The organism is Klebsiella sp. CB_Kp196, assembly GCF_040061575.1.
Classification (GTDB): Bacteria; Pseudomonadota; Gammaproteobacteria; order Enterobacterales; family Enterobacteriaceae; genus Klebsiella; species Klebsiella michiganensis.
On sequence record NZ_JBEAFH010000065.1, the window covers coordinates 1 to 49515 of the forward strand.

Genomic DNA, 49515 nt, shown 5'->3' on the forward strand with positions numbered 1-49515 from the left:
GGTGAACCTGTAGCCCCGGTAAGCGCAGCGCGACCGGGGGAAGTCTGAGCGGGCGAAGTGCTATTTTCCCGGGCCGCGGCGCAAGCGCCTTGCCCGGGCGACAAAATCACCGGTGTACTCACGGGATCTCAAGATAAACCACCGGCTTTTTCATAATGCATTTCACCGCGTCGACAATCTGCTGCGGCTGCAGCAGAAAGGTTTTGATGCTGGTCTTAATGGTGCGGATGCCGCTAAAGCGTCCGGCATCGTCAATTTCAATATCCGTCACCAGCAGAACGACATCGGCATGGGCGATATCGTCGGCCATGATTTTGTTCTCAACCCCCAGCGCGCCCTGGGTTTCAATTTTGATATTCCATTTCTCCTGGTGGCCGACTTTTTCCAGCCGCTCGGCAGCCATATAGGTGTGAGCGACGCCGCTGACGCAGGCCGTGACGGCAACGATAGTGAAATCCATAGCATCCTCCTGGCGTTATCCGCCGACGGTCACGCTAAAACCGGCCCGTTCGGCCAGCGTCCTGAATGGCTGAATCTCAGATTCTGCAGGGGCTTTAATCATCGACATCGACCATTTTTTTCCCAGTAAGTGATATTTGGGTTCGCCGTACTGATGGAACGGCAGAAGATGAATTTCCGGCAGCTTAAAGGGGGCCAAAAACGCCAGAATCCGGCGGAAATTCGCTTCATCAAGCGTGAATCCCGGAATCAGCGGCACCCGGGGGATCACGTGAATATGCGCTTCCACCAGACGGGTAAAGTTATCCAGCACCCGCGGCATATTCATCCGCAGCTGCTCGCGGGCCAGCGTTTCATCCATGATTTTCAGATCGAACAGCACTTCATCGCAGGCCTGCGCCAGCGGAAAAAAGCGGCGGTAGGCGGTATCGCCCGCCGTTTCAATCGCCGTTCTGATCCCCCATTCGCGCAGGCGGCGCAGCAGGCGCGCGGCGAATTCGGCCTGCATCAGGACTTCGCCGCCCGACAGGGTCACGCCGCCGCCGGAGGCGCGGAAGAAGACCTCATCCTTCAGCACCTCTTTAAGCAGATTATCGAGGGTGACGTCGCGGCCAATCTGCTGCCACGCGCCGGAAGGGCACTCGACCACGTCCTGCTGGCAGCGGGAGCAGCGCAGGCACTTGCTCTCCCGGCGTACGGTCTGAATTTGCGGCGAGATCGACTCCGGATTGGCGCACCAGGGACAGGTATGCGGGCAGCCTTTAAAAAACACGACGGTGCTGATCCCCTGACCATCATTCAAAGAGTAGCGCTGGATATTAAAAATGCGCGCCTTATCGGCGCGCGTTTCCAGGACCTCACAGCTGATGCGCGGTGCGGCGGATAATGTCATCCTGAATCTCCTGCGACAGCTCGACGAAAAAGGCGCTGTAGCCCGCAACGCGCACCACCAGGCCGGCAAAATCCTGCGGCCGCTGCTGGGCTTCGCGCAGCGTATCGGCGTTGACCACGTTGAACTGAATATGCTGCAGCTTCAGCCTGGTGAATGCCTGCAGGAAGTCGGCCAGCTTATTGAGGCCGCCGTCGCCGGCAAGGGTCGCCGGGGTGAATTTGACGTTCAGCAGCGTACCGTTGGAGAGCAGAAAGTTATCCAGCTTGCTGACCGACTTGAGCACCGCGGTCGGCCCCTGCACGTCCTGGCCGAGCATCGGCGACAGCCCGCCGTCCGCCAGCTGCTCTCCGGCCAGGCGTCCGTCCGGAGTGGCGCCGACTACCGAGCCGAGCGGCACGTGGGCAGAGACGGTATAGGAGCCCGGCGTAAAGCGACCGCCGCGCGGGTTGCGGTACTGCTCTACCTCTTTGCAGTAGAAGCGCAGCAGATCGGCGCTGATGTTGTCCACTTCGTCAATATCGTTGCCGTATTTCTCGAAGCGGTTGATCAGGCGCGCGCGGATTTTTTCCCCTTCCGGCGTCTGGAAGTTGGCTTTCAGCACCGCGATCAGTTCAGCGAAGCTGAGCCGTTTTTGCTCAAACACCATCCCTTTAAGCGCGTGCAGCGAGTCGCTGAGGTTAGCGATGCCGATGCCCTGGACCCCGGAGAAGTTATAGCGCGCGCCGCCTTCGGTGATATCCTGGCCGTGCTGCACGCAGTCCTCAATAAAGGAAGAGAGCAGGGGAACCGGCGCCCAGTCGCGGTGGCCGATATCGCAAATATTGCTGCCTTCGACCATCAGCTTAATGTAATAGCGAATCTTGTCGCGGATCTGGTTGATCAGCCCATCCCAGGTGATGTCAGGGTTGCTTTCGTTTTCCAGCATCACGATTTCCATCACCTTCAGCAGGTTGAACATGGCGATATCGTGCAGGCCGTAGGTGCGCCCCGGGATCGACAGCTCAACGCAGCCAACCACCGAGTAATCCCGCGCGTCATCCAGCGAGACGCCGCGGTTGAGAAACGCCGGGATCACCACTTCATCATTGAAGATTTGCGGAATGCCGGTGCCGAGGCGAATGGTCTCGGCGGTTTTGCGCAGGAAAGGGCGATCGACCAGCTCGTTGACCCGCACGCCGAGGTTCGGCTGCGGCAGGCGAACGTTCTGGTAGGCGTCGAGGGATAAAAACGACAGGATATTGACCGCGCTGCGTCCGGTCTCGGTCAGGCCGCCGAGCAGGGCGGTATAGCCGGTTGGGAAGCCCGCGAAGTAGCGCGCGCTGCTGGTGGAGCGCAGCAGGACAATATCGTTGCACTTCACCCACAGCGACTCCAGCAGCTCCTGAAGAAACTGCGGATCCTGGCCGCGATTCAGCGAAGCCTGATAGTACGGCAGCATGTACTGGTCAAAGCGACCCAGCGAGATGGAGCTGGCGTTGGATTCATACTGCAAAATGATGTTCATATACCAGAAGAGCTGGCAGGCCTGCCAGAAATCTTCCGGGCGGTGCACCGCGTTATGGCGGGAGATGTCCGCGATGGTCTCCAGCTCTTTGCGCCGCTGCCCGTCGCCGCAGACGGCGGCCATGTCATCGGCAAGCGCCGCATAGCGCAGAATATGGCGCTGGGAGGCTTCCAGCAGGATCAGCACCGCCTGATAAAAATTGTTCTGCGGGTGCCGCTGACTCACCGCTTTCATCTCCGCCACCAGCGCGGCGAGGCCGTTTTCCAGCAGGCGAGGGTAGTCGATGATGATATGTCCCTGGCCTTTATCGGTCTGGTTGACGCTAAAAATCTGCGTGCTAACGGCGGCCTTCACTTCATCGGTCATCTGGGCGTTGATGAAATCCTTCATCGAACGATTTTCCCAGTAGGGGAACAGCACTTCGCGGTAGATGCGCTTATCTTCTTCGCTGATGTTGAAGCGGTCCTGCGGACGGGTCGGGAACTGGTCCAGCTCCTTGAGCAGCCAGTAGGGATCCATTTCCGGCGACATGATCCCGGCGCGCGGCTTGATCGTACGGTTGCCGGCAATCAGTTCATCATCACGAATCGAAATCTGCACATGATCGAGGACCCATGCGGTCGCTTTCGCCCGGCGGATCATTACCGGCTCCCCCTCGGTCTGTTTATGGCTGGCGGTGTAGAGCAGCGCTCGCTCGAGGGAGATTTCGCGCGGGTTGGCGAACAGACGATCTTTTAAGCGTTGAGTGCGATTAGTCATGACAAACTCCATGTTATTTTGCGGGGCGCAGGCCGCGCCCCGGGCATTCAGTCAGGCATTCTGCGAAAGGTGGCTGTCGATTTTGTTCATAATGGCTTCGGCGCGCTTCACGGCGTCGCTGATGTTGACGCGCACGATGGTTTTACCGGCAAAACGCTCTTCAAACTTGATGCCGATATCTTTGGTCAGAATCACCATATCGGCGCTGGCGACGTCTTCTGCGGTCAGCTCGTTCTCAATGCCGATGGAGCCCTGGGTCTCGACTTTGACCTGCCAGCCTTTGGCCTTAGCGGCGCTCTCCAGCGATTCGGCGGCCATATAGGTGTGGGCGACGCCAGACGGGCAAGCGGTAACGGCGATAATTTTGGTCATATAATATTCCTTCCCGTGTCTCAGTTAATTTCGAAATCAAGATCCATCTCGTCATCGGCTTTGGCGTCAGACGTTTTCTTTTTCGCCAGGGCCTTAAGCAGGATGACGCAGGCGGCGCTGACGATGGCGCCAACCGCGAGGCCGGCAATAAATCCGCCTTTACCCTCAACGACCGGCAGAACGATAAGCCCGCCCCAGCCGGCATAGCACTGGGCGCCGAGCAGCGCGGCGGTAACGCAGCCGGCGGCGGCGCCGATCATATTGGCCGGGATAACGCGCAGCGGGTCGGCGGCGGCGAAGGGGATCGCGCCTTCGGTCACGCCAACGCAGCCCATCACCAGCGCGGCCTTACCGGTTTCGCGCTCTTCCGCGGAGAAGTATTTACGTCCAATCAGCGTTGCCAGGCCCATGCCCAGCGGCGGCACGGCGATACCGACGGCGGCGATGGCCACCACGCTGTAAACGCCCTGGGAAACGCAAATCAGCATGAAGGCGTAGGCGACCTTATTCACCGGACCGCCCATGTCGAAGGCCAGCATCAGGCCCATGATGATGGCGAGAATCACGATGCTGCCTTCGCGCATGCCCTGCAGCCAGCCGGTCAGGCTGGCGGTGAGCGCGCCAATCGGCTCGCCGAGGCCCCACATCATGATCCCGGCGGTAATAAAGGTGCCGATAATCGGGATAACGAAGATGGGCATCACCGAGCGCAGCACCTTGTGCACCGGGATTTTCTTCAGGTAGTAGACCACCAGCCCGCCAATGATCCCGGCAATCAGCGCGCCGAAGAAACCGGCGCCGAAGCTGTTGCCGACCCAGGCGCCGATGGCGCAGGGAGCCAGCGCCGCGCGGTCGGAGATGGAGTAGCCGATATAGGCCGCCAGAAACGGCACCATAAGCGTCAGGCCGGCCACGCCGATATCAAACAGTTTTTTCAGGTTAGGGTCGGTGGCGGCATCGGGCACCGCGCCCTTGCCGTACAACATGACGGAGACTGCCAGCAAGATCCCACCGGACACGACAAACGGGATCATATGTGAAACCCCGGTCATGAGGTGCTGGCGGGTATTTTTTAATATTTGCACCAGTTCATTCATTGTTATTCTCCTGAGCGCTGCGTGGCCCGTGACTGAGTTGATGCTTCAACCTTAGAAAAAGGGCGGCGCATAAAATAGTAGAGAAAAAGTGCATTTACTGGATATTTGTAAGGCCAGAGGAAAATTGCGATCCACCTCAAATCTTAGCGCTGGTGGGTTTTTGGCGCCGTTAGTCAGGCGATTTGTGACCGCGAGCATAAAAAAGAGTCGGGCATACAATTATCCAGTAATTGCCACTTTTATCGTGTAGTGGCGGGCCGGTTCTTTCTTTACCTTTTGGCTAAATACGCATTATTCAGGAGGAAGGCGATGGCTCTGGTAATTGAATTCATATGTGATTTGCCCAACGGCGTGCATGCGCGTCCGGCAAGCCTGGTAGAAACCCTGTGCAATACTTTTTCGTCTTCGGTCGAATGGTTAAATACCCGCACGGAAGGACGCGGAAACGCGAAAAGCGCGCTGGCGATTATCGGCACCAATACCTTGAAGGGGGACCGCTGCCAGCTGGTCGTCAGCGGCGAAGATGAACAGCAGGCGTTTGACGCGCTGTCGGCATTCATCAGCGAGGAGTTCCCGCACTGCGATGCGCCGCTGCCGACGGCGGAATCCATGGACGTTCAGCCGGTTCCTGAATCCCTCTCGCGCCTCAATCCCACGCTGTTTCACGCCCAGCCGGTCTGCGCCGGCAGCGCGGGCGGCAGGCTCACCCATCTTAAGTCCCTCGACCTGCGCGATTCAGGCGCGCTGCCTGCAGCGGGCGCAATTGAACAGGAACAGGCGGCGCTGGACAAGGGCCTGACCCTGCTGGTGAAAAATATTGAGTTCCGCCTGCTGGATAACGACGGTACCGCCAGCGCGATCCTTGAGGCGCATCGCTCTCTGGCCACCGACGCCTCGCTGCGCCAGCATCTGCTGGGCGGGCTGCTGAGCGGCCTGAGCTGCGCTGAGGCGGTGGTCGCGACCGGCGAACATTTTTGCGCCCAGTTCAGCGCTTCCGGCAATAGTTATTTGCAGGAGCGGGTGCTGGACGTGCGCGATGTCTGCTTCCAGCTTCTGCAGCACATCTACGGTGAGGATCGTTTTCCGGCACCGGGTAAGCTGACGGAAGAGGCCATCTGCCTCGCCGATGAACTCACCCCCAGTCAGTTTCTTGAACTGGATAAAACCCTGCTTAAAGGTCTGCTGTTGCGCAGCGGCGGCACCACTTCACATACGGTGATCCTCGCGCGTTCGTTCAATATTCCCACTCTGGTGGGCGTCGATATGGAGGCGCTGCTGCCGTGGGTCGATCGGCGAGTGCAGATTGACGGTAACGCCGGGCTGGTGGTGGTGAATCCCGATGAAGCGGTGGCGCGCTACTATCAACAGGAGGCCTGGGTGCAGGCGCAGATCCGCCGCCAGCAGCAGGCCTGGCTGGATAAAGCGGGGCGTACGGAAGACGGTATTCGCCTGGAGGTGGCGGCCAACATCGCCCATTCGGTAGAGGCGACGGCGGCCTTCAACAACGGCGCGCAGTCGGTAGGCTTGTTCCGCACCGAAATGCTCTATATGGACAGGTCCAGCGCGCCGTCGGAAAACGAGCTGTATAACCTATTTTGCCAGGCGCTGGAGCCGGCCAACGGGCGCAGCATTATCATCCGCACCATGGATATCGGCGGCGACAAGCCGGTGGCCTACCTCAACATTCCGGCGGAGAACAACCCGTTCCTCGGCTACCGGGCGGTGCGTATTTATGAGGAGTATCAGGCGCTGTTCCGCACTCAGCTGCGGGCGATTCTGCGCGCTTCCGCGCACGGCGCGCTGAAAATCATGATCCCGATGATCTCCTCGATGGAGGAGATTCTGTGGGTGAAAGAGCAGCTGGCGGATGCCAAACAGTCGCTGCGCAGCGAACAGATTCCGTTTGATGAAAAGATCCCGCTGGGCATTATGCTCGAGGTGCCGTCGGTGATGTTTATCATCGACCAGTGCTGCGAAGAGATTGATTTCTTTAGTATCGGCAGCAACGACCTGACCCAGTATCTGCTGGCGGTGGATCGCGATAACGCCAGGGTGACGCGCCACTACAACAGCCTCAATCCGGCCTTTTTACGCGCGCTGGATTACGCGGTTCAGGCGGTGCATCGCCAGGGTAAATGGATCGGCCTGTGCGGCGAGCTGGGGGCCAAAGGTTCCGTGCTGCCGCTGCTGGTGGGGCTGGGGCTGGATGAGCTGAGCATGAGCGCGCCGTCGATCCCGGCGACCAAGGCGCGTCTGGCGCAGCTGGACAGCCGCGCCTGCCGTCAGCTGCTGAATCAGGCGATGCAGTGTCGTACTTCGCTGGAGGTCGAGCACCTGCTGGCCCAGTTCCGTATGACCCAGCAGGATGCGCCGCTGATTACCCCTCAGTGCATTACGCTGAACAGCGACTGGCGCAGTAAAGAGGAGGTGATTAAGGGCATGACCGACAATCTGCTGCTGGCCGGGCGCTGCCGCTATCCGCGTAAGCTGGAAGCGGATCTGTGGGCCCGCGAAGCGGTGTTCTCCACCGGGTTAGGGTTTAGCTTCGCCATTCCGCACAGTAAATCGGAGCATATTGAGCAGTCGACCATCAGCGTCGCCCGTCTGGCGCAGCCGGTGGCGTGGGGCGACGACGAGGCGCAGTTTGTGATTATGCTGACGCTCAATAAGCATTCGGCGGGGGATCAGCATATGCGTATTTTCTCGCGGCTGGCGCGGCGCATTATGCATGCGGAGTTCCGGCAATCGCTGGTGACGGCGCAGAGCAGCGAGGCGATTGCGGCGCTGCTGCAGCGCGAGCTGGAGCTGTAATTCGGTCCGGAGAATCTCCCCGGTGGCGCTGCGCTTACCGGGGCTACGGGTTTCCAGCCGTCTGTGGGGCAGTAGCCCGGGTAAGGCGTTTACGCCGCGACCCGGGATTTCCGGGCCCGGTGCCTGAGGGAGGCAGATTGGGTAGCCCGGACAGGCGCGTAAGCGCCGCCTCCGGGACGATGTTCTTGCAGCTACGATATGCCTCTGAAACAACGTGTTATGCAGCGATGCCCTGGTGCCCGCTGAAATCGGCGAACCGGAGGTCCGAAGACAAGGGCTGGCCGCCAGGGATGGCGGACAGAGGCGAATCGAGACAGCGATGTCGAGTTGAGCCGACCGCAGGCTGAGGTCCGGGAGGTGAGCGCAGTGCGCAGCACCGATTTCTTTGCGGGACCGCGGGGATTGTAAAGGGGGAGACGGTTTTCTCCCCCTTTACCCGTTCACCTACCACGGTGAGACATTTTCTGCGGGATAATAGTGAACGGAACCCTTGCACACTTTCCCGGAGGCGGCGCTTACGCGCCTGTCCGGGCTACTTTTGTTCAACAATCGCCCGACAAATCGCTTCGCCCACCTGCTGGGTGGAGGCGCTGCCTTGCATATCCGGCGTCTTCGGTCCGCTGGCGATGGTCTGCTCAATCGCCGCCAGAATGCCGTCGTGGGCGGCCTGGTAGCGCGCGTCCCCGTTGCCGAGGAAGTCGAGCATCATCGCGCCAGCCCAGATGGTGGCAATCGGGTTGGCGATATTTTTGCCGTAAATATCCGGCGCCGAACCGTGTACCGCTTCAAACAGCGACGGAAAGGTGCGATCCGGATTGAGGTTTGCCGACGGGGCAATGCCGATGGTGCCGGTACAGGCCGGGCCGAGATCGGAGAGGATATCGCCGAACAGATTGGAGCCGACCACCACGTCAAAACGCTCCGGCTGCAGCACGAATCGGGCGCACAGAATATCAATGTGCTGCTTATCCCATTTCACCTCCGGGTAGTGCTGCGCCATCGCTTCGACGCGCTGGTCCCAGAAGGGCATGCTGATGGCCAGACCGTTGGATTTGGTCGCCGAGGTCAGGGTTTTGCGCGGGCGGCTCTGCGCCAGCTCGAAGGCGTAGCGCAGGATCCGGTCAACGCCGCGACGGGTAAATACCGACTCCTGAATCACCACTTCATGTTCAGTCCCCGGATTCACATGGCCGCCGAGGGCGGAATATTCCCCTTCGGTGTTTTCACGCACCACGTAGAAATCGATATCGCCGGGCTGTTTACCCGCCAGCGGGCAGGGGACGCCGGGGAACAGGCGCACCGGACGCAGGTTGACGTACTGGTCGAACTCGCGGCGGAACTTCAGCAGCGAGCCCCACAGGGAAATGTGGTCCGGCACGATATCTGGCCAGCCGACCGCGCCGAAGTAGATCGCATCAAACGTTTGCAGCTGCGCGCGCCAGTCGTCGGGCATCATGGCGCCGTGCTGCGCGTAATAGTCGCAGCTGGCCCATTCAAAGTGCTCGAAGCTTAACGCCAGCCCCCAGCGTTCGGCGGCGGCCTGCAGCACGCGGACGCCTTCCGGCAGCACTTCTTTACCGATGCCATCACCGGGGATGGCGGCAATACGTAAGGTTTTATTCATCGCTATTCTCAGTTTGAGGTAAGGAAAATTGACTTCACTGCTATCCTATAATTGACTGATTCATAATTAATCCCGTTAACTGGTGAAACATAAAACACGAATCATGAATAATCTGCCGCTGCTGAACGATTTACGCGTCTTTATGCTGGTTGCCCGCCGCGCCGGTTTTGCCGCCGCCGCGGAAGAGCTCGGCGTCTCGCCGGCTTTCGTCAGCAAGCGCGTGTCGCTGCTGGAGCAAACGCTCAACGTCCAGCTGCTGCACCGTACCACCCGGCGCGTGGCTATCACCGAAGAGGGCGAGCGCATCTACGAATGGGGACTACGCATTTTGCAGGATGTCGACCAGATGATGGATGAGCTCTCCGATGTGCGGCAGGTGCCGCAGGGGACGCTGCGGATTATCAGCAGCTTTGGCTTTGGCCGGCGGGTAGTCGCGCCGGCGCTCTCCGGGCTGGCCCGTCGCTACCCGCAGCTGGAGATCCGTTTTGACGTCGCCGACCGGCTGGTGGATTTGGCCAATGAAGGGGTCGATCTGGATATTCGCGTCGGCGACGATATCGCGCCCAATCTGATAGCCCGCCAGCTTGCCAGCAATCACCGCATCCTCTGCGCCTCGCCGGCGTTTGTCGCCCGCTATCCCCGACCGAAACAGCTCAGCGATCTCGCCGCGCTGCCCTGTCTGGTGATCAAAGAGCGCGACCGGCCCTTTGGCGTCTGGCAGCTGCGCGATGATAAAGAGGGGGAGCACGCCATCAAGGTGACCGGACCGCTGTCGTCTAACCACGGTGAAATCGTCCATCAGTGGTGCCTGGAGGGGCAGGGGATTGCGCTGCGCTCGTGGTGGGACGTCAGGGAAAATATCGCCAGCGGCAATCTGGTGCAGCTGCTGCCGGAGTACTATCAGCCCGCCAATATCTGGGCGGTATACGTGTCGCGGCTGGCGACCTCGGCCAAAATTCGTACCACCGTGGAGTTTTTGCGCCACTACTTCCAGCAGCGATTTCCGCCGCGCAACGGCGAGAAAAAATAGCCGACGGCCGGCGCCGTCGGCCGAGGGGATTACACGCCGAGCCGATCGCGCAGGCTGTAGTAAGCCGCGCCCATGGCGGTAAACGGAATACGCAGGCTGCGCCCGCCGGGGAAGGGATAGTGCGGCAGCCTGGCGAAGGCGTCGAAACGTTCGGCGTCCCCGCGCAGCAGCTCCGAAATCAGCCGTCCGGCGAGGTGGGTACAGGTGACCCCGTGGCCGCTGTAGCCCTGCATATAATAGATATTGTTATCGAGGCGGCCAAACTGCGGCATTCGCGAGAGGGTCAGCAGGAAGTTGCCGGTCCAGCGGTAGTCGATTTTCACCCCCTGCAGCTGCGGGAAGGTTTTCAGCAGCTTCGGCATAATCAGCCGCTCAACGTCGTCCGGATCCCGTGCGCCGTACACCACGCCGCCGCCGTACAGCAGACGGTTGTCGGCGGTCAGGCGGTAGTAATCCAGCAGATAGTTACAATCTTCTACGCAGTAGTTTTTCGGGATCAGCGAGCGCGCCAGATCCTCAGACAGCGGCGCGGTGGTGACCACCTGGGTGCCGCACGGCATGCTGCGTTTCGCCAGCTCCGGCTCGAGCTTATCGCCGAGATAGGCGTTACCGGCGACGATCACGTAGCGGGCGGTGACCTGTCCGCGTGCGGTGGTCACTACCGCCGGGCTGCTGTGCTGAATGCCGGTGACCGGTGATTGTTCGTAAACCCGGCCGCCGTTGAGCCGAATGGCGTCCGCTTCGCCAATCGCCAGATTGAGCGGATGGATATGACCGCCGCTGTGGTCCAGCAGCGCGCCGGCGTAGCGGTCGCTGTCCACTTCGCGACGAATGGCGCTGGCATCCAGCAGCTCCAGCTGGGTATTGCCGTAGCGCTCCCAGTTCGCTTTCTGCTCTTCCAGGGTCTCCAGCTGTTTATGATTCAGCGCGACAAACAGCCCGCCGGGGCGATAGTCGCAGGCAATCTGATAGCGCTGGATACGTTCACGAATAATGTCGCCGCCTTCAAACATCATGCTGCCGAGCATTTTCGCGGCATCCGGGCCGTAGGTTTTTTCGATAACGTCGATATCGCGGCTATAGGAGTTGACTAGCTGGCCGCCGTTGCGTCCGCTGGCGCCGAAGCCGATGCGCGCGCCTTCCAGCAGCACCACATCGTAGCCCATTTCGGCCAGATGCAGCGCCGAAGAGAGGCCGGTATAGCCGCCGCCGACGACGCAGACGTCGCAGCCGATCGATTCGTCCAGCGTCGGGAACGGCTTATAGCGGTTGGCGCTGGCGGCGTAATAGCTGGTGGTATGTTCGCTCATGATTAAGACTCCAGGGCAATCCAGATAGTTTTCAGTTCAGTGAATTTTTCCAGCGCGTGCAGGGACTTATCGCGTCCGTTGCCGCTCTGCTTATAGCCGCCGAAGGGCACGGTCATATCGCCATCGTTGTAGTTGTTCACAAAGACGGAGCCGGCTTTCAGACGGCGGCTGACGCGGTGAGCGCGGGAGAGATCGCGGGTCCAGACCGCCGCGCCGAGGCCGTAGCGGCTGTCGTTGGCCAGCGCCAGCGCCTGCTCTTCGGTTTTAAAGCGGGTCACCACCAGCACCGGGCCGAAGATCTCCTCCTGGCTGAGGGCGGAGGCGGGGTCGACGTCGACGAAGATGGTCGGGCCGACCGCCGCGGGCCACGGATTTTTACGTCCATCCAGCAGCAGCGTGCTGTGCGCTTCGCCGGCGCGAATAAAGCTGTGGACGCTATCGGCGTGGCTGTTGTCGATCAGCATGCCCATGGTGGTATTCGGGTCGAGCGGATTGCCAGGCTGCCAGCCCTTTGCCTGCTCTTTTAGCAGGTCGAGAAAGCGGCCGGCGATGCTCTCCTCAAGCAGCAGACGGGTACCGGCGATACAGACCTGGCCCTGATTGTAGAAAATACCGCCGGCGGTGGCGTTAACCGCTTTTTGCAGGTCCGGGCAGTCGGCAAAGACGATATTGGCGCTTTTACCGCCCGCCTCCAGCCAGACGCGCTTCATATTGCTGTCGCCCGCGTCTTTCAGCAGCTGTTTACCGGTGCGGGTGGAGCCGGTAAAGGTGATGACTTCAACGTCATGATGCTGCGCCAGCGCCTGACCGGCCTCATGGCCGAAACCGCTCACCACGTTGAATACGCCGTCCGGCAGCCCGGCCTGTTTCGCCAGGCCCGCCAGGCGCAGAGCGGTAAGCGGGGATTTTTCCGACGGCTTAAGCACCACGCTGTTGCCGGACGCCAGCGCCGGGCCAAGCTTCCAGCAGGCCAGCAGCAGCGGAAAATTCCACGGCACCACCGCCGCAATCACGCCAATCGGTTCGCGGACGATCATGGCCAGTTCGTTGCCGCCGGTGGGGGCGACTTCGCCGTACACTTTATCGATGGCTTCGGCGTACCAGCGGATTGCGCGGGCGGCGCCAGGGACATCGTCGCGCAGGCTGTGGCGAATCGGTTTACCGGTGTCGAGGGTTTCCAGCAGCGCCAGCTCTTCGCGATGGGCTTCCATCAGGTCGGCGAATTTATGCAGCACCGCTTTGCGCTGGGCAGGGGAGGCCTGCGACCAGTCGCCGCGATCGAAGACGCCGCGGGCGGCCTGGACCGCGCGATCGACGTCGGCCTTTTTGCCGCGCGCGACCTCGGCGAGCGTCTGCTGGGCGGTAGGGTCGACGGTGGCGAACACGCTATTATCGGCGGCGGCGCTGTATTCGCCGTTAATAAATAGCCGCGTTTCAATCGCGATATTTTTTGCTTTTTCTTGCCAGTAAGCCAGGTTGTGAAAATCCATCATGACTCCTTAATGACATAATTGGAAAAATAAAAAAGTGGTGATTTCAGACCCTCAGGGCGCAGGGCGTCCCCGGGGTTGAGTACCGTTTAAATTGCCCATTAACAGGCGTGAATTATCCGGGGCCAGCGGAATAAGTCTTTCCGCATTGCGCAAGGTGAACTGCGTTATCTTCGCGCCGCCGGAGTTAGCCTCCGGCGGCGCAGGCCTGAAGAAAGCCTGAGAAAACCTCAGGCTAAAAAATCAGAATGTGGTGGGGGTATGGGCGCTGATAATTCGGCAGATACCCGCCGAGGTGTTGCTGAAGCTATGCGGTATGCCGGTGTTAATGGCATAGCTTTGCCCAGCCACCAGATGATACGCCTGACCGTTGATGGTCAGCACGACTTCACCTTCCAGTATGGTGCCTATCTCCTCACCCTGATGCTTGATCCTCTCCCCGGTTGTGGTTCCAGGCTGGTACGTTTCAAAAATCATCGCCAGCGTGCGGTTCGGATTGCCATTATGAACCAGCTTCATCGACACCCCCTGACTGCCGATTTCAATCAGATCGTCCTGATTGATAACCACCTGCGGTTCAGCCGGTTTTTCTGGTTCAGAAAAGAATTCCGAGAGCGACAGCCCGTAGACTTTCAGCAGCTTTTGCAGCGTACTGATCGCAGGACTGACTTTGTCCTGCTCTATGGTGCTGATGGCACTATGTGTTAACCCAGACAGTTCGGCGGCACGACGCTGTGAGAGACCCAGCTGTTGGCGGATCTCTGACAGACGTTTCCCTGGCGCCAGTCCGTCATCGCTCATATTTGCATTTCCTTAACGGTAGTGGTCAGAGTCGCTGTTTTTCAGCAACATATACCCGTCATACTTCAAGTTGCTTGTGCGTTGGCTTTGCTCGCTCACCCCAGTCACTTACTCCAGTAAGCTCCTGGGGATTCCCTCACTTGCCGCCTTCCTGCAACTCGAATTATTTTGGCTATAGCTCTGACAGGCGGTGATAAAACCTTCAAACAACATTCGCGACAGGGCGTATTCGCTACTGTTCCATTCAGGATGCCACTGCACGCCGAGGGCGAAAGGGTGGTCGTTAACGCTGACCGCTTCCACCAGCCCGTCCGGAGAACGCGCCTCCACGCGCAGCCGTGGACCCGTCGTTTTTGCTCCCTGCCCGTGTAACGAGTTTACCCAAAACGTGTTGCAGCCCGGTATTAACTGAGAAAGTAATCCTCCTTGCTGAACCTGAACTTCATGCGAGGGCGCATATTGCTGCTCGACGGGAAGTTCGGGGTCTTCGCGGTGTTCAAGAAGCTCAGGCTGCTCGAACAGACGACGATACAGAGTCCCGCCGGTGGCGACAACCAGTTCCTGTAGTCCACGGCAGATGGCGAAAATGGGGATGCGCCTTTCGAGCGCGGCGTCGATCAGCGCCATGCTCAGAAGATCACGCCCGGGATCGGCGTCAGGCTCATCGCCGTTTTCACCATAGAGGTGCGGCTGTACGTTGCTCGGGCTGCCGGGCAGATAAATGCCGTCCAGTTTCGGCAGTAGCGCAGAAAGCAGTTCCGGCTCGGCCAGCGCGTGCGGCAGGGCAATCGGCACGCCGCCGGCGTTCACAATCGCGTTCAGGTACTTCTCTTGCAGAGTCTGGGTCTGGTGACCCTTAAGCCTGTTTCGACACATCACCACGCCAATAACTGGCTTGTACATTATATTTTCCATGATCGCCCTCACAAAGTGGACTAAATTATGACCGGATTAGCGGGTAAAACGGCCATTTCGTTCAATATTTTCTCAATCTAGCAGTGGATATAGCCCTTTGCAAACTTAATTTAACATTTGACAAACAATTTGTTTGCATACACATTCGAAGAGTGGACATTATATTTAACAGTGCCATTCAGGGTCCGAAACTAAAACAACGGCGGTGAATCATGGAAACCAATATCGTAGAAGTTGAGAATTTTGTTCAGCAGTCGGAAGAGAGACGGGTCAGCGCATTCACCTGGGAAGTGAAGCGCTACCTCGAGCGTTACCCCAATACGCAATACGTTGATGTGCTGCTAACCGACCTGAACGGCTGCTTTCGCGGTAAGCGGATCCCGGTGTCCAGCCTGAGCAAGCTGGAGAAGGGGTGCTATTTCCCGGCTTCGGTGTTTGCGATGGATATTCTCGGCAACGTGGTGGAAGAGGCGGGGCTCGGCCAGGAGATGGGCGAACCAGACCGCACCTGCGTGCCGGTGCTGGGAACCTTAACCCCGTCGGCGGCGGACCCGGAATACATTGGTCAGGTTCTGCTGACCATGGTTGATGAAGATGGCGCTCCCTTTGACGTTGAGCCGCGGAACGTGCTGAACCGGCTCTGGCAGCAGCTGCGCCAGCGCGGGCTGTTCCCCGTGGTAGCGGTAGAGCTGGAGTTCTATTTACTTGACCGCAAGCGCGACGCGGAAGGTTACCTGCAGCCACCGTGCGCGCCGGGAACCGGCGATCGCAATACCCAAAGCCAGGTTTACTCCGTCGACAACCTCAACCACTTTGCCGACGTGCTTAACGAAATCGACGAGATCGCCCAGCTCCAGCTGATCCCCGCCGACGGCGCGGTGGCGGAAGCCTCTCCCGGCCAGTTTGAAATCAACCTCCACCATACCGATAACGTGCTCGACGCCTGCGATGATGCGCTGGCGTTAAAACGTCTCGTGCGTTTGATGGCGGAGAAGCATAAGATGCACGCCACTTTTATGGCGAAACCCTATGAAGAGCACGCCGGTAGCGGGATGCATATCCATATCAGTATGCAGAACAACAAAGGCGAGAACGTGCTGGCGGACGCGGACGGCGAAGATTCCGCGATGTTAAAACGCGCGCTCGCCGGGATGATTGACCTGATGCCGGCGTCGATGGCGCTGCTGGCGCCAAACGTGAACTCGTATCGTCGTTTCCAGCCGGGAATGTACGTGCCGACCCAGGCGTCGTGGGGGCACAACAACCGGACGGTGGCGCTGCGCATTCCGTGCGGCGATCGGCACAATCACCGCGTCGAGTATCGCGTGGCCGGGGCGGACGCCAACCCTTATCTGGTGATGGCGGCGATTTTTGCCGGCATCCTCCACGGTCTGGATAATCCGCTGCCGTTACAGGAAGAGGTGGAGGGCAACGGCCTCGAGCAGGAGGGGCTGCCGTTCCCGATTCGCCAGAGCGATGCGCTGTGGGAGTTTATGCAAAACGATCATCTGCGCGAGCGGCTTGGCGAACGCTTCTGCCACGTTTATCACGCCTGTAAAAATGACGAATTACTGCAGTTTGAGCGTCTGATCACAGAAACTGAAATCGAGTGGATGTTGAAAAACGCCTGATTTTCGCCCCGCGAGGGGCGCTTTAGCATTATCACGAGTAGCATCATGCGGCCTGAGCGGAGCCTGGTCGGACGTTTTTGCTGGGAGCCCAGCCATTCCCGGATGTCGCGTTAAGGAGCGCAGGCGGCAACGGGGCTTCAGTTAACGACACAGTGTGTAACGAGGTAGGAAATGATGCAGATGTTTAAATATCCGCAGGGAGAAGGGGGCCGTCATGGCCGCATGGAATGCGTCGCCACCGCCGCTCGTCGGTTCTTTTTACCTTTTGATTTGCCATTAACCCCGTTGCGAAGCAGGTTGGTTTCCCGGTCTCTACGACCGCAAACCCAGGTGTGCAGCGGGGGAAATGGCTATGTCTATTAATCCCTCTCTCGATAACGCCTCCGGGGCGGAAAAACCGCGCCTGCGCAAGTCTCTCAAGCTGTGGCAGGTGGTGATGATGGGCCTCGCCTATCTGACGCCGATGACGGTTTTCGATACTTTCGGCATCGTCTCCGGCATCAGCAACGGCCACGTCCCGGCGTCCTATCTGCTGGCGCTGGCCGGGGTGCTGTTTACCGCCATCAGCTACGGCAAGCTGGTGCGCCAGTTTCCGCAGGCGGGTTCGGCCTATACCTATGCGCAGAAGTCGATCAGCCCGCACGTCGGTTTTATGGTGGGCTGGTCATCGCTGCTGGATTATCTATTCCTGCCGATGATCAACGTGCTGCTGGCGAAGATTTATCTTTCCGCGCTGTTTCCGGACGTGCCGCCCTGGGTGTGGGTGGTGACGTTTGTGGCTATTCTCACCGCGGCGAACCTGAAAAGCGTCAACCTGGTGGCGAACTTCAACACCCTGTTCGTGCTGGTGCAGATCTCGATCATGGTGGTCTTTATCGTGCTGGTGGTGCAGGGGTTGCATAAAGGGGAAGGGGTGGGCACCGTCTGGTCGCTCCAGCCGTTTATTAGCCAGAATGCGCACCTGATTCCGATCATTACCGGGGCGACGATAGTCTGCTTTTCGTTCCTCGGTTTCGATGCGGTGACCACGCTTTCCGAAGAGACGCCGGACGCCGCGCGGGTGATCCCGAAGGCCATCTTCCTTACTGCGGTCTACGGTGGGGTGATTTTTATCGCCGCCTCGTTTTTTATGCAGCTCTTTTTTCCCGATATTAGCCGTTTTAAAGACCCGGACGCGGCGCTGCCGGAGATCGCCCTCTACGTTGGCGGCAAGTTGTTCCAGTCGATTTTCCTGTGCACGACGTTTGTGAATACCCTGGCCTCAGGCCTGGCTTCGCACGCCAGCGTGTCACGGCTGCTGTACGTCATGGGCCGCGATAACGTTTTCCCGGAGCGCATTTTCGGCTACGTCCATCCGAAATGGCGTACCCCGGCGCTGAACGTGATCATGGTGGGGATTGTCGCGCTGTCGGCGCTGTTCTTTGACCTGGTCACCGCCACGGCGCTGATTAACTTTGGCGCGCTGGTGGCGTTTACCTTCGTTAACCTGTCGGTATTTAACCACTTCTGGCGGCGTAAAGGTTTTAATAAAACCTGGAAAGATCGCTTTCACTATCTGCTTCTGCCGATGGTGGGCGCGCTAACGGTGGGCGTACTGTGGATTAACCTGGAGGCGACCTCGCTGACGCTGGGTCTGATATGGGCGGGCCTCGGGCTGCTGTATCTGACGTATCTGACCCGCCGCTTCCGCAAGCCGCCGCCGCAGTTTGACGGCGCCAAAGCGGAACAGGCCTGGGAATCGTAACGATTTTTTACGCAGACACAAAGGCAGGCGATTGAGCCTGCCTTCTTTTTTGTCATTCTCGTTTGAAATCAGGCGCTCGGGAGAGATAGCAGGGGCAGAAGGTAAGAATAGTGAGGACGTATTATTTCTTTTTCTTATGAGTTGGCAGCTGTGCAGAGCGCCGATCCTTCACATAGGAGACCAGGCTGAAGATGGCTACTCCCAGCAAAACCACCGCGACGATAAAGAGCAGGATACCTGACATAGATTAACCTAATGTTATGTTTAACATGAAGAAAAAATACCGTGATATCGAGATAATAGCATCGGGATATTTCTTAAAGATGACCCGATGAATCAGACGAGAATAGACTGCCAGCAATACACTGAAATTATTATTTACATGAATAAATGTGAAGAGTAAAGCAAAGGTGTGGTGAAAAAATGAACGGGTTACACTCGTTTAAGCGAATTTACAGACGAGAGCCCCACAGGCTGCTACCCTTGGCCCGCTTAAATAGGGTTGAGAGTAATAAATGTTTAACAAGCATATCATCGGTCTTATTGGGCCGTTGTTGATTCTGACTTCATTCCATAGCCTGGCTGACGCCGGGCAGCCGTCAATTCGTGAACGTATTGTCGAGCAGGTGTTAAAACCCTGCGAAGGAAAAAAAGCCGGCGATAAAGTGCTGATCGTCGACCATCGCGGCGGCAAGCATGCAGCTATCTGCACGCTGGCGGCGGTACCGCTACCGGAGTAACGCCCTCCCTCTGATTTCAGCCCCCCTTCGTTCTGGCGGAAAACGTATTTCTTTCCGCACTTTGCGAGCCATTGCCCGGAAAAATGTCATAAATTTGTCACAATTAAGGCGATGATAATCACTGACTGAGGATTAAGGGATGAGAAAAAGTCTACTCGCTGCCGCCGTGACCGGCGTTATTTTACTCTCCGCCGGCGTCCAGGCGCAGGAACAGGCGGCACCGGAGGGGTACCAGCTTCAGCAGGTGCTGATCATGAGCCGCCATAACCTGCGCGCGCCGCTGGCGAACAACGGCAGCGTGCTGGAGCAATCAACGCCGAAGTCCTGGCCTGAGTGGGATGTCCCCGGCGGCCAGCTGACCACCAAGGGCGGGGTGCTGGAAGTGTATATGGGGCACTATATGCGCGAATGGCTGGCGCAGCAGGGGCTGGTGACCAGCGGCGAATGCCCGCCGGAGAACGCGGTCTACGCCTATGCCAATAGCCTGCAGCGCACCGTCGCCACCGCGCAGTTCTTTATCACCGGCGCGTTTCCCGGCTGCGGCGTGACCGTGCACCATCAGGAAAAAATGGGCACCATGGACCCGACGTTTAATCCGGTGATCACTGACGATTCCGCCGCGTTTAGCGAAAAGGCGGTGCAGGCAATGGAGAAAGAGCGGCAGGGGATGCAGCTGAGCGAAAGCTATAAGCTGCTGGAGGAGATGACCGACTACCGTAACTCCCCGTCCTGCAAAGAGAAGCAGCAGTGCTCGCTGAGCGACGCGAAAGATACCTTTAGCGCCAAATATCAGCAGGAGCCGGGCGTTTCCGGGCCGCTTAAAGTCGGCAACTCGCTGGTTGACGCCTTTACGCTGCAATATTACGAAGGTTTCCCGAAAGACCAGGTGGCGTGGGGCGAAATCAAAACCGATAAGCAGTGGCAGGTGCTGTCGAAGCTGAAAAACGGCTATCAGGATAGCCTGTTTACTTCCCCTGAAGTGGCGCGCAACGTGGCTAAGCCGCTGGTGAAATATATTGATAACGCGCTGGTGGGCGATGCGGCGAAGGCGGCGAAAGTCACGCTGCTGGTGGGGCACGATTCCAATATCGCCTCGCTGCTGACGGCGCTGGATTTTAAACCTTATCAGCTGCACAACCAGTACGAACGTACGCCCATCGGCGGCAAGCTGGTGTTCCAGCGCTGGCATGATAAGAGCGGAAATCGCGATTTGATGAAGATTGAGTACGTGTATCAAAGTACCGAACAGCTGCGCAATGCCGACGCGCTGACCCTGCAATCGCCGCCGCAGCGGGTGACGCTGGCGCTGAACGGTTGTCCGGTCGATGACAACGGCTTCTGCCCGATGGACACCTTTAAAAAGGCGATGGCCGAGGCCACGAAGTAGCAGAGTATAAAAAACCCGGAGCAATCCGGGTCTTGCTGCCGATGTTTAGCCTGGTCTTGTAGCCCGAACAGGCGCAACGCCCCGCCTCCGGGAAGCTCATGCAATAACTCCCGGAGGCGGTACTGCGTACCTGTCCCGGCTACACGTTCTTGCGTTCGATAGTTTGTTCGCCCCAGAACAGGGAGTCTTTGTCGGTTTTGGCGAAGGCGAGGGGCAGGACTTCATCGCTGCCTTCTTCCCAGATTTTCTCCGCCAGCTTTTCATCGTAATTGGCTAATTCAAAAATCGCCTCGGCAATTTCGGGAGACGTATTGCGCAGACTGGCCCATTCACCCACGCGGTGGGCCTTTGCTTCTTGATTCGGCATGCTTGTCCTCCTGCTGAAGATTAACCGTGTAATTTCACTGCCAGACCCGCAACGTGTTGCCCCTGATAGCGGGCAATGGCTAATTCTTCTTCACTTGGCTGGCGTGAGCCGTCGCCGCCGGCAATAGTGGTGGCGCCGTAAGGCGTGCCGCCGCGAACCTGCGAAACATCAAACAGCTCCTGGGCGCCGTAGCCAATCGGTACAATAATCATCCCGTGGTGGGCAAGCGTGGTCCAGGTTGAGGTGATAGTTTGCTCCTGACCGCCGCCGGTACCGGTTGAGCTGAATACGCTGGCCAGTTTGCCGTACAGCGCTCCGGACGCCCACAGGCCGCCGGTCTGATCGAGAAAGGTACGCATCTGTCCGGACATATTGCCGAAACGGGTTGGGGTACCAAAGATGATGGCGTCGTACTCAGCCAGCTCCTGCGGCGTGGCGACGGGCGCGTTTTGCGTTTTCCCGCCTGCTTTGGCAAAAACCTCTGCCTGCATGGTTTCCGGCACGCGCTTCACGACCACTTCAACGCCATCTACCTTGTTTGCTCCTTCGGCGACGGCATGCGCCATGGTCTCAATGTGTCCGTACATGGAATAATAAAGCACCAGAATCTTAGCCATTTGCATCACTCCTCGGTTGCGTTATGAGCCAGCCAGTCGACTGGCTACCTTTAAAGATAAGACCTCTGGCGAAGAGTGCAAATGCAACAATCATTTATTTGATTTATAACAATATTGCTAACATTCAGGGCTGTTGCAAAAAGATACATCTTCAGCGGCGCCATTTTAGGCTGTCATAAGAGTCGCTTAGCGCGCGTCCGGCGCAATAGCGGCAGTTCTTATACAAAATCTATTTCAGAATGTGACGATATCCACCCGGCACGGCTTTCCTTCGCTAACCTTAAAAGCACGTGATACGCAACCCGTATCGCGGAGGCCAGAGCCTCGTGTTTCACCTAATGCAGCATGATGTCTAACCTAAATGGAGGTCAGTAATGGCAAACCATCGTGGCGGTGCCGGCAACTTTGCCGAAGACCGTGAAAGAGCATCAGAAGCAGGTCGTAAAGGTGGCCAGCATAGCGGGGGGAACTTTAAAAACGATCCTCAACGCGCTTCCGAAGCGGGCAAGAAAGGGGGCAAAAACAGTCATGGTAGCCGCGAAAGCTAGCGCGCCGGATTGTTGCTGATGGGGGTTAATCTCCCGGGCCCGACCCCATCACCCTCGCCGCCGACGTCACGTCGGCGGTTTTTTTTCCACTTTGCAGGTTCCGCTGAGCGGGAGGAACGCCCGGCTCGCGGCGTAAACGCCTTAACCGGGCTACGGGTTGACGCTGTTTTGTAGCCCCGGTAAGCGCAGCGCGACCGGGGATTTCCCGGTACGGGTCTTCTGGCGTCGCACGCTTTCATACCGGGGTGACGTTGGTTTGCCCGGCCTCACGCGGACGGCGGTTAAGCAGAGCGTGGAGCAGGATCGCGCCGAAGGTGGCCGTCCCGATGCCGCCGAGGGTAAAGCCGCCGAGCGAAAGCGCGAAGTCGCCCGCCCCCAGCACCAGCGTCACCGCCACCATAATCAGATTTGCGTTCTGGCTCAAATCCACGCGGTTCTGCACCCAAATTCGCGCGCCCGCGACGGCAATCAGGCCAAACACCACAATCGATGCGCCGCCGATCACCGGTCCCGGAATGGTATGGATCAGCGCGCCGAATTTCGGTGAAAACCCAAGCAGCATCGCAATCAGCGCCGCCGCGACGAAGACCAGCGTCGAGTACACTTTGGTGACCGCCATCACGCCGATATTCTCCGCGTAGGTGGTCACACCGCTGCCGCCAACCGAGCCGGAGAGCATCGTTGCCAGTCCGTCGCCGACGAACGCGCGGCCCATATACGGGTCCATATTGCGCCCGGTCATCCCGGCAACCGCCTTCAGGTGGCCGAGGTTTTCCGCCACCAGAATCACCGCCACGGGAGCGATCAGCATCATTGCCTGGCCGTTAAAGGTCGGGGCGGTCATCTGCGGCAAACCGAACCACGCCGCCTGCTCAAGCAGGCTAAAATCCAGCGGCTTGCCCAGCCCGAGGCCGTTGGCCAGCAGCGCGTACAGCGCGCAGGCGATAATCAGCCCGACGAGGATCAGCAGCCGCTGCAGCATCCCGCGGGTAAACACCGCGACCAGGCCGATGCACAGCACCGTCAGCACCGCCATCCAACCGTCGAACGGCATTGCTGATACGCTGCGTACCGCGATGGGCGCGAGGTTAAGGCCTATCGCCATGACCACCGCGCCGGTGACTACCGGCGGCATCAGCCGCTCAATCCAGCGGGTGCCGATTTTCATCACCACCAGGCCAATCAGGGTATAAACCAGCCCGCAGAGGATAATGCCGCCCAGCGCGACGCTAAGGTGCGGGTTAAGCCCCTGGCCGTTGAAGCCGGTAACGGCGATGACCACGCCGACAAAGGCGGCGCTGGAGCCAAGGTAGCTCGGCACGCGCCCGCCGGTAACCAAAAAGAACAGCAGGGTGCCGATGCCGGACATCAGGATCGACAGATTGGGATCCAGCCCCATCAGGATTGGCATCAGAACGGTCGCGCCAAACATCGCCACCGCGTGCTGAACGCCCATCACCACGGTTTGCCCGACCGACAGCCGTTCATCGGGGGCCACGACGCCGGACGCGGCGGAGGGGGAGGTTAACTGCCAGCGAGGAAAATCGAAGAGAGCCATGATGAGATCCTGGGTTTAGGGTTAACAGGCTGGACGCATCAGCGTGTGGTAGCCGCGGTCGAACCACATCAGTCCGCGCGGTTCCGGATGGCGTACAATCGCCGCCACTTCGCAAAACAGGATGTCGTGAGTTCCGACGCTGACGATCTGGCTGATGCGGCAGTCGAAGCTGACCAGCGCCGCTTCCAGACGCGGACAGCCGGTCGCGCCGGTTTGCCAGTCGGCGGCGGCGAAGCGCTCCGCCATCGGCGTTTTACCGCCGAAAACGTTCGAGAGCTCTTCCTGGCCGGCCGCCAGGGTGTTGACGCACAGGGCCTGGTGCTGGCTGAAGATCGGCCACACCGAGGCGGAGCGATTCAGGCACACCAGCAGCGTGGGCGGCGCGTCGGTAACGCTGCAGACGGCGCTGGCGGTAAAGCCGGCGCGGCCTGCGGGACCATCGGTGGTGATGATGTTGACCGCCGCCCCGACGTGGGCCATGGCGTCGCGAAAGCTTTGTTTATCGGCAGTAGACATGCGGGCTCCTTATGCCAGCTGGCAGGCATCATCAAAAGGCAGACGCGGCAGGCGAGCGTACAGCTTGCCGGGATCGCCGTAGCCAATGTTAATCAGCAGGTTGCTTTTCCAGGCGCCGTCGGCAAAAAACGCCGCATCGACTTTTTCGCGGTCAAAGCCCGACATGGGGCCGGTGTCGAGGCCCAGCGCGCGGCAGGCGAAAATCAGGTACGCCGCCTGCAATGAACCGTTGCGAAATGCGGTCTCTTCCACCATCTGCGGGCTGGAGGTAAACCAGCTGCGGGCGTCGCCGTGAGGGAACAGCTCCGGCAGCCTGTCATAGAACGCGCTGTCCCAGGCGACGATAGCGGTGACCGGCGCCTGCAGGGTCTTCGCAACGTTGCCGCTCGACAGGGCCGGGCGCAGCTTCTCTTTGCCTTCCGGTGTGCGGATGAAAACGAAGCGCGCCGGGGAACAGTTAGCGGAGGTCGGTCCCATTTTCAGCAAGGCGTAGATTTCACGCAGCTGCTCGTCGCTGACCGGCCTGTCCAGCCAGCCGTTGTGGGTTCGGGCCTCGGTAAACAGCGCGGCGCAGGCGGCCGGGCTAATGGCTTCGCTCATAGATTCTCCTGGGGGACGGGCAGCATCGCGGCCAGCCCGTCGCATAAAATAGGGTTAAAGGTGGCGGTATCGGTGACGTTGCAGGCGTGGCCGCCCCAGGCCATTTCCGCCAGCTGGCTGCCGGGGATTGCCGCCTGCAGCACGCGGGAGCAGGAGGCCGGGACCAGCAGATCGTCAGCGGCGCTGATAATCAGCGTCGGGCAGGTTATCGCTGCCGCCCGCCGCGAAAAATCGGCCTGCTTGAGGGCGTTCAGCCTTTTCAGTAAATTCTCTTTGCCCTGGAAATGGCTGATGGCGAGCGCGTCTTCGGCCTCCAGCCGCGGCAGGCGAGAAGCCATCCACTCCGCCGGATAGAGGAACAGCGGCTGCGCTTCTACCCACGCCTGCGCGCCGCCCGCGTGCAGCAGGCGTTCGCGCACCAGAAAGCAGCGGCGGGTATGCGGGGAGAGCGTCAGCCAGCCGTTCACCAGCACCAGGGCGCTTATCGCTTCGGGATGGTCCAGCGCCAGCTGCAGACCGATCAGCGCGCCCAGGGCGTGACCGACCAGCGCAAAACGCACAATCCCCGCCGCCTGCAGCGCTGCGTTAAGCTCCTGCGCCATGGCCGCCATGCTGTAGCCGACGGGCAGCGGGCCGCCGTTTTCACCGGTGCCGTTATGGTCATAGCTCACCAGCTGATAGTGCGGTTCGAGCGCCGCCCGCTGCGGTAGCCAGTAGCCGCCCGCGCCGCCGAGCCCGGCGCTCAGAACCACCACCGGCGCGCCCGGATAAGGCGCCGGGGAGACATTTAGCTTCATCATGCCGGCTTCCCGATATGCGCGACGGTGGCTATTTCCACCAGCGCATCGGGCTTCACCAGCCCGCACTGAATGCAGAAACGCGCCGGTTTGTCGCCGGGGAAGAACTCCGCGTAGACCTCATTAATCGCGGCGTAGTTTTTCCAGTCGGTGATAAAGATGCTGTTGAAGGTCACATCCGCCATACTGCCCCCCGCCGTCTCGATAACGCTCTTGATGGTTTCCAGCACGTGGCGGGTTTGCGCCTTTGGGTCGCCGATATAAACCACGTTGTTTTGCTTATCGAACGGCAGGGTGCCGGAGACGTAAACCACGCCGTCGGCCAGCGTGCCCGGGACAAACGGGGCGATAGGCGTGGTGGTGCCTGGCGGAATAATCACCTGTTTAGGCATAACGTTTCTCCTCGGAAAAGGCGCGCGGCGCGGCGGGCTCAAGGGCGGTACAGAAGCTGGCGACATCGCTGACCCAGCCAAAGAAGGTTTCGATATTGAACAGCGCCGCCTGCTGGGCGAACGCCGGACCGGCCTGATGGGTGGCGTCTTCCAGCACGATACCGAAATACTCGAGGAAGAAGCCGTCGCGCAGGGTCGATTCCACGCAGACGTTGGTGGCAATACCGGTAAAGATCAGATGGCGGATGCCGCGGCTGCGCAGAATGCTGTCGAGCGCGGTGTTAAAGAAGCCGCTGTAGCGCGGTTTCGGCAGCACGATATCGCCGGGCTGCGGCTTAAGCTGATCGACCAGCTGATAGTCCCAGCCGCCTTTCGCCAGCAGCTTGCCCTGCAGCTCCGGGTTCTTTCGCATGGTTTTCAGCGCGTTGGATTTATGAAAATTCGGCGAACCGGGGCCGCCGGCCTCCACGTACTGGTCGTCCCAGCCGTTCTGGAACCAGATAATCAGCATCCCGGCGGCGCGCGCGGCGGCCACGGCGACGTTGATATTGTCGATAACCGGGCGGGTGGCGGAAACGTCAAATCCGGCGAGGTCGAGATAGCCGCCCTGGCTGGCGTAGGCGTTCTGCATATCGACAACGATCAGCGCGCTCTGCAGCGGCGCAAAGGTCAGGGATTCCGGGCGAGCGGGCAGGGTAATCATCAGGCAACCTCTTGAGTCATGGTGGCGATATGGTCGCGGCAGCGCATCAGCGGCTGAATGCGCTGACCAAAGGCTTCGATACCGATAAGGAAATCATCAAACGTCAGCAGCACGCCGTCGGTGCCGGGGACCGCCGCTACTTCGTCGAGCATGCGGGCGACGCTGGCGTAAGAGCCGACAAGGGTGCCCATATTGATGTTGACCGCCGAGGTGGGATCGGCCATCTGGCGCACGTTGGTGTCGCTGCCGGAGCGGGTGTCTTTCTGGCTCTGTTCGGTAAGCCACGCCAGCGCCTCGTCATCGGCGCCGGCTTTGTAATGCTCCCATTTGGCGCGGGCCGCCTCGTCGGTTTCGTCGGCAATCACCATAAACAGGACGTAGGAACCGACGTCGCGGCCGGTTTTTTCCGCCGCCTCCATCATCCGCGCGGCGGTGGGGGCGAAGGCGGCAGGGGTGTTGACCCCTTTGCCGAAGCAGAAGTTGTAGTCAGCGTGCCGGGCGGAGAACGCCATACCGGCGTCGCTTTGTCCGGCGCAGATCACTTTCATCGGCTGCGACGGCTGCGGGCTGACGCGGCAGTCGTTCATCGTGAAGTAGTCGCCTTTAAAGTCGCTGCGCCCGGTTCCCCACAGGTCGCGCAGCACCTGGACATATTCGGTGAGATAGTCGTAGCGGCTGGCGAAGTAGTCGTCGCCCGGCCAGATGCCCATCTGCTCGTATTCCGGCTTTTGCCAGCCGGTGACCAGATTGACGCCAAAGCGGCCGCCGGAGATAGAGTCGATAGTCGAGGCCATGCGCGCGACGATCGCCGGGGGCAGCGTCAGCGTGGCGGCGGTGGCGTAGATCTGAATGCGCGAAGTGACGGCCGCCAGTCCGGCCATCAGGGTGAAGGACTCCAGATTATGATCCCAGAATTCGGTCTTGCCGCCGAAGCCGCGCAGTTTAATCATCGACAGCGCGAAATCGAAGCCGTAGTGTTCGGCTTTTTGCACGATGGCCTTATTGAGCTCAAACGTCGGCATGTACTGGGGAGCATGGGTGGAAATCAGCCAGCCGTTATTACCAATCGGAACGAAGACACCAATTTTCATACCTACCTCTCTGCATGTCGTTGAACAAGAAGGCGCGGCGCTGCATCCTGCATCTCCCTCAATCACCTCGCCTGAAAGATAAAGCAAAGGCGATGCCAGTTTTGCAAAGGCTAATGTTATTAAGGTGTTGCTGGATGGTTGCTGAAAATAGCAGCAATAAAAGTGGACTGAATGGTCAAAATCGGTGCACGAAAAAACCGCAGTCGTGCGCAATCAGGGTGCAGAGAGTCGTGTCGGCGCTGGGCTTTTGCTATGCTGATGGCGTGAAAAGAAGGAGATAACGAATGGCACAGGGCGGCGTGAAAAAGATCGGCAAACGCTCACAGGCGGTGAGCGCGAAAAAAGAGGCTATCCTGGCCGCCGCGCTGGACGCGTTCTCGCAGTTTGGTATCCACGGTACCCGGCTTGAGCAGGTAGCCGAACTGGCCGGGGTATCGAAAACGAACCTGCTCTACTACTACCCGTCGAAAGAGGCGCTGTATATTGCCGTGCTGCAGCAGATTCTGGCTATCTGGCTGGCGCCGCTAAAGGCCTTCCGCGAAGATATCAGCCCGCTGGTGGCCATCGGCGAATATATCCGCCTTAAGCTGGAGGTTTCCCGCGATCACCCGCAGGCGTCAAGGCTGTTCTGCCTGGAGATGCTGCAGGGCGCGCCGCTGCTGATGGGCGAGCTGACCGGCGATCTGAAAGCGCTGGTGGATGAAAAGTCGGCGATTATTTCCGGCTGGGTCGAGAGCGGCAGGCTGGCGCCGGTTGACCCGCAGCATCTGATCTTTATGATCTGGGCGACCACACAGCATTACGCCGATTTCGCCACTCAGGTTGAGGCGGTAACCGGCGCGACGCTGCGCGATGAGGCGTTTTTTCAGCAAACCGTCGATAACGTCCAGCGGATGATTATCGAAGGGATTCGCGTACGTTAATTGGCGGGCGGCAGCGGGCAGCTCTGATCGCCATCCTCGCACTGCAGCAGCGAGGCGAGGAACGATTCGCGCTCGACGGTTTTATCGGACATGCACTGGTTGATCAGCATCGGCTGTACGCTGCCGCCTTCAGCGCCGGAGGCGAGGAATTGACAGTCGGCGTCGCGCAGGGCAATCCACGACAGCTGCGCTTTTTTCAGCAACTCCTGCTGCTTGCCGGAGGCGCGCTTCAGCGCTTCCTGATACGTTTCATTTAGTTTTTTGTCGTCAGCCTGGTACCGCTCGGCGGTGCACTGGTTCATTTCCGTTTGATTGCTGGCGTTGCTGCATTCGTCCGCCAGCGCATGGGTGCTTGCCAGCAGCGCGGCAAAAGCGAGTAAAGTGCGTTTCATTGGTCAACTCCCATAAAAAAAGCTCCCGTCCGGGAGCCTTAATTAACCACAGCCTGCGTCTGGTGTCATTAGCTGACGTTGTGCCGTCTGCTTTCCCGGGTGCGGCGCAAAGCGCCTTGCCCGGGCTACTGATAGTGCGGGCTGTGGTTGGGTAGCCCGGGTAAGGCATCAGCCGCAACCCGGGAAGCGGGCTTAGCCAATCGTCATCAGGCTGGCGTTGCCGCCGGCCGCGGCGGTATTGACGCTGAGCGAACGTTCAATATAGAGGCGCTCCAGCAGCAGATTGCTCTCGCCGCGGGCGAAGCCCTGCACCGACACGATCGCGCCATCGCGCGCCGCCACCTGTTCGCACAGCTCCCGCAGCTGATCGGAATCGCCGTGGTAGATAACCGCATCGAAAGGCTCGGTTGTCAGGGTTTCCGCTTTGGCGAAGTGGATCCGCGCGCTGACCTCACGCGGCAGCTTTTTCGCCAGCTCGCGCTGCAGAGGGGCGTCCGGCCACAGCACTTCGCAGCCAACGGCGGTCACGCCCGCCAGCTGGGTGAGCGCGTCCTGCTCATTATCGGCCACGCACAGCACGCGGTCGCGCGGCATAAAGGTCAGGGTGTTGCGCTCGCCGGTTGGCCCCGGCAGCAGACGCTGGGTTCCGGCCTGCGCCTGCTCGCTGAACTGCTGGCACAAAGCCTGCAGCTCCGGGCGATCCGCCGCCCACTGCTGTAAAGCGACCAGCGGTTTTTCCAGCAGCGTCTTCAGCTGCGCGTCCAGCGGATACTCCGCGTCCTGGCGGGCGAGGGTAATCCCGACGGCGTTCTGCGGGCGGCTGGAGAGCAGTCGATACAGATACAGCGGGCCGCCGGCTTTTGGACCCGTACCCGACAGGCCCTCGCCGCCGAACGGCTGCACGCCGACCACGGCGCCGACCATATTACGGTTGACGTACAGGTTGCCGACGTTGGCGCTGCCGGTGACCTGAGCGATGGTTTCGTCAATACGGGTATGCACGCCGAGGGTCAGACCGTAGCCGGAGGCGTTAATCTGTTTGACCAGCCCGTCCAGCTCGTTGCGGTTATAGCGCACTACGTGCAGCACCGGGCCGAAGACCTCTTTTTTCAGCTCATCGAAGCTGTCGAGCTCAATGAGCGTCGGCGGAACGAAAGTACCGCTGGTCCACTCGCGGGAATCTTCGCCGGTTTCGCGCACCGCCTGGAAGACTTTGCGCCCTTTGGCGCGCAGCGTCTGGATGTGGCGCTCAATATTCTCTTTGGCTTCGGCGTCAATCACCGGCCCGATATCGGTGGTCAGACGGCCCGGATTGCCCATCCGGCACTCGGCCATCGCGCCGCGCAGCATGGTCAGCGTATGATCGGCGATATCATCCTGCAGGCAGAGTACGCGCAGGGCGGAGCAGCGCTGCCCCGCGCTGTCGAACGCCGAGGCGAGCACGTCGACAACCACCTGCTCGGTTAATGCTGAAGAGTCGACGATCATCGCGTTCATGCCGCCGGTTTCGGCGATCAGCGGCGTCGGACGACCCTGAGCATCCAGCCGGCTGGCGATATTGCGCTGCAGTAGGGTGGCGACTTCGGTTGAGCCGGTAAACATCACGCCGCGTACGCGCTCGTCGGAAGTCAGCGCGGCGCCAACGGTTTCCCCGCGGCCCGGCAGCAGCTGAATAACCCCCGGCGGTACGCCCGCTTCCAGCAGGATCGCCACGCCCTGAGCGGCGATGAGCGGCGTCTGCTCGGCCGGTTTTGCCAGCACGGTATTGCCTGCCGCCAGCGCGGCGGCAATTTGTCCGCTAAAGATCGCCAGCGGGAAGTTCCACGGGCTGATACAGACGACCGGGCCCAGCGGGCGATGGGTTTCGTTGTCAAAATCGTTGCGCACCTGACCGGCGTAGTAGTGGAGGAAGTCCACCGCTTCGCGCACTTCGGCAATGGCGTTACTGAAGGTTTTCCCCGCTTCGCGCACCAGGATGCCCATCAGGGTCGGCATCTGGCCTTCCATCAGCACCGCGGCGCGTTCGAGGATCGCCGCGCGCTCCTGCGGCGGGGTGGCGAACCAGATTGGCGCGTTGTTAACCGCGCTGGTCAGCGCCTGCTGAACTTCGTCCTCGCTGGCTTCGCGCACGTAGCCGACGATATCTTTTGGCTCTGCCGGGTTCACGACCGGCTGCATTTCGCCTTCGGCCACCGGGTGCTCCAGCATCGGCAGCGCCTGCCATTTATGCAGCGCGCTGTTTAATAACGAGGAGGAGAGGGAGGCCAGACGATGCTCGTTGGCGAGATCCAGACCGGCTGAATTGCTGCGGTCTTTGCCGTAAAGGTCGCGCGGCAGCGGGATTTTCGGGTGCGGAAGACCCACCTGGCCCTCCTGCTGGGCCAGTTTTTCCACCGCGGCGACCGGGTCGGCAACCAGTTCATCCAGCGGCAGGGTGCTGTCGGCGATCCGGTTAACAAACGAGGTGTTGGCGCCGTTTTCCAGCAGACGACGCACAAGGTAGGCCAGCAGCGTTTCGTGGGTGCCGACCGGCGCGTAGATACGGCACGGGCGGTTGAGTTTGCCATCGGCGACTTTACCGGTCACCTGCTCGTACAGCGGCTCGCCCATGCCGTGCAGGCACTGGAATTCGTACTGTCCCGGGTAGTAGTTCTGCCCGGCCAGCTGATAAATTGCCGCCAGGGTGTGGGCGTTATGGGTCGCGAACTGCGGATAGATCAGGCTCGGCACCGCCAGCAGCTTTTTCGCACAGGCCAGATAGGAGACGTCGGTGTAGACCTTGCGGGTATAGACCGGATAGCCTTCGAGACCGTCCATCTGCGCGCGTTTGATTTCGCTGTCCCAGTAGGCGCCTTTGACCAGACGAATCATCAGGCGGCGACGGCTGCGGGTCGCGAGGTCGATCAGGTAGTCAATCACGAACGGGCAGCGTTTCTGATAGGCCTGGATCACAAAGCCAATCCCGTTCCAGCCCGCCAGCTCCGGTTCAAAGCAGAGTTTTTCCAGCAGATCGAGAGAGATCTCCAGGCGATCGGCCTCTTCGGCGTCAATGTTGATACCGATATCGTACTGGCGCGCCAGCAGGGTCAGCGATTTCAGGCGCGGGTAAAGCTCTTCCATCGCGCGGTCGTACTGGGCGCGGCTGTAGCGCGGGTGCAGCGCGGAGAGCTTAATCGAAATGCCCGGTCCTTCATAAATGCCCCGTCCGTTGGAGGCTTTGCCGATGGCGTGGATCGCCTGCTGGTAGGAGACCATATAGGCCTGAGCATCGTCGGCGGTCAGCGCCGCTTCGCCCAGCATATCGTAGGAGTAGCGGAAGCCTTTGTCTTCCAGCTTGCGGGCGTTGGCCAGCGCTTCGGCGATGGTTTCGCCGGTGACGAACTGCTCGCCCATCAGGCGCATCGCCATATCGACGCCTTTACGAATCAGCGGTTCGCCGCTTTTGCCGATAATACGGTTCAGCGAGCGCGACAGGCTGGTTTCGTTGTGGGTCGAGACCAGCTTGCCGGTAAACAGCAGCCCCCAGGTGGCGGCGTTGACGAACAGCGACGGGCTGCGGCCGATATGCGACTGCCAGTTGCCGTTGCTGATTTTGTCGCGGATCAGGGCATCGCGGGTGGCTTTGTCGGGAATGCGCAGCAGCGCTTCTGCCAGGCACATCAGGGCCACGCCTTCCTGCGAGGAGAGCGAGAACTCCTGCAGCAGGCTCTGCACCATTCCGGCGCGGCCGCTGGCGGTTTTCTGATTGCGCAGCTTCTCCGCCAGCTGATAGGCGAGCTTGTGCGCCTGTTCGCCGAGAGTCTGCGGCAGGCGAGCCTGCTCCAGCAGCATCGGCACGGCGTCGGTTTCGGCCCAGCGCCAGGCGGCGGTGATCGACGCGCGGGAAACGGACTGCGGCAGGATCTGCTCGGCGAAATCGAGGAAGGGCTGATAAGGTTCGTCAGCCTGATGACCGGCCTCATCGCTTTCGTTCGCCGCGCCGGACAGCAGCGCCGGCAGCTCCGGCAGCGTCTCGTCGTTTTCCAGCTTTTCCAGATAGTTGAAAATGGCCTGTTTAATCAGCCAGTGCGGCGTGCGGTCAATACGGCTCGCCGCGGATTTAATGCGTTCACGCGTCGCGTCGTCAAGTTTTACACCCATGGTGGTGGTGCCCATGTCAGGAACTCCTGTAATAGAACGTCTTCGTGCCAAGATGAGGTTGCGTAGAAATATCTACCATGTTGCAACTTTGTGCAACCTTGTTAATTGAGAATTGTGTGGCAGGTAGAAAAACGCCGTGAATGTTAAAAATGATGATGAAAATAGCAGGTATTTATCCCCTGTCTAATAAGGTATTTCTATGCGTCACTTAACACTTTTGCGTGGTGCAACCGCTAAAAACGTGAGAGAGTGCAACCTATAACAAAATGAAGTTTGGTCCCGGAAGCATTTCGTGTAAATGCTGTGTTAAATCGTTTGTGAAAAAACAAAGCTTCCGTCAGGATACGGTCGCCCAATACAACCAATAGGCCATTGCCCCGTTCCGGTAGTGGATAAAACGACAAATTTGGATGCTGTCGACAAAAATTCTGGAGATTTTTACATGGCTATTAGCACACCCATGTTGGTGACTTTTATTGTTTATATTTTTGGCATGGTACTCATCGGCTTTATTGCCTGGCGCTCGACAAAGAACTTTGATGATTATATTCTCGGCGGCCGCAGCCTTGGCCCATTTGTCACCGCGCTCTCCGCCGGAGCCTCCGATATGAGCGGCTGGCTGCTGATGGGGCTACCGGGGGCGATATTTATTTCCGGTATTTCCGAAAGCTGGATTGCCATTGGCCTGACGTTAGGCGCATGGATTAACTGGAAGCTGGTGGCGGGGCGTTTGCGGGTCCATACCGAGGCGAATAATAACGCCCTGACGCTGCCGGATTATTTCACCGGCCGTTTTGAAGATAAAAGCCGCGTGCTGCGAATTATCTCGGCGCTGGTCATTTTGTTATTTTTCACCATCTATTGCGCTTCCGGTATTGTGGCCGGCGCGCGTCTGTTTGAAAGCACCTTTGGCATGAGCTACGAAACCGCGCTGTGGGCCGGGGCGGCGGCAACCATTATTTATACCTTTGTCGGCGGCTTCCTCGCGGTAAGCTGGACCGATACCGTTCAGGCCAGCCTGATGATATTCGCCCTGATCCTGACGCCGGTGATGGTGGTGATTTCCGTCGGCGGGTTTGGCGATTCCCTGGAAGTGATTAAGCAAAAGAGCATTGAGAACGTTGATATGCTCAAGGGCCTGAACTTCGTGGCGATTATTTCGCTGATGGGCTGGGGCCTGGGCTATTTTGGTCAGCCGCATATTCTGGCGCGCTTTATGGCGGCGGATTCGCATCACAGCATCGTTCACGCCCGTCGCATCAGCATGACCTGGATGATCCTCTGCCTGGCGGGTGCCTGTTCCGTCGGCTTCTTCGGTATTGCCTACTTCAATAACAACCCGGCCGTTGCCGGTGCGGTTAATCAGAACGCCGAACGCGTCTTTATCGAACTGGCGCAGATTCTGTTCAACCCGTGGATTGCCGGGATCCTGCTGTCGGCGATTCTGGCGGCGGTGATGTCCACCCTGAGCTGCCAGCTGCTGGTGTGCTCAAGCGCGATTACTGAAGATCTGTATAAAGCGTTTTTGCGTAAAAATGCCGGACAGAAAGAGCTGGTATGGATAGGACGCTTTATGGTGCTGCTCGTCGCGTTAATTGCGATCGCCCTGGCGGCCAACCCGGAAAACCGCGTGCTGGGTCTGGTGAGCTACGCATGGGCTGGCTTTGGCGCGGCGTTTGGCCCGGTGGTGCTGTTCTCGGTGATGTGGTCACGAATGACCCGTAACGGTGCGCTGGCCGGGATGATCATCGGCGCCTTAACGGTCATTATCTGGAAGCAGTTCGGCTGGCTGGGCCTGTATGAAATCATCCCAGGCTTTATCTTTGGTAGCCTGGGGATTGTGGTCTTCAGCCTGCTGGGTAAAGCGCCCTCCGCCGAGATGCAGCGACGCTTCGCCGAAGCGGACGCCCATTATCACTCCGCGCCGCCGGTGCGCGCGACCGCCGAGTAATCCTCTGCAACCCCATCAAGCCCGCGTAATGCGGGCTTTGTTATTTATGCCTCTTGCTAATGGCTTGAAAATACGCTGATATCTCAGCACAAATAACAATGAGGGTAGCAAAATGAGTTTCAAACAGGGTGCAGTGGCGCTGGTACTGGCAGGGATATTAAGCGGTTGCGTAGCGCCTGCCGCGAAGAGGGCTCCGGCGGCGGACGCTAACGCCTGCCCGGCGGATAACGCCATGGTGCAAACCACGCTTTATTTCGGCTTAAGCCGTCCGGCCGGGAAGGATATTACCGCGCAGGAGTGGCAGCAGTTCGTTGACCGCGACGTGACGCCGCGCTTTCGCGATGGCCTGACGGTCTTTGACGCGCGCGGGCAGTGGCTGGGCAATGACGGTACCGTGGCGCGCGAGCAGAGCAAAGCGCTGATGCTGATTCACGGCAAAGATGCGAAGAGCGAAGAGGGGATTGAGGCGCTGCGCACGACCTATAAATCACGCTTTGCGCAGGAGTCGGTGATGCGCGTTGACCAGCCGGTCTGCGTACATTTTTAATTTGAATCAGGTGATATTCCCGGGTTGCGGCTAACGCCTTACCCGGGCTACATAGCTACGCGGGCCTGTTACCCCGGGGTAACAGGCCAAACGCGCTTCGGTTACAGTACCAGCCCCGCAAAGCTGGCGGAGAGCAGGCTGACCAGCGTTGCGCCATACACCAGGCGCAGGCCGAAGCGGGAAACGATATTCCCCTGCTGCTCGTTCAGGCCTTTAATCGCCCCGGCGATAATGCCGATAGAGGCAAAGTTGGCGAAGGAAACCAGGAACACGGATAAAATTCCCAGCCCGCGCGGCGTCATGCTGGCGGCTATTTTTTGCAGCTCAATCATAGCGACAAATTCATTGGCCACCAGTTTCGTCGCCATAATACTCCCGGCGTTCAGCGCATCGCTAAGCGGAATGCCAATCAGCCACGCCAGGGGATAAAAGACGTAGCCGAGGATCTGCTGGAAGCTCAGGCCAAATATCGTGGCGAACAGGGCATTTATGGCGCTAATTAAGGCGATAAAACCAATCAGCATCGCCAGAATAATCATCGCGACTTTAAAACCGGCCAGAATATATTCACCGAGCATTTCAAAGAAGCTCTGGGATTCATGCAGTTTTTCAAGCTTGATCTCCTCCTCGCTGCCCGGACGCGTCGGGTTAATGATCGACAGCACAATAAAGGTGCTGAACATATTCAGGATCAGCGCGGCAACGACGTATTTCGCGTCGAGCATACTCATATAAGCGCCGACGATGGAGAGCGACACCGTCGACATCGCGGTGGCCGACATGGTGAACAGGCGGCGGGAAGAGAGATCGCCGAGCACGCCTTTATAGGCAATAAAGTTCTCTGATTGACCGAGAATCAGCGAACTGACCGCGTTGAAGGACTCCAGCTTACCCATACCGTTAACCTTTGACAGCAGGGTGCCAATCAGGCGAATAAAAATTGGCAGAATACGCCAGTGCTGAAGAATACCGATGAGCGCGGAGATAAAGACAATGGGGCACAGCACGCCAAGGAAAATAAACGCCAGCCCTTTTTCACTCATGCCGCCAAATACAAAGTTGGTGCCTTCGGCGGCAAAGCCGAGCAGTGATTCAAAGAAGGATGCGATATTTTTCACTAGCCACAGGCCGCTTTCGGCGTGGAGAAAAAAGAAAGCCAGGGCAACTTCAATAATAATTAACTGGATAATATAGCGAATGCGGATTTTTTTACGGTCGTAGCTGGCAAGCCAGGCAAGGGCGAGGATAACCACCAGCGCCAGCAGGAAGTGCAAGAATTGAGTCATGTCGTTTATTTCGCAGGTCAATAAGGCCGCCATTTAGCCACAGCTGGGCAGCCGGGTAAATATCTGGCGCAAAAAATCCCGTCCTCCTGCCCGAGGGGCCTGGGCTGCGAGATAATCGCGCAAGTCATTATTTGTTCGCGACTGATTTACAAATCGTCATCATTCACTCCACATTTCACTTGTGTTTCTGATTATTGTAATGATAATCACTATCATAAATATTTACCTATCTTTGCATCAGTTGACTGCGGTTCACATTTAAGGGTGTTGGCATGTTTGTCCCATTTCTCATCATGTTACGTGAAGGCCTGGAAGCTGCGCTGATTGTCAGCCTGATTGCCAGCTATCTGAAACGCACCCAGCGCGGTAGCTGGATTGGCGTCATGTGGATTGGGGTGCTGCTTGCTGCGGCGCTGTGCCTGGGCCTCGGAATTTTTATCAACGAAACCACCGGCGAGTTTCCGCAGCGCGAGCAGGAGCTGTTCGAAGGCATCGTGGCGGTGGTGGCGGTGTGCATTCTGACCTGGATGGTGTTCTGGATGCGTAAGGTGTCGCGCAACGTCAAACAGCAGCTTGAGCAGGCGGTTGATAATGCCCTCCAGCGTGGAAATAACCACGGCTGGGCGCTGGTGATGATGGTTTTTTTCGCCGTCGCGCGTGAAGGCCTGGAATCGGTCTTTTTCCTGCTCGCCGCTTTCCAGCAGGATGTCGGAATCTGGCCGCCCATCGGCGCGATGCTCGGCCTCGCGACGGCCATCGTTTTAGGGTTCCTGATCTACTGGGGCGGCATCCGCATGAATCTCGCCGTCTTTTTCAAATGGACCAGCCTGTTTATTTTACTGGTGGCCGCAGGCCTCGCCGCGGGGGCTATCCGCGCCTTCCATGAGGCCGGACTGTGGAACCATTTCCAGGCGGTCGCCTTCGACCTGAGCAACGTCATTTCGACGCACACCCTATTCGGCACGCTGCTGGAAGGGATCTTCGGCTATCAGGAAACGCCGACCGTCAGCGAAGTGGCGGTCTACTTTATCTATTTGATCCCGGCGCTGGTGCTGTACGTCTCGCCGCCGGGTAAAAAAACCACCGCATCCCGGGCAGCGTAGTCGGGCATCGCGGATTGCAATAGTGACAACATACTTATCGAAAGGGATGGTCATGATGAATCATTTTCGTCGTAATGCGCTGCAGCTTACGCTTGCTGCGCTGTTCAGCTCGGCTTTTTACGCCCAGGCGGCCGATATTCCGCAGGTCAAAGTGACCGTCACCGACAAACAGTGCGAGCCGATGAACGTCACCGTGAAGGCGGGTAAAACCCAGTTCATCATTCAGAACCACAGCCAGAAAGCGCTGGAGTGGGAGATTCTGAAAGGGGTGATGGTGGTGGAAGAGCGGGAGAATATCGCCCCCGGCTTTACGCAAAAGCTGACGGCCAACCTGCAGCCGGGTGAATATGATATGACCTGCGGCCTGCTGACTAACCCGAAAGGCAAACTGACGGTGACCGGCGAGGCGACCAAAGATGCTGCCAAAGCCGATGCGCTGCTCAGCCTGGGTGAAGCCATTACCGCCTATAAAGCCTGGGTTAGCGCCGAGACCGCGGAGCTGGTTAGCGGCACGAAAGCCTTTACCGATGCGGTGAAAGCGGGCGATATCGAGAAGGCGAAAGCGCTGTACGCGCCGACGCGCCAGCACTATGAGCGTATCGAACCGATCGCCGAACTGTTCTCCGATCTCGATGGCAGCATTGACGCCCGCGAGGATGACTACGAGAAAAAAGCCGAAGATCCGAAATTCACCGGCTTCCACCGGCTGGAAAAAGCGCTGTTTGGCGATAACAGCGTCAAGGGAATGGATAACTATGCCGATCAATTGAACGCTGACGTTCTCGAGCTGCAAAAACGCATTAGCGAACTGGCGTTTCCGCCGTCAAAAGTGGTCGGCGGCGCGGCCGGTCTGATTGAAGAAGTGGCCGCCAGCAAAATCAGCGGCGAAGAAGATCGCTACAGCCATACCGACCTGTGGGATTTCCAGGCCAACATTGACGGCGCGCAGAAAATCGTCGACCTGCTGCGTCCGCAGCTGCAAAAAGAGAACAGCGCGCTGCTGGCGAAGGTGGATGCCAACTTCAAAAAGGTGGACGCCATTCTCAGCAAATACCGCACCAAAGATGGCTTTGAGACCTATGACAAGCTGACGGATGCCGATCGTAACGCGCTGAAAGGCCCGATCACCACGCTGGCGGAAGATTTGGCCCAGCTGCGCGGGATCCTGGGTCTGGACTAAGGCGATGGCTGAGCAAAAATATGATGTTAATCAACCGTCCCGGCGGCGGTTGTTAAAAGGGATCGGCGCGCTTGGCGGCGCGCTGGCGATATCCGGCGGCTGCCCGGTGGCGCACGCGGCAAAAGACAATAGCTCTCCGGGCACGGTGTCGCCGGATGCGCGTCAGGAAGCGCAGCCGTTTTATGGTCCACATCAGGCAGGAGTGCTGACTCCGCAGCAGGCGTCGATGATGATTGTCGCCTTTGATGTGCTGGCCAGCGATAAAGCGGACCTTGAGCGGCTGTTTCGCCTGCTGACCCGGCGTATTGCCTTTCTGACCAAAGGCGGTCCCGCGCCGGAGACGCCGAACCCGCGGCTGCCGCCGATGGACTCAGGCATTCTCGGGCCGTGGATCGCCCCGGATAATTTGACGATCACCGTCTCGGTGGGGCATTCGCTGTTTGACGAGCGTTTCGGCCTGGCTCATCAGGCGCCGAAGAGGCTGCAAAAGATGACGCGTTTTCCGAACGATTCGCTGGATGCGGCGCTGTGCCACGGCGATCTGCTGCTGCAAATTTGCGCCAACACCCAGGATACGGTGATTCACGCCCTGCGGGATGTGATTAAGCACACCCCGGATTTGCTCAGCGTGCGCTGGAAGCGGGAAGGGTTTATCTCCGACAGCGCCGCGCGCAGCAAGGGTAAAGAGACGCCGGTGAATCTGCTGGGCTTCAAAGACGGCACCGCGAATCCGGTGAGCACCGATAAGGCGCTAATGGATAAAGTGGTGTGGGTCACCGCCGACCAGGGAGAGCCAGCGTGGGCGACGGGCGGCAGCTATCAGGCGGCGAGGATTATTCAGTTCCACGTTGAGTTCTGGGATCGCACGCCGCTGAAAGAGCAGCAGACTATTTTTGGCCGCGATAAACTGAGCGGCGCGCCGCTTGGGATGCAGCACGAGCACGATGTCCCGGATTACAGCAAAGACCCTGACGGCGATACCATTGCGCTCGATAGCCATATTCGTCTGGCGAACCCGCGTACCCCGGAAACCGAATCCAGCCTGATGATGCGCCGGGGCTATAGCTATTCGCTGGGGGTGACCAATTCCGGTCAGCTGGACATGGGGCTGCTGTTTGTTTGCTACCAGCACGATCTGGAAAAAGGCTTCCTGACGGTGCAAAAGCGCCTGAATGGAGAAGCGCTGGAGGAGTACGTGAAGCCCATTGGCGGCGGCTATTTCTTTGTTCTGCCGGGGGTTATCGACGATCGGCATTATCTCGGGCAATCGCTGCTCGAAGCCTGACGTACCTGCCCGCAAGGGCAGGGCGTTTTCTGCTGTTTTTCCATTCATTTTTTGTATTTCCTGCCTTGTTTCATTTTTCTGTAATCTTATAGTCGGAAACTCTCCTCAGCTGCGATGAGAATTATTTGTTGTCTGTGTGTGAAAAATAAGTTGCGCTTAGAATTATTTCTGATGTACTTATTACAGGCGCGGTAGTTCTCGGCAGTAGTCTCGTTTCATTATGGAGATCGCGAATGCCCGATTGCTGTAACGGAAAACGTCAAACCCCAGACCGTACTCATCAGCACGGGAGCCCAACTTCCGGCCGCGATTTTCACACCGCAAAATCCTCCTCCTCTATCAAAGAAAACCAGAACCCAGGCAAGGTTACCGGTGCGCGTAGCCGTGACCCTCTGCCAATTCGTCAGGCAAGCAATGGCTTACAAGGAAGCCAAACCTCAATCGTTAGTGCGCATAATCGCGTCGATCGTGGCGCGTGTGATGTAAACCAACAACGCAAGGTGCTATCCATGGGAAGACAAAAAGCAGTGACCAGAGCTCGTCGTGAGGCCAAACGTGTGCTGAGACAGGATTCGCGAAGCCATAAGCAGCGCGAAGAAGAATCGGTCACATCGCTTGTGCAAATGAGTGGCGTAGAAGCCATTGGCATGGCGCGGGATAGCCGCGACGCATCGCCAATCGAAGCGCGCAATGACGCTCAGGCGCATTATTTGAATGCCATCGACAATAAACAGCTGATCTTCGCCACGGGCGAGGCCGGGTGCGGTAAGACCTGGATTAGCGCGGCAAAAGCAGCTGAAGCCCTGATCCATAAGGATGTGGACAGAATTATTGTTACCCGTCCCGTTCTGCAGGCCGACGAAGATCTCGGCTTCTTACCGGGAGATATCGCCGAGAAGTTTGCTCCCTATTTCCGACCGGTCTATGACGTGCTGGTGAGAAGGCTAGGGGCTTCCTTTATGCAGTACTGCCTGCGTCCGGAAATCGGCAAGGTGGAAATCGCGCCGTTCGCCTATATGCGCGGACGTACATTTGAAAATGCGGTGGTGATTCTGGACGAGGCTCAGAACGTGACCGCTGCGCAAATGAAGATGTTTTTGACCCGCCTCGGGGAGAACGTGACGGTTATCGTCAACGGCGACATTACCCAGTGCGATTTACCTTCAGGCGTACGGTCGGGTCTGACCGATGCGCTGGCGCGTTTTGAAGAGGATGAGATGGTGGGTATTGTGCGCTTTACAACCGATGATTGCGTGCGCTCAACGCTTTGCCAGCGCGCGCTGAAAGCCTACTACTGAGTACTTCTGCGTCTGCAAAGCCCGGGTGACCGGGCTTTGTTTTTGCTGCACTACAGAAGAGCCTGCAGTGAGGGAGCGGCCATCGTGGCTTCAAAAGGAACGATCTCGACTTTCGCTACGCCCGATTGCTGAAATGGATCCTGGCTCAGCCAGTTTTGCAGCCCATCCATATCATCGCCTTTAGCCAGAATCACGCCGCCGGACCTGGGGATTTTACGCCCCGAAGCGAGAAATATTCCGTCAGCATAGCCTTGCTTTAGCCATTCCACGTGCGCAGCAAGCTGGGCGTCTACCTGATCAAGCGGTTTAACGTAAGTCAGAACAACAACGGCAATGGTGCTCATTTTCCTTCCTTAACATTTAAATGTAACGCTGCAGAAGCTTATCATTCACGTGAACAGCGCTTCAGGTTTTTTTAATCAACCGGCGCGGTGGGTGTCTGGACGAGCGCAGGATCGATTAAAATGTCCAGGTGATTGCCGCGGTCACGGAACCTTCATTGCGCCGTGAGACTATCGGGCTGTCAGCGGCGTGTTCTCCGAGCCAGGTATAGCCGGCGCTGAGCGTGGAACCCCAATGCTCGTCATATTGATGGCTCCAGGTCAGCGCGTTGTCGATGCCGTAAAATCCGCCGGGGGCGCGATAGCGGCGATAGCCGGAACGGGCGCTCTGTCGTTGATCGACCCCGTAAAAGGTATTGGCGTACCGGCTGTCGCCAAACAGCGCGGCGGACTGTAAGGCAACGATATCCTGCGAATTCTGGAGCAGCAGGAGGGTTGCGGAGGTCTGATAATGCACGCCCTGGGCGTCGGTGAGCGGAAGCGTAGCCTTACCTTCAACGGTGAGCCACGGCGTGACCGACCAGCCGACGGCGAAGGCGGTATTCATGGTGGCTTTAATATTACCCATCCCCTTCAGCGTATTCGCCCCATCGCGCCAGCCTGAGTTTTTTTCCGCTCGCCCGAGGTCATAACCGAGCGTGTGCTCGAAGTAGAGACCGCTGTCGTCAGCCAGGTCATAGCCTATGCCTTTTTGGCTATCAATAAAGAAAGCGCCTTTCCGCCCCTGTAGTACGGGAACCACCTGCCAACTCTGCTTGTCAGAGCCGCTGTAACGAGGCGCGTATTTTCCGCCCACCCCGATAGTCAGCCCATCGGAAGGCGCGGCGGCTTCATCGGCACGCGCGCCGGGTGTTATCGCCATTAAAAACGGCACGACCATATACGGCGAAATTTTTCTGGCTATCATACTGTTCTCCACGTGGACGCGGGCGCCGCCGATAAGGACGCGCCGCAGAATGCCGGTGCAGTATGGTTTTGCTGAATCAATGAACGGTCGGGATAGTGTTAAGAAACGGTCAAGGTGAACAGATGTTGTCCAGAAGAGTGTTGATAATTGAAGATGACGCCGATGCGGCCGGGGTGCTTGAGGCCTATTTACGCCGGGAAAACTATGATGTGGCGGTCACCGTGGATGGCCTCGCCGGACTGGATATGGCGCAGCGCTGGAAACCCGATCTGATTCTGCTGGACGTGATGCTGCCCGGACTGAACGGGACCGAGGTGCTGGCCAGCCTGCGGCGGAAAAGCGATGTGCCGGTGATTATGGTTACCGCGATGGGGGATATGCCCGATCGTATTGGCGCGCTGCGCTATGGCGCCGACGATTATGTGGTGAAACCCTATCATCCCGGCGAAGTGGTGGCGCGAGTTCAGGCCGTGCTCCGGCGGAGCCGCAAAGCGGAGACGCAGGAAGACATTCTGCGCTGGCAGGGGCTGGAGGTGGACGTCGCTGCCATCGTCGCGGCCGTCAGCAATCCGGGGGAACCTGTCCATATTCTCGATCTTACCCCGACCGAGTTTTCGCTTCTGGCTACGCTGATGCGCGCCCCCGTCCGTCCCTTTTCGCGACAGTATCTGCTGGAGCGCTGCCTTCCTGAGAGCGAAGCGCTTGAGCGCGTGGTGGATACGCATATTTATAACCTGCGTAAAAAACTGGAGGGGGCGGGGGTATCCGGGGTGCTAGTCAACGTTCGCGGCGTGGGCTACAGGTTCAGACAGCCATGATGAAGACCCGTCACTCCTCTCTCTGGCGCTGGATTTGCGGGCGCATTCTGGCACTGGCCATCGGCAGCGTGATGGTTATCGCCACCTGTATGTGGCTGCGTTTCGCCGTGCAGAACTATTGGATCATGCACAAAATGCCGCCCGCTTTGCGGGAGGAATTCATTGCGCTCAGCCGCAATCCGGAGGCCAACCCGGCGCGTTTTCATCAGATTGTCGATACCTGGTGGGGATTGAGCTATTCCACGCCCTCTATCGCCTCAGCGGACTGGGTGACCGTGGCGGTGCTGGTGCTGGTCATGATCCCCTTCATTGTCGTCATGGGGCTCCGCTACGCCCGTCCGCTCTCGCTGCAGTTCAGCCGTCTTCGTGATGCGGCGAAGGACGTCACCGGGGGGCAATTTGGCCGCCAGGCGGAGCTGATTGAGGACGCGCCAGCGGAAATGATCCGCTTTGCTGCCGACTTTAACAAAATGACCGGCCAGCTGGCCCGCTATGATAAAGAACTCCGCGCCTCGCATGTTGCGATGGCGCATGAGCTTCGCTCCCCGCTGACGGCGGCGATTGGCCGTCTGCAGGGCATGCTGGATGGCGTTTTTGATACCCAGCCGCAGCAGCTGGTGATGGTGATGAAACAACTCCAGCATTTGAATCGATTGACCGATGAGCTGCATCTGCTTTCCCTGGCGGATGCCGGCAATCTGGTGCTCGATGAGCGGCCATTTTGTCTGGATGAGCTCCTTCAGGAGCGAGCCGCATGGTTAACGCCGCAGGCGGACGCGCAGAGCGTGACGATCGCCATTCAGCCATCGCCGTCCTGTCCCTTCCGCGGCGATGCTTTTCGCATGGGCCAGGTATTTAGCGTACTGATGGAAAATGCCGTACGTTACGGGCGCAGGGGGGGACATCTGGCAATTACGTTGCGCCGCGGCGAGGGCGCTTACACCATTGATTTTGTCGATGACGGGCCCGGCGTGGCGAGGCATTTTTTACCGGATATGTTTGAACGTTTTACCCGCGAGGAGGCGTCCCGCGCCAGACACTCCGGCGGCAGCGGCCTCGGATTATCCATTGCGCGCGCTATCTGCGTGGCGCACGGGGGGCGCATCAGCGCATCGCTACCGGCGAGCGGCGGCCTGCAGATTCGCGTTGTTCTGCCGTACGCTCCCGCCGCAGAAGAAAACAGCCTGCCTTGATAATCCCTTGACACAACGTCGAGCCATTCTCGATGAATGTGTCATGTAATGGCGCCATTTCCCGAACGGAGTGGCGTTATGTTATATGAGTTAGTTCTTTCCCTTCGTCAGTGCGTGTACGCTTTGCTCGGCGCAGAACGGACGCTATCCTGGTTTGCGCTGTTGCCGCCGATCGTACTGATCCTGATGATCGTACCGCTTGTGGGCTGCGGCGATAAAAGCGCCGAAAAGCCCGCGCCGGCCCGCCCGGTGCGCTACGTGGTGGTGGGTTCCCCGGCGACGCTTCCCGCTCTGGAAAGAACGGGCGAAATCCACGCGCATGATGAGACGGCCCTGAGCTTTCGTACTGCGGGCAGGATGCTGACGCGCGCGGTGGATGTCGGCGATCGGGTCAACTACGGGCAGCTGCTGGCGACGCTTGAAGAGACCAGCGCGCGAAATCAGTTGGACAGCGCGACGGCTGACGATGAGAGCGCCCGAGCGACCGCCCGGGTCGCCGCGCTGAACGTTAACCGGATGCAGAAGCTCATCGCCACGGGCGCAATCGCCCGCTCTCAGCTGGACAGCGCGCAGGCGGACTGGCTGGTCGCCAGCGCCCGGGTGAAGAGCAGCGAGGCCGCTTTGCGCAACGCCAGGGAAAGCCTGGGCTGGACGCGTCTTACTTCGCCGGGTGAGGGGGTTATCACGGCGGTCAGCGCCTCTCCCGGTCAGGTGGTCAGCGCCGGAGAGACGGTGGTGACGCTGGCGGCGGGTCAGGCGCGCGATGTGGTGTTTGATATCCCGGATCCCGCTAAGGTTGAGGCGCAAAGGGCGGAAGAATTTCAGGTTGCTTTGCTCAGCGATGCCGGGGTGAAGGCCTATGCTGTTTTGCGTGATATTAGCCCACAGGCCGATCCCCAGACCCGGACATGGCGCGTCAGGGCAACGCTCAAGAAACCGCCCGCCGCGATGGCGCTGGGCGCCAGCGTCACGGTAAGGCTGCCGTCATCAGGCTCGACGGGATACGCCATACCGGCTTCTGCGCTGAGCCGCTGCGGAGATAAACCGGCCGTCTTTGTCATCACCCCGCAGATGCAGGCGCAGCTGCGCGTTGTCGTTCCCGCCAGCTACACGGCTTCTTCCGCGATCATCGCCTCCGGCCTTGTACCCGGCGACCGGGTTATTACCGCCGGCGTTAGCAAACTGCGCCCGGGCGAAAAAGTCGTCGCCGGAGAGAGGCTGCCGTGAAAATAGCGCCGTCAAAAAATCGCTTTAACCTTTCTGCATGGGCGCTGGAAAACCCGCAAATGGTCAGTTTCTTTATGCTGCTGATTATGGTTATCGGTTCGCTCAGCTATACGCTGCTGCCGCGAAATGAAGATCCGGCTTTCACTATCAAAACGGCGGTAGTCTCGGCGCAGTGGCCGGGCGCGTCGGTAACGGATACCACGCATCTGGTGACGGATGTCCTGGAGAAAAAATTACAGGAAACGCCCTGGCTCGATTATATCGAAAGTGAAACCCGAGCCGGGCAAACGGTTATCTATATTAATCTCCGCGATGACACCCCGGCACACAACGTCCCGGCGATCTGGTACCAGATCCGCAAAAAAATGCAGGATATTGCGCCATCGCTGCCGGAAGGCGCGCAGGGACCGAGCGTGAACGATGAGTTTGACGACACGTACGGCACCATTTACGGATTTATCCCTGACGGATATAGCCTTGAGGAGGTGCGACAGCGGGTGGAGACGATCCGCCGTGAACTGATGTCCGTGCCGGATATCGGCAAAACGGTCCTCCTTGGCGAGCCGCAGGAGCAGATAGTCATCGCTTTTTCACCCGCCCGGCTGGCCGGTATGGGGCTTACCATTCAGCAGGTTGCGGACGCTCTGAAGGCCCAGAATGCCGTGGTGCCGGCAGGAACCCTGCGCACCGGGCAGGAGAATATCACCCTAAACGTCAGCGGGGCCCTCAGGAGCGAAGCGAGCCTGCGCGCCGTCATCCTGCACATCAACGATCGCTATCTTCCCCTGACCGATATTGCCACGATTGAAAGAAGCGCGGCCGAACCGCCTTCAGCGGCGTTTCGCGTTAACGGACGTCCTGCCGTTGGGCTGGCGATTTCCATGGCGCCGACGGGCAATATGCTGCGCTTTGGCGAGACGCTGAATAACAGAATGCGCGCCATCGGCGCCGGGATGCCGCACGGCATCGAGATAGTTAAAGTGGCTGACCAGTCGGCGGTGGTCAGCGGCGCCGTAAGCGGATTTGTCCGGGTACTGGTGGAAGCCGTGCTGATTGTGCTGGCGGTTTCTTTTGTCTCGCTGGGATTAAGGGCCGGGCTGGTGGTGGCCGCGGCGATCCCGCTGGTGCTGGCGTTGACCTTTGCCGGGATGCTGCTGGCAGGCATTGGTCTACAGCGCATCTCTCTCGGGGCCCTGATCGTTGCGCTAGGGTTGCTGGTGGATGATGCCATGATCGCCGTGGAAACCATGGTATCCCGGCTTGAGGCCGGCGATACGCGACGGCAGGCGGCGACGTACGCTTTCCAAACCACGGCATTTCCGATGTTGACCGGTACGCTGGTCATGATTGCCGGGTTTATTCCCGTCGGTTTTGCCTCATCCAGCGCGGGCGAATACTGCTTTTCGCTGTTTGCCGTGGTGCTGATGGCGCTTCTGAATTCATGGGTCGTGGCGATTCTGTTCTCCCCTTTGACCGGAACGTGGCTGCTGCCGGAAAAGCTGAAACATCGTGCCGCAGGCCCGGGCCGCATGGCGCGGGGATATGGACGACTTCTGCGTACGGTACTGCGCCACCGGCTTGCCACCCTTGGGATTGCGCTGGCCGCGCTGGGACTGTCGGTGTACGGGACCACGTTTATGCAGGGGGAGTTTTTCCCTTCATCTGATCGCCCGGAGCTGCTGGTCAGCCTGACGCTTCCGGCCAATGCTTCGCAGACGGAAACGGAGAAACAAACGGAGAGGCTGGAAAGGGCGCTCGCCGGGAATCGCAATATTGACCATTATTCGACCTATATTGGGGCGGGCGCCATCCGCTTTTATCTGCCGATGGATGTTCTGCTGGATAATGAAAATACGGCGCAGCTGGTGGTGGTGGCGAAAGACCTGGCCGCCCGCGACCGCCTGCGGGAACAGTTAAACGCGCTGCTGGCCACGCAATTCAGCGTTCTGACCTCGCGCGTTTCGCCTCTGGAGCTAGGGCCTCCGGTGGGCTGGCCGATCAAATACCGGGTCAGCGGGCCTGATTATCTCAAGGTCAGAGAGTATGCCGGGCGTCTGGCCGAGGCGATAGGGCGCTCGTCGTTAACCCGGGAGGTAAATCAGACCGCCGGCGAGCCGGAGAGAACCATCGTCCTGCAGGTGAACCAGACTGCCGCGCGGGCGGCGGGAGTGTCATCGCAGAGTCTGGCGCAGACGCTTAATACCGTCTGGTCAGGCACGACGGTCACATCGCTGAGAGACAATGACCGGCTGGTTGATGTGGTGCTGCGGGCGAACGACAGCGAGCGATTGAATCTTGCCACCCTGTCATCGCTGACGGTTGAGGGGCGCGGTGGAGAAAAAGTTCCCCTCAGCGCGGTGGCCACGCCAACCTGGGGAGTGGACGATCCGGTGCTCTGGCGTCGGCAAAGATTGCCGTTTATCACCGTACAAACCGACCTCGCGCCGGGAATGCGGGCAGAAGGCGTATCGAACGGTCTGCGCCCGACGGTGGATCAACTGCGCGCGGGTTTACCCACCGGTTACAGCATTGTCGAAGGTGGAGTGGTCGCGGAGTCCGAAAAAGGCAACAGCTCGGTATTGAATATTTTACCCGTCACCCTCGGCATTATGCTGTTATTGCTGATGCTTCAGCTGCGGCGCTATTCTCGTATGCTGCTGGCTCTGTTCATGGCCCCGTTCGGCTTGCCGGGGATTGTTATGGCCATGCTGCCGGGCGACACGCCAATGGGATTTGTGGCTCTGCTCGGCGTCATCGCGCTGGCGGGGATGATTATCCGCAATGCCGTGATACTTATCACTGAAGTTGACGGCAATCTGGCTCAGGGCATGGAAAGCGATGCCGCTATTATTGCCGCCGCAGAGCACCGGGCCAGGCCGATATTTCTGACCGCCTGCGCCGCGATACTGGGTATGGTCCCCATCTCTCACCAGGTATTCTGGGGACCGATGGCGTATGCCATCATTGGCGGGCTGATTGTCGCGACGCTCGTCACGTTAACCGTGCTGCCGGCGTCCTTTAGCCTGCTGCTGGAGAGGGGGAGATACCGGGAAAAACGTCCCGCCGCTTAATAACACTGGATGGCCGGGGGCGACCCCGGTCGGGGTGCAACAGGCGAAAAAAAAGCCCGTACTTGCGTACGAGCTCTTCTTAAAATATGGCGGTGAGG

The 49515-nt window shown here is 59.0% G+C and carries 43 protein-coding genes; 18 read left to right on the forward strand and 25 right to left on the reverse strand.

Features of this window, described 5'->3' with window-relative positions; all coding sequences use genetic code 11:
• Positions 1-118: 118 nt before the first annotated feature.
• Genes ABLU87_RS23585 through ABLU87_RS23605 form a run of 5 tightly spaced genes read right to left on the reverse strand, consistent with a single transcriptional unit; the run spans position 119 to position 5083 of the window.
• Positions 119-460, reverse strand: coding sequence for a PTS fructose-like transporter subunit IIB (locus ABLU87_RS23585; RefSeq protein WP_004849743.1), 342 nt, complete (start codon positions 458-460; stop codon positions 119-121).
• Positions 461-475: 15 nt separating this feature from the next.
• Positions 476-1351 carry a [formate-C-acetyltransferase]-activating enzyme gene (locus ABLU87_RS23590; protein ID WP_122117870.1) on the reverse strand — a complete coding sequence of 292 codons (876 nt, stop codon included), beginning with the start codon at positions 1349-1351 and terminating at the stop codon, positions 476-478.
• Positions 1317-3614 (reverse strand): formate C-acetyltransferase, encoded by a 2298-nt coding sequence (locus ABLU87_RS23595; protein WP_122117871.1) that lies wholly within the window; start codon positions 3612-3614, stop codon positions 1317-1319. Before ABLU87_RS23595 ends, ABLU87_RS23590 begins: the two co-directional genes overlap by 35 nt.
• A 51-nt stretch (positions 3615-3665) precedes the next feature.
• The gene (locus tag ABLU87_RS23600) at positions 3666-3986 is read right to left on the reverse strand and encodes a PTS fructose-like transporter subunit IIB (RefSeq protein ID WP_004100938.1); all 321 of its coding nucleotides are present in this window, start codon (positions 3984-3986) and stop codon (positions 3666-3668) included.
• Positions 3987-4006: 20 nt separating this feature from the next.
• Complete coding sequence (locus ABLU87_RS23605) at positions 4007-5083, reverse strand: PTS fructose transporter subunit EIIC (RefSeq protein ID WP_004131253.1); 1077 nt, start codon at positions 5081-5083, stop codon at positions 4007-4009.
• Positions 5084-5392: 309 nt separating this feature from the next.
• On the opposite strand from ABLU87_RS23605, the gene ptsP reads away from it, so the two are divergent.
• Positions 5393-7894, forward strand: coding sequence for a phosphoenolpyruvate--protein phosphotransferase (gene ptsP, locus ABLU87_RS23610; RefSeq protein WP_196942121.1), 2502 nt, complete (start codon positions 5393-5395; stop codon positions 7892-7894).
• A gap of 532 nt (positions 7895-8426) precedes the next feature.
• Here the strand turns inward: ptsP and ABLU87_RS23615 are convergent.
• Positions 8427-9518, reverse strand: coding sequence for a tartrate dehydrogenase (locus ABLU87_RS23615; RefSeq protein ID WP_014838053.1), 1092 nt, complete (start codon positions 9516-9518; stop codon positions 8427-8429).
• Between the two features lie 82 nt (positions 9519-9600).
• Here ABLU87_RS23615 and ABLU87_RS23620 point away from each other — a divergent pair, with 82 nt between their 5' ends.
• Positions 9601-10548, forward strand: coding sequence for a LysR substrate-binding domain-containing protein (locus tag ABLU87_RS23620; RefSeq protein WP_183129363.1), 948 nt, complete (start codon positions 9601-9603; stop codon positions 10546-10548).
• 29 nt (positions 10549-10577) lie between these two features.
• Here the strand turns inward: ABLU87_RS23620 and ABLU87_RS23625 are convergent, their stop codons facing one another.
• The 4 genes from ABLU87_RS23625 to puuD all read right to left on the reverse strand — a co-directional run bounded on the left by ABLU87_RS23625 (position 10578) and on the right by puuD (position 15052).
• Entirely contained in the window at positions 10578-11858 is a 1281-nt protein-coding gene (locus tag ABLU87_RS23625; RefSeq protein ID WP_122117831.1) for an FAD-binding oxidoreductase, read from the reverse strand.
• Positions 11859-11860: 2 nt separating this feature from the next.
• Positions 11861-13348 carry an aldehyde dehydrogenase PuuC gene (gene puuC, locus ABLU87_RS23630; RefSeq protein ID WP_122117832.1) on the reverse strand — a complete coding sequence of 496 codons (1488 nt, stop codon included), beginning with the start codon at positions 13346-13348 and terminating at the stop codon, positions 11861-11863.
• A 243-nt stretch (positions 13349-13591) separates the two neighbouring features.
• The gene (gene puuR, locus ABLU87_RS23635) at positions 13592-14149 is read right to left on the reverse strand and encodes an HTH-type transcriptional regulator PuuR (protein WP_004849766.1); all 558 of its coding nucleotides are present in this window, start codon (positions 14147-14149) and stop codon (positions 13592-13594) included.
• Positions 14150-14257: 108 nt separating this feature from the next.
• A complete protein-coding gene (puuD, locus tag ABLU87_RS23640; RefSeq protein WP_224225524.1) occupies positions 14258-15052 on the reverse strand; it encodes a gamma-glutamyl-gamma-aminobutyrate hydrolase in 795 nt (264 codons plus the stop codon).
• A gap of 224 nt (positions 15053-15276) precedes the next feature.
• On the opposite strand from puuD, the gene puuA reads away from it, so the two are divergent.
• Both puuA and ABLU87_RS23650 read left to right on the forward strand, forming a co-directional pair.
• Positions 15277-16695 carry a glutamate-putrescine ligase gene (puuA, locus tag ABLU87_RS23645; protein WP_004849770.1) on the forward strand — a complete coding sequence of 473 codons (1419 nt, stop codon included), beginning with the start codon at positions 15277-15279 and terminating at the stop codon, positions 16693-16695.
• 352 nt (positions 16696-17047) lie between these two features.
• Positions 17048-18439 carry an APC family permease gene (locus ABLU87_RS23650; protein ID WP_014228791.1) on the forward strand — a complete coding sequence of 464 codons (1392 nt, stop codon included), beginning with the start codon at positions 17048-17050 and terminating at the stop codon, positions 18437-18439.
• Positions 18440-18560: 121 nt separating this feature from the next.
• Here the strand turns inward: ABLU87_RS23650 and ABLU87_RS23655 are convergent, their stop codons facing one another.
• Entirely contained in the window at positions 18561-18683 is a 123-nt protein-coding gene (locus ABLU87_RS23655; RefSeq protein WP_004849777.1) for a small membrane protein, read from the reverse strand.
• A 271-nt stretch (positions 18684-18954) separates the two neighbouring features.
• Between ABLU87_RS23655 and ABLU87_RS23660 the strand changes: the two genes are divergently transcribed.
• Together ABLU87_RS23660 and agp are read left to right on the forward strand one after the other, a co-directional pair.
• Positions 18955-19179, forward strand: a complete 225-nt coding sequence (locus ABLU87_RS23660) for a hypothetical protein (protein ID WP_064380751.1) — start codon at positions 18955-18957, stop codon at positions 19177-19179.
• A gap of 139 nt (positions 19180-19318) precedes the next feature.
• A complete protein-coding gene (agp, locus tag ABLU87_RS23665) occupies positions 19319-20566 on the forward strand; it encodes a bifunctional glucose-1-phosphatase/inositol phosphatase (protein ID WP_046876531.1) in 1248 nt (415 codons plus the stop codon).
• 139 nt (positions 20567-20705) lie between these two features.
• Here the strand turns inward: agp and ABLU87_RS23670 are convergent, their stop codons facing one another.
• Both ABLU87_RS23670 and wrbA read right to left on the reverse strand, forming a co-directional pair.
• Entirely contained in the window at positions 20706-20933 is a 228-nt protein-coding gene (locus tag ABLU87_RS23670) for a YccJ family protein (protein WP_004849783.1), read from the reverse strand.
• Positions 20934-20953: 20 nt separating this feature from the next.
• Positions 20954-21550: an NAD(P)H:quinone oxidoreductase gene (gene wrbA / locus ABLU87_RS23675; protein WP_004100968.1), complete on the reverse strand. Its 597-nt coding sequence runs from the start codon at positions 21548-21550 to the stop codon at positions 20954-20956.
• A 374-nt stretch (positions 21551-21924) separates the two neighbouring features.
• Between wrbA and ABLU87_RS23680 the strand changes: the two genes are divergently transcribed.
• Positions 21925-22098, forward strand: coding sequence for a general stress protein (locus ABLU87_RS23680; RefSeq protein ID WP_004131287.1), 174 nt, complete (start codon positions 21925-21927; stop codon positions 22096-22098).
• A gap of 235 nt (positions 22099-22333) precedes the next feature.
• On the opposite strand, the gene rutG is transcribed toward ABLU87_RS23680, so the two are convergent.
• The 7 genes from rutG to rutA are packed head-to-tail and all read right to left on the reverse strand — an operon-like array spanning position 22334 to position 27755.
• Entirely contained in the window at positions 22334-23656 is a 1323-nt protein-coding gene (gene rutG / locus ABLU87_RS23685; protein ID WP_122117786.1) for a pyrimidine utilization transport protein G, read from the reverse strand.
• Between the two features lie 21 nt (positions 23657-23677).
• Positions 23678-24172 carry an NADH-dependent FMN reductase RutF gene (gene rutF, locus ABLU87_RS23690; RefSeq protein WP_004849801.1) on the reverse strand — a complete coding sequence of 165 codons (495 nt, stop codon included), beginning with the start codon at positions 24170-24172 and terminating at the stop codon, positions 23678-23680.
• Positions 24173-24181: 9 nt separating this feature from the next.
• Positions 24182-24772, reverse strand: coding sequence for a malonic semialdehyde reductase (locus ABLU87_RS23695; protein ID WP_014228796.1), 591 nt, complete (start codon positions 24770-24772; stop codon positions 24182-24184).
• Positions 24769-25572 carry a pyrimidine utilization protein D gene (gene rutD / locus ABLU87_RS23700; RefSeq protein ID WP_025106249.1) on the reverse strand — a complete coding sequence of 268 codons (804 nt, stop codon included), beginning with the start codon at positions 25570-25572 and terminating at the stop codon, positions 24769-24771. Before rutD ends, ABLU87_RS23695 begins: the two co-directional genes overlap by 4 nt.
• Complete coding sequence (rutC, locus tag ABLU87_RS23705) at positions 25569-25961, reverse strand: pyrimidine utilization protein C (protein ID WP_004131297.1); 393 nt, start codon at positions 25959-25961, stop codon at positions 25569-25571. Before rutC ends, rutD begins: the two co-directional genes overlap by 4 nt.
• Entirely contained in the window at positions 25954-26664 is a 711-nt protein-coding gene (gene rutB / locus ABLU87_RS23710; RefSeq protein WP_025106250.1) for a pyrimidine utilization protein B, read from the reverse strand. Before rutB ends, rutC begins: the two co-directional genes overlap by 8 nt.
• Positions 26664-27755 (reverse strand): pyrimidine utilization protein A, encoded by a 1092-nt coding sequence (gene rutA, locus ABLU87_RS23715; RefSeq protein WP_014228799.1) that lies wholly within the window; start codon positions 27753-27755, stop codon positions 26664-26666. The genes rutB and rutA overlap by 1 nt, the downstream gene beginning before the upstream one ends.
• A gap of 284 nt (positions 27756-28039) precedes the next feature.
• Between rutA and rutR the strand changes: the two genes are divergently transcribed.
• Positions 28040-28678: an HTH-type transcriptional regulator RutR gene (gene rutR, locus ABLU87_RS23720; protein ID WP_004849813.1), complete on the forward strand. Its 639-nt coding sequence runs from the start codon at positions 28040-28042 to the stop codon at positions 28676-28678.
• Here rutR and ABLU87_RS23725 read toward each other — a convergent pair.
• Positions 28675-29070, reverse strand: coding sequence for a lysozyme inhibitor LprI family protein (locus tag ABLU87_RS23725; protein ID WP_014228800.1), 396 nt, complete (start codon positions 29068-29070; stop codon positions 28675-28677). The genes rutR and ABLU87_RS23725 overlap by 4 nt on opposite strands.
• Before the next feature lie 192 nt (positions 29071-29262).
• Complete coding sequence (gene putA / locus ABLU87_RS23730) at positions 29263-33225, reverse strand: trifunctional transcriptional regulator/proline dehydrogenase/L-glutamate gamma-semialdehyde dehydrogenase (protein ID WP_196942122.1); 3963 nt, start codon at positions 33223-33225, stop codon at positions 29263-29265.
• A 427-nt stretch (positions 33226-33652) separates the two neighbouring features.
• On the opposite strand from putA, the gene putP reads away from it, so the two are divergent.
• Together putP and ABLU87_RS23740 are read left to right on the forward strand one after the other, a co-directional pair.
• Positions 33653-35161 (forward strand): sodium/proline symporter PutP, encoded by a 1509-nt coding sequence (putP, locus tag ABLU87_RS23735; protein ID WP_025106252.1) that lies wholly within the window; start codon positions 33653-33655, stop codon positions 35159-35161.
• Positions 35162-35273: 112 nt separating this feature from the next.
• On the forward strand, positions 35274-35708 hold the full coding sequence (locus ABLU87_RS23740) for a DUF3574 domain-containing protein (protein ID WP_032749622.1): 435 nt from the start codon (positions 35274-35276) through the stop codon (positions 35706-35708).
• Between the two features lie 101 nt (positions 35709-35809).
• On the opposite strand, the gene ABLU87_RS23745 is transcribed toward ABLU87_RS23740, so the two are convergent.
• The gene (locus ABLU87_RS23745) at positions 35810-36994 is read right to left on the reverse strand and encodes a nucleoside transporter C-terminal domain-containing protein (RefSeq protein WP_014228804.1); all 1185 of its coding nucleotides are present in this window, start codon (positions 36992-36994) and stop codon (positions 35810-35812) included.
• A gap of 272 nt (positions 36995-37266) precedes the next feature.
• Between ABLU87_RS23745 and efeU the strand changes: the two genes are divergently transcribed.
• The 4 genes from efeU (at position 37267) to phoH (ending at position 41860) form a co-directional block, all read left to right on the forward strand.
• Positions 37267-38097 (forward strand): iron uptake transporter permease EfeU, encoded by an 831-nt coding sequence (efeU, locus tag ABLU87_RS23750; protein WP_009653546.1) that lies wholly within the window; start codon positions 37267-37269, stop codon positions 38095-38097.
• A gap of 52 nt (positions 38098-38149) precedes the next feature.
• Positions 38150-39277 carry an iron uptake system protein EfeO gene (gene efeO, locus ABLU87_RS23755; protein ID WP_025106254.1) on the forward strand — a complete coding sequence of 376 codons (1128 nt, stop codon included), beginning with the start codon at positions 38150-38152 and terminating at the stop codon, positions 39275-39277.
• A gap of 4 nt (positions 39278-39281) precedes the next feature.
• The gene (efeB, locus tag ABLU87_RS23760; protein WP_014838067.1) at positions 39282-40562 is read left to right on the forward strand and encodes an iron uptake transporter deferrochelatase/peroxidase subunit; all 1281 of its coding nucleotides are present in this window, start codon (positions 39282-39284) and stop codon (positions 40560-40562) included.
• A gap of 509 nt (positions 40563-41071) precedes the next feature.
• Positions 41072-41860 carry a phosphate starvation-inducible protein PhoH gene (gene phoH / locus ABLU87_RS23765; protein WP_014228807.1) on the forward strand — a complete coding sequence of 263 codons (789 nt, stop codon included), beginning with the start codon at positions 41072-41074 and terminating at the stop codon, positions 41858-41860.
• A gap of 50 nt (positions 41861-41910) precedes the next feature.
• Here phoH and ABLU87_RS23770 read toward each other — a convergent pair whose 3' ends face one another.
• On the reverse strand, positions 41911-42204 hold the full coding sequence (locus tag ABLU87_RS23770) for a YciI family protein (RefSeq protein ID WP_014838068.1): 294 nt from the start codon (positions 42202-42204) through the stop codon (positions 41911-41913).
• A 115-nt stretch (positions 42205-42319) separates the two neighbouring features.
• The gene (locus ABLU87_RS23775; protein WP_046876523.1) at positions 42320-43108 is read right to left on the reverse strand and encodes a MipA/OmpV family protein; all 789 of its coding nucleotides are present in this window, start codon (positions 43106-43108) and stop codon (positions 42320-42322) included.
• Between the two features lie 122 nt (positions 43109-43230).
• Here ABLU87_RS23775 and ABLU87_RS23780 point away from each other — a divergent pair, with 122 nt between their 5' ends.
• From ABLU87_RS23780 to ABLU87_RS23795, 4 genes are all read left to right on the forward strand, one after another.
• On the forward strand, positions 43231-43926 hold the full coding sequence (locus ABLU87_RS23780; RefSeq protein ID WP_049079877.1) for a response regulator: 696 nt from the start codon (positions 43231-43233) through the stop codon (positions 43924-43926).
• Entirely contained in the window at positions 43923-45119 is a 1197-nt protein-coding gene (locus ABLU87_RS23785; protein ID WP_122117518.1) for a HAMP domain-containing sensor histidine kinase, read from the forward strand. Before ABLU87_RS23780 ends, ABLU87_RS23785 begins: the two co-directional genes overlap by 4 nt.
• Before the next feature lie 78 nt (positions 45120-45197).
• On the forward strand, positions 45198-46346 hold the full coding sequence (locus ABLU87_RS23790; protein ID WP_049083456.1) for an efflux RND transporter periplasmic adaptor subunit: 1149 nt from the start codon (positions 45198-45200) through the stop codon (positions 46344-46346).
• Positions 46343-49417: an efflux RND transporter permease subunit gene (locus tag ABLU87_RS23795; RefSeq protein WP_122117517.1), complete on the forward strand. Its 3075-nt coding sequence runs from the start codon at positions 46343-46345 to the stop codon at positions 49415-49417. Before ABLU87_RS23790 ends, ABLU87_RS23795 begins: the two co-directional genes overlap by 4 nt.
• The last annotated feature ends 98 nt before the right edge of the window (positions 49418-49515 follow it).

Bases quoted from the DNA above. Each gene is read 5' to 3' on its own strand.
- ABLU87_RS23585 (WP_004849743.1), bottom strand. From the start codon at position 460: ATGGATTTCACTATCGTTGCCGTCACGGCCTGCGTCAGCGGCGTCGCT.
- ABLU87_RS23590 (WP_122117870.1), bottom strand. From the start codon at position 1,351: ATGACATTATCCGCCGCACCGCGCATCAGCTGTGAGGTCCTGGAAACG.
- ABLU87_RS23595 (WP_122117871.1), bottom strand. From the start codon at position 3,614: ATGACTAATCGCACTCAACGCTTAAAAGATCGTCTGTTCGCCAACCCG.
- ABLU87_RS23600 (WP_004100938.1), bottom strand. From the start codon at position 3,986: ATGACCAAAATTATCGCCGTTACCGCTTGCCCGTCTGGCGTCGCCCAC.
- ABLU87_RS23605 (WP_004131253.1), bottom strand. From the start codon at position 5,083: ATGAATGAACTGGTGCAAATATTAAAAAATACCCGCCAGCACCTCATG.
- ptsP (WP_196942121.1), top strand. From the start codon at position 5,393: ATGGCTCTGGTAATTGAATTCATATGTGATTTGCCCAACGGCGTGCAT.
- ABLU87_RS23615 (WP_014838053.1), bottom strand. From the start codon at position 9,518: ATGAATAAAACCTTACGTATTGCCGCCATCCCCGGTGATGGCATCGGT.
- ABLU87_RS23625 (WP_122117831.1), bottom strand. From the start codon at position 11,858: ATGAGCGAACATACCACCAGCTATTACGCCGCCAGCGCCAACCGCTAT.
- puuC (WP_122117832.1), bottom strand. From the start codon at position 13,348: ATGGATTTTCACAACCTGGCTTACTGGCAAGAAAAAGCAAAAAATATC.
- puuR (WP_004849766.1), bottom strand. From the start codon at position 14,149: ATGAGCGATGACGGACTGGCGCCAGGGAAACGTCTGTCAGAGATCCGC.
- puuD (WP_224225524.1), bottom strand. From the start codon at position 15,052: ATGTACAAGCCAGTTATTGGCGTGGTGATGTGTCGAAACAGGCTTAAG.
- puuA (WP_004849770.1), top strand. From the start codon at position 15,277: ATGGAAACCAATATCGTAGAAGTTGAGAATTTTGTTCAGCAGTCGGAA.
- ABLU87_RS23650 (WP_014228791.1), top strand. From the start codon at position 17,048: ATGTCTATTAATCCCTCTCTCGATAACGCCTCCGGGGCGGAAAAACCG.
- ABLU87_RS23655 (WP_004849777.1), bottom strand. From the start codon at position 18,683: ATGTCAGGTATCCTGCTCTTTATCGTCGCGGTGGTTTTGCTGGGAGTA.
- ABLU87_RS23660 (WP_064380751.1), top strand. From the start codon at position 18,955: ATGTTTAACAAGCATATCATCGGTCTTATTGGGCCGTTGTTGATTCTG.
- agp (WP_046876531.1), top strand. From the start codon at position 19,319: ATGAGAAAAAGTCTACTCGCTGCCGCCGTGACCGGCGTTATTTTACTC.
- ABLU87_RS23670 (WP_004849783.1), bottom strand. From the start codon at position 20,933: ATGCCGAATCAAGAAGCAAAGGCCCACCGCGTGGGTGAATGGGCCAGT.
- wrbA (WP_004100968.1), bottom strand. From the start codon at position 21,550: ATGGCTAAGATTCTGGTGCTTTATTATTCCATGTACGGACACATTGAG.
- ABLU87_RS23680 (WP_004131287.1), top strand. From the start codon at position 21,925: ATGGCAAACCATCGTGGCGGTGCCGGCAACTTTGCCGAAGACCGTGAA.
- rutG (WP_122117786.1), bottom strand. From the start codon at position 23,656: ATGGCTCTCTTCGATTTTCCTCGCTGGCAGTTAACCTCCCCCTCCGCC.
- rutF (WP_004849801.1), bottom strand. From the start codon at position 24,172: ATGTCTACTGCCGATAAACAAAGCTTTCGCGACGCCATGGCCCACGTC.
- ABLU87_RS23695 (WP_014228796.1), bottom strand. From the start codon at position 24,772: ATGAGCGAAGCCATTAGCCCGGCCGCCTGCGCCGCGCTGTTTACCGAG.
- rutD (WP_025106249.1), bottom strand. From the start codon at position 25,572: ATGATGAAGCTAAATGTCTCCCCGGCGCCTTATCCGGGCGCGCCGGTG.
- rutC (WP_004131297.1), bottom strand. From the start codon at position 25,961: ATGCCTAAACAGGTGATTATTCCGCCAGGCACCACCACGCCTATCGCC.
- rutB (WP_025106250.1), bottom strand. From the start codon at position 26,664: ATGATTACCCTGCCCGCTCGCCCGGAATCCCTGACCTTTGCGCCGCTG.
- rutA (WP_014228799.1), bottom strand. From the start codon at position 27,755: ATGAAAATTGGTGTCTTCGTTCCGATTGGTAATAACGGCTGGCTGATT.
- rutR (WP_004849813.1), top strand. From the start codon at position 28,040: ATGGCACAGGGCGGCGTGAAAAAGATCGGCAAACGCTCACAGGCGGTG.
- ABLU87_RS23725 (WP_014228800.1), bottom strand. From the start codon at position 29,070: ATGAAACGCACTTTACTCGCTTTTGCCGCGCTGCTGGCAAGCACCCAT.
- putA (WP_196942122.1), bottom strand. From the start codon at position 33,225: ATGGGCACCACCACCATGGGTGTAAAACTTGACGACGCGACGCGTGAA.
- putP (WP_025106252.1), top strand. From the start codon at position 33,653: ATGGCTATTAGCACACCCATGTTGGTGACTTTTATTGTTTATATTTTT.
- ABLU87_RS23740 (WP_032749622.1), top strand. From the start codon at position 35,274: ATGAGTTTCAAACAGGGTGCAGTGGCGCTGGTACTGGCAGGGATATTA.
- ABLU87_RS23745 (WP_014228804.1), bottom strand. From the start codon at position 36,994: ATGACTCAATTCTTGCACTTCCTGCTGGCGCTGGTGGTTATCCTCGCC.
- efeU (WP_009653546.1), top strand. From the start codon at position 37,267: ATGTTTGTCCCATTTCTCATCATGTTACGTGAAGGCCTGGAAGCTGCG.
- efeO (WP_025106254.1), top strand. From the start codon at position 38,150: ATGATGAATCATTTTCGTCGTAATGCGCTGCAGCTTACGCTTGCTGCG.
- efeB (WP_014838067.1), top strand. From the start codon at position 39,282: ATGGCTGAGCAAAAATATGATGTTAATCAACCGTCCCGGCGGCGGTTG.
- phoH (WP_014228807.1), top strand. From the start codon at position 41,072: ATGGGAAGACAAAAAGCAGTGACCAGAGCTCGTCGTGAGGCCAAACGT.
- ABLU87_RS23770 (WP_014838068.1), bottom strand. From the start codon at position 42,204: ATGAGCACCATTGCCGTTGTTGTTCTGACTTACGTTAAACCGCTTGAT.
- ABLU87_RS23775 (WP_046876523.1), bottom strand. From the start codon at position 43,108: ATGATAGCCAGAAAAATTTCGCCGTATATGGTCGTGCCGTTTTTAATG.
- ABLU87_RS23780 (WP_049079877.1), top strand. From the start codon at position 43,231: ATGTTGTCCAGAAGAGTGTTGATAATTGAAGATGACGCCGATGCGGCC.
- ABLU87_RS23785 (WP_122117518.1), top strand. From the start codon at position 43,923: ATGATGAAGACCCGTCACTCCTCTCTCTGGCGCTGGATTTGCGGGCGC.
- ABLU87_RS23790 (WP_049083456.1), top strand. From the start codon at position 45,198: ATGTTATATGAGTTAGTTCTTTCCCTTCGTCAGTGCGTGTACGCTTTG.